We start from the raw sequence: 49,513 nt of genomic DNA on the forward strand, positions 1-49,513 counted from the left end.
AGAAAATCAATATTGCCGAACACGAATTCACCGGCGAAGAAATCGGCGAGCTGTTGTTAAGCTCCGTACGCCAAATTAAGACCGGGCAATGCCGTGAGCGCGAGATCACCAATGAGGCAATTGCCGCACGCAAAAACACCGGGTTGTCGCAATCCGCCTTTGCGCAACTTATGGGAATTTCCGTCCGCACGTTACAAGGCTGGGAACAAGGCAGACGCAAACCCACAGGCGCAGCAGCAACGTTATTAAAAATCGCCACCCACCACCCCGATGTATTATTGGAGCTTGCCGGTTAAGCGCGCCTTTCGCACTCCGTCGCGTGTATCTTGGTGCACGACAGATTTCCCTTATGAGCGTGTTTTTTCGTGCAACGAGTTGCACGCTACGGGAGTTGATTTTGTGGGTGCTCAAGATTATAGTAAAACGTAATTTATTGAGGAGAAAACAATGTTGCTGACTGAAAAAGGGTATGACGCATTTTTAGCTGAGAATATTGCACGAGGCAATGAGGATATTCTGATGGGGCGTTGTCATTCGTTAGAAGAGGCGCGCGCAACATGGCAACAAACCATTCAACAGAAAGCGGCTGAACTCGCGCAGTTGGATGAGCAACATGAGTCGGTTTATGGCTAATGTGATTTTGTCTAAACTCGCCACAGACAATATCAATGAAATCCTCGCCAATGTTTACGAATTCACCGGGTTTATTTCCACACCGGAAAAACTCCTCGCCGAATTTGAAAAAACTTTCCGCTTGATTGCCTTTATGCCTGATGCCATCGGTCGTTTGCGCGAGGACGGTGAGCGTGAAGCCTTTTGTCGAAATTATCGTATTATTTATCGCGTTGTTGAAGAAACCGTGTATATCAAAACGGTAGTTCATAGCCGCCGGCTTTATCCCCAACCCTCATTTTCACCTTAAGTCCGTAGCCTGTATTCACGATTTCGTGCGTAGCCTGTATTCACGATTTCGTGCGTAGCGTGCATCTTGATGCGCGAAAAATTTCACCTCGATGCGGAATAAAGTGCGGTGGTTTTTGAGCGTGTTTTTTGAGGCAATCCGGCGTTGCGGGGTGGGTTTCGTTGATTGACAATTTTTTTGTGATACGCCATAATTTTGAAGAACTGGGGGACTCGTCCTCCCCCAGTAAGTTATCGAGTTAGTAAGCCGGCAAAGACCAGAGCAACAACACGATAACTAGGATAATGGTCTTCAACATTATATTATCCTCTTCATTGTAAGGTTTAAGCCTTACACTCACTTTCAAGATTACCCCTTGAAAGTGAAATTATTATGGTTCGGCACACCGAATTCATCAAGATGTCTTTTAAGAAAGCCCGATAATCAATTATCGGGCTTTTTATTTCGCTTTTGATGGCGCACGCTTCACAGCGTGTGCCGATAACCGAATATAAAAGGCACGCGTTAGGAAACGCGCGCCATCAAAAAGGGTTATTCCATATTGTAGCGTGCATCTTGATGCACGAATGATTTTCCCTTATGAGCGTTTTTATTCGTGCAACAAGTTGCACACTACGGGAGATTATTGTGATAATAATTCATATAAAAAAAGATGCCTGACGGCATCTTTTTTAGCACTAGGGTAGTCCTCACCTCATTAAGTAGCACTTATGGCAGCTTACGCCTTCTTTTGTAAGATAAGCATTTTTTGTGTTGGTTTCAAGCCGATTTCAGGCATTTCATTTAAAATTCGCACGTTGTTTGCCGTTTCGTACGTAGCGTGCATCTTGATGCACGAAAGAATCACGCACGGAACGTTATTCACCACCTTTCGGGTATTCATGATTTCGTCTGTAGCGTGCATCTTGATGCACGAAAGATTTTCCCTTATGAGCGTTTTTATTCGTGCAACAAGTTGCACGCTACGGGAGAGAATGATTTAACCTCGGTGCGTGATTTGCGATTTCGTGCAACAAGTTGTACGCTACGGGGTAGAATAATGTTGTTGTTTTGCGGATTTGAAATCAATGATGTAAACGGTGTGTACGCCAACAAGAAATTTAACGGCGTATTTACCATTCAATATTGAAATTTCTTTTTTCTTTCTGAGCCGGTAAACGTCTGCTGTGTAGGAAAGCTTGTCTATTTCGCTTTTAACGGCATCGTAAAAATGCTCTGCGATAAGCCTATTTTGGGATTGTTGTAGAATGTAGCGAGCTTGGTTGCGTAATTTTTCCTCCGCCATGCTATGCCATTTAATGAGGTAATCAAACTTCATCTAGCTTTAATTCTCGGCGTAAATCAATCATCACTTGTTCGTGAGAAATTGTTTTCACTATGCCTTTTTCTAGTTGTTCGAGCAAATGTTGCTCTTCTTCGGTGTAATATGTCTCTTTTTGCTTAAATACAGGCGGAGATGAGAGGGTGATTTGCATAGGATTCCCTGTTCGTTGAAGTTTGGTTTCATTCTACAATTCCTGCAATTATCACGCAAGCCATCCATAAAGTGCGGTGATTTTTGAGCGTATTTTTACGTTGTGTGTATTTCGTGCGTAGCGTGCATCTTGATGCACGACCGAAGCACGCACGGAACGCTATTCAACCTCTTTCGGGTATTTATGATTTCGTACGTAGCGTGCAACTTGTTGCACGAATGAATAACGTACGTAGTGTTTTTATTTCATGTGTAGCGTGCATCTTGATGCACGAATGATTTCCCTCACGACCGTTTTTTATTCGTGCAACAAGTTGCACGCTACGGGGAGAATGATTTAACCTCGGTGCGTGATTGACGATTTCGTGCAACGAGTTGCACGCTACGGGGATTCAATTTGCACAATGTGTTGTTGCACTCTACGGGCAAATAAAAAGAGAGGAAGGTTTCCTTTCCTCTCTTTGTTTGGTGTTGTGCGTTGATGTGCTCGCTATTCATCCAAGAAGCTGCGTAAGGTTTCGGAGCGGCTTGGGTGGCGCAATTTGCGTAGTGCTTTGGCTTCGATTTGACGAATACGTTCACGGGTTACATCGAATTGTTTGCCGACTTCTTCTAATGTGTGGTCGGTGTTCATGTCGATACCGAAACGCATACGAAGCACTTTCGCTTCACGTGGCGTTAAGCCTTCCAACACTTCGTGTGTGGCGGCTTTTAGGCTTTGTGCGGTGGCGGAATCCAATGGCAGTTCCAAGGTGGAATCTTCAATGAAATCGCCTAAATGGGAGTCGTCATCATCGCCGATTGGGGTTTCCATTGAAATCGGTTCTTTGGCGATTTTCAGCACTTTGCGGATTTTGTCTTCCGGCATTCCCATGCGCTCTGCCAGTTCTTCCGGTGTGGCTTCACGTCCCATTTCTTGCAACATTTGGCGAGAAATACGATTGAGTTTGTTGATGGTTTCAATCATATGCACCGGAATGCGAATGGTGCGTGCTTGGTCGGCGATAGAGCGCGTAATCGCCTGACGAATCCACCAGGTGGCATAAGTGGAGAATTTGTAACCACGGCGGTATTCAAATTTATCCACGGCTTTCATTAAGCCGATATTGCCTTCTTGAATTAAATCAAGGAACTGCAAGCCACGGTTGGTGTATTTTTTCGCAATGGAAATCACCAAACGCAGGTTCGCTTCTACCATTTCTTTTTTGGCACGGCGCGCTTTGAGTTCGCCTTGCGAAATGCGTTCGCAAATGTCTCGAATTTGCTGAATGGTGAGGTTGGTGTCTTGTTCAATTTGAACTAAGTTGGCAATCGCCTGACGTAAGTCCGCTTCATATTGCACTAATTTTTCCGACCAAGACTTTCCTGCCGCTAAGGCTTTCACCAGCCAAACGTCTTGGGTTTCGTGTCCGATAAAGCTTTTTTGGAAAGTCGCTTTTGGCATTTTGGCATTATCCACCATGATTCTTTGAATGGTGCGTTCTTGGTTGCGCACTTGCTTCATGATGTCGCGCATACGCAACACTAAAGCATCAAACTGTTTCGGCACTAAGCGGAATGTGGTGAAAATCTCGGATAATACTTGAATTTCCGCTTTGGTTTTGGCTGAGGTGCGACCGTGTTTTGCAATGCTTGCCAGTGTTTTTTGATGTTGATCTTTAAGTGCGGTGAATTTTTCGCGCGCAACTTCAGGATCAATGCTGTTATCACTGTCGCTTTCATCGCTGCTATTTTCTTCGTTGCCTTCTTCGTCCTCTAATTCCTCTGTCGCATCGACACTTTCGCTTTCTTCATCTGACGCGAAGGTTTCTTCTAATTCGGCATTGTCGGCTTCGGTGATGACGTTCGGATCAACAAAACCGGTAATCAAATCCGCTAAGCGGGCTTCCCCTCTTTCCACTGCGTCATATTGTTCAATGAGATGGGTAATGGCTTCAGGATAGGCAGCAACGGCGCTTTGCACTTCGTTGATGCCTTCTTCGATGCGTTTGGCGATGTCAATTTCGCCCTCGCGGGTGAGCAATTCCACGCTTCCCATTTCGCGCATATACATCCGCACAGGATCGGTGGTACGACCGAGTTCTGCTTCTACGCTAGATAACACTTGGGTGGCTTCTTCGACAACATCTTCATCAGCGATATTTTCGTTGAGCATCAGATCATCGGCATCCGGTGCGGCTTCCAACACCTGAATGCCCATGTCGTTAATCATTTGAATAATATCTTCAATCTGATCCGCATCGACTAATTCTTCAGGCAGGCTGTCATTGACCTCGGCATAAGTTAAATAACCTTGCTCTTTCCCTTGTGCGATGAGTAGTTTCAATTGAGATTGTGGATTTTGATCCATATTTAATATCCGCCTTGCTGACTTATTTAGTGAAGATAAAATGCTAGGGATTTTAGCATTCTTACTAGGGTTTAACTATTTCTTTTCTTGTTTTTTTACTAACAAATGTGAAAGCTCTTGCTTTTCGTTAAGATCCAAGCCTTCCGCACGATCTTTTGCAATGAGCCATTGGATGCGCTTATCCACCAGTTGCAGATAAAAATAACGCAATGTTTCGCGAAACGTATCTTCGATCTTATCGTCTTCAATCAAATGGTTCCACGCCAGCAATTTTTCAAGCGTCCCTTGTTGGGGTGTATCGCGCCAATGCTCCAGCAGTTGACCGGCACTAATACCAATTTTTTCACGACAAAGTGCGGTCAGTTCTGCGAGTAAATCGTAGCCCGGCTCGTCTAAGTTTTTGAGCGGTTCCAAATCCGGTATGAATTTCACCAATTCCGGATTTTGTAACAATAACGCAATGAGAATCCGCATTGGCGTGCGCTTGAACTGCATGGTCGGCACGGTGGTTTCATTGTGTGGTTTGGCAGGATTCGGGAGCAGACTTTCCAGCTGTGTCGGATCCAAAATTCCTAATTTTTTCGCCAGCGTATTACGCAAATCCAACCGCAATACATCGCCCGGAATTTGCTTAATTAGCGGAATCGCCAGTGCGGCAAGTTTCGCTTTGCCCTCTTTTGAAGAAAAATCCACTTGCGGAGTTAAGTGCGCAAACAAGAATTCGCTCAAAGATTGCGCGTTCTCAATGTATTCCTCGAAGCCTTGTTTACCGTATTGACGAATGAAGCTATCAGGGTCTTCATCGTCCGGTAAAAAGATAAATTTTAGCTGCCGTCCGTCTTCTAAATAAGGCAACGCATTTTCTAAGGCGCGCCATGCGGCATCTCGTCCCGCGCGGTCGCCGTCATAACAGCAAATCACTTGTTCTGTGGAGCGAAAAAGTAATTGAATTTGTTCCGAGGTCGTGGAAGTACCAAGAGACGCCACAGCATAATTGACACCAAATTGGGCTAATGCCACCACGTCCATGTAACCTTCAACCACCAGCAGTTTTTGGGGCGAATCGTCCGCCTGTAGCGCTTCAAATAAACCGTAGAGTTCACTGCCTTTGTGGTAGGTGACGGTTTCCGGTGAGTTTAAATATTTCGGTTTTTCATCGGTTAACACGCGCCCACCAAACGCGACCGTACGCCCACGACGATCACGAATGGGGAACATAATCCGATTACGGAATTTGTCGTACACATTGCCACGATCATTGCGCGACAGCATGCCTAAATCGAACAGTTTTTGTTGCTCTTCACGGGTTTTACCGAATTGACGATATACGGTATCCATGGCGTTTGGCACATAACCGATTTGAAAACGGTCAATGATTTCCGCTGACAATCCGCGTTGTTGCAGATAACTTTGTGCCGGAATATTTAACGGCAATTGTTGCTGATAAAATTTGGCGATTTCCTGCATTAACTCATATAGATTTCGCTTAGTTTGGAAATTAACCTGCTTGCCGTTATCGTTAAAGTGCGGTCGTTTTTCGTAGGGAATTTCCAAGCCGAGAAAACCTGCCAGTTCTTCCACCGCCTCTACAAATTCCAGCTTGTCATATTCCATTAAAAAGGAAATGGCATTACCGTGTGCACCGCAACCAAAGCAATGATAAAACTGCTTTTTATCGCTGACGGTAAAAGACGGTGTTTTTTCATGGTGAAACGGGCAACAGGCTTGATAATCACGGCCGGCTTTTTTCAGTTTTACGCGGGAATTAATTAAATCGACGATGTTAGTTTTGGTTAAAATATCGTCTATAAATGTGCGGGGAATGGAACCTTTCATCGAGTATTCTGCCTCTTATTGTGAATGAAATATGAGCCTAACTGATGAGATTAAGAGAAAATAAAACCGTGAGCCTTGGAAGATTCACGGTTTGAATAACTCGAGTTAAAATGCGGTTATTAGTATAAACGTGTATTACGTGCGTTTTCACGAGCAACGCGTTTTGCGTGACGTTTTGCGCGGGTGGCATTTTCACGTTTACGAATCGTTGTTGGTTTTTCGTAGAATTCACGAGCACGAACTTCTGCTAAGATACCAGCTTTTTCGCAAGAGCGTTTGAAACGACGTAATGCTACGTCAAAGGATTCATTTTCACGAACTTTAATTACAGGCATAAGCCAATCACCTCAATGAGTTTAATTAATTTAATTGCAATTTAAATTTTATTTGTTGCCGCAAGTTGCGGCAGATTCAATAAAGGTCGCAATTTTAATCCAACTTAACAGGAAAAGTAAAGGAAAGATTCGCCTTTTCCTGAAATCCGTGTTGATAAACTAGTTAAACCTGAGTAAAAAAGGTAAAATTTGTGGCATAAATCCAAGATAAACAGAGAATACCAATGCGAATTTTAGGCATCGAAACGTCCTGTGATGAAACAGGCGTTGCCATTTATGACGAAGAAAAAGGCTTGATCGCCAATCAGCTCCATACCCAAATTGCGCTACACGCCGATTACGGCGGCGTTGTACCGGAACTTGCCTCGCGCGATCATATCCGCAAACTCGCCCCCTTATTACAGGCTGCACTTGAAGAAGCCCATCTCACCGCCAAAGACATTGACGGCATCGCTTATACCAGTGGCCCCGGCTTGGTTGGTGCGTTGTTAGTGGGCTCTACCGTGGCGCGTTCTTTAGCCTATGCGTGGAATATCCCTGCCATCGGCGTACATCATATGGAAGGGCATTTACTGGCGCCGATGCTGGAAGAAAATCCACCGCACTTTCCTTTTGTGGCGTTGTTAGTGTCCGGCGGACATACCCAATTAGTGCGTGTGGATGGTGTTGGACGCTACGAATTATTAGGCGAATCTATTGATGATGCCGCCGGGGAGGCGTTTGACAAAACGGCAAAATTACTCGGTTTGGATTATCCCGGTGGCGCGGCACTGGCACGTTTAGCGTTAAAGGGTACGCCGAATCGTTTTGCGTTCCCTCGCCCAATGACCGATCGTCCCGGTTTGGATTTTAGTTTTTCCGGTTTAAAAACCTTTGCCGCCAATACGCTGCATCAAGTGGTGCAAGAAGAAGGGGAATTAACCGAACAAAGCAAAGCAGATATTGCTTATGCGTTCCAAGAGGCGGTGGTGGACACACTCGCTATCAAATGCAAGCGTGCGTTAAAGCAAACGAGCTTGAAGCGTTTAGTGATTGCCGGTGGCGTGAGCGCCAATAAACAGTTGCGCCAAACCTTGGCGGAGCTGATGCAACAATTCGGGGGTGAAGTGTTTTACCCACAACCGCAATTTTGTACCGATAACGGCGCCATGATTGCTTATGCCGGTTTTCTACGTTTAAAACAAGGACAGCAGCAAGATCTTGCCATCGAAGTGCGTCCCCGTTGGGCAATGACCGAATTAACCGCTGTTTAGCCCTCGACAAAAGTGCGGTAGAAAATTGAGGAGATTTCCCCCCGATTTTCTACCGCACTTTTACTTTCTTCTTTACTTCCTTTCTGCTTGAATTTTCTGCCGACATTTCTGCCGTGAGTTTCTATTGTCAGTTTCTACTGTAAATTTCTACCGCACTCGTCTTCTGCGCTGATGAAATAGCTTGCTCATGGATTGTGTAGCTTTATTGCTTGGCATTGGGGCTTTTTCTGCAACGTGAACACGGCTACGGTGATATTGGCTGAAGAAATAATGCAGGCTGCCGGCAAATAAGACACCCACTAAAAATACAATAATGATTTCGCCATAAAGCCGATGAAACATCTGATTAATTTTGCTTTTTGTCGATTGGGCATATTTGGCATCAAAAGTTACACGCAGAAAACCTTCTACACCGTTTGAAGAATAAATCGGTTCGACAATTTGTTGTGAATCCGTGTCTTTTTCTTCCGGTTTATCCAATCCCAATAAACTGCGGAGGTTCGGTGAGTTGGTGCTTTGCGCCAATAATTCGCCATTACGGGCATAAACGGCGGCGTCCAACACAAATTCCTCTTTGACGAAGTTATCTAAATTTTCCACCAGTTGTTCAGTTTTGGCATTATTAACTAACAACATTGAGAACAAACTGGCTTGTTGGCGCGCCAGTAAATGGGACACGTTCGCCACTTGGTTGACGCTGGAAAGCTGTGAGCCGATTCTGAACTGTTTTATACCAAATAAAATGATCGTCATGATGCCGGCACATAGCAACATAATGCCGAATAACATCATCCATTTCATCATTTTTTCTTTTACTAAATGCAAGTTATTTTCCCCAAAGATGGATAAGTAAGCTAGAATAAATCGCTTTTTTGAGAATCGCTACAATTTACAGGATTTTTATGCAAACACAAAATCTGACCGATATTCTTCGTCATTTTCCCTCGTTGCCCGCCCCATTAATTGCCGATCAACCTTGTGAAGCCACACAGGCATTTGTGCTTTATTCCGATAAGCTAAACTTCACAACGCTACAGGCTTTTCAACAAAAGTGCGGTGAAAATTTTTTGTGTTTTGCCGCATGGACGGTGTTGCATAACACCGTGGTGTTGCTCAAAGGCAACTGGAAAGCGGAATGGATTGGCATTGCCCATGAATTAGCACTGGATATCGCACCGCTCAACTTTCACGCCAGTTTGAAGCAAGCAGGATTATTGGTGATGGACATGGATTCCACTGCCATCCAAATTGAATGTATCGATGAAATCGCCAAACTTGCCGGCACCGGTGAGATGGTTTCCGCCATTACGGAACGCGCCATGCGTGGCGAGCTCGATTTTAGTCAAAGTCTGCGCCAACGGGTTGCCACCTTAAAAAACGCACCGGAAAGCATTTTGCAAGAGGTCAAACAGCATTTACCGCTGATGCCGGGATTGGTGGAAACAGTCAAAGAACTCAAAAATCACGGTTGGAAAGTGGCGATTGCTTCCGGTGGGTTTACCTATTTTGCCGAAGTATTACAACAAAAACTCGGCTTAGATTTTATTGCCGCCAATCAATTTGAAATTATTGACGGCAAACTTACCGGCAAGGTGCAAGGCGCCATTGTGGATGCGCAATACAAAGCGCAAACCTTACAACAGTTGGCACAGCAATTTAACATTGCCACTGAAAACACTGTTGCCATCGGCGACGGCGCCAACGATCTCGCCATGATGCAAGTTGCCGATGTCGGCGTGGCTTATCACGCCAAACCAAAAGTACAACAATTGGCGCAAGTTATCGTCAATTTCACCGATTTAACCGCACTTTTATGTATTTTAAGTGCAAACGACAAAATGAAATAAGGAGAAAACCATGCCATCATTCGACATTGTTTCCGAAATCAGCGGACACGAAATCCGCAACGCCGTGGAAAACGCCAACCGCGAACTCACTAACCGTTGGGACTTCCGTAACGTACAAGCCGCAATTGAATTTAACGAAAAAAACGAAACTATTAAAGTGAGCAGCGAATCAGATTTCCAAGTGGAGCAACTCATCGACATCTTACGTAACGCGTGTATTAAACGTAACATCGAATCCACTTCGTTAGACATTCCTGCCGACTATGAACACAGCGGCAAAACCTACAGCAAAGAAATCAAGCTGAAACAAGGCATTGAAACCGACATGGCGAAAAAGATCACTAAGTTAATCAAAGACTCCAAAATCAAAGTCCAAAGCCAAATCCAAGGCGAGCAAGTCCGCGTTACCGGCAAATCCCGCGATGATTTACAAGCCGTGATTCAACTCGTCAAAACCGCCGAGCTGGGACAACCTTTCCAATTCAATAATTTCCGCGATTAAAAACGCGTTCAAAAACGACCGCACTTTCACAATAAAAAACAAGGCCGCCACAATGGGCGGTCTTCTTTTTAGACATAGATCATATTTTTAAATATTTCCGCTTGAAAATCACAGGCAAGGTCACTATGTTAGAGATAAGGATTCAAACCGAGTCGTTCGACTCATTACACAAGAGGTAAATGCTATGACAGTGAATATCACCAGCAAACAAATGGACATCACCCCTGCAATCCGTGCGCATGTTGAAGAGCGTCTTGCCAAGTTGGACAAATGGCAAACTCAGTTGATTAATCCTCATTTTATTTTGAATAAAACCCCGAAAGGTTTTTCTGTGGAAGCCTCTATCGGCACGCCGAACGGCAATCTTTTAGCCACAGCAGAAGCAGAAGATATGTATAAAGCGATTAATGACGTTGAAGAAAAACTAGAACGTCAACTCAACAAATTACAACACAAAAGTGAAGCACGCCGTGCCGATGAGCGTTTAAAAGATTCGTTCAAAGAATAAGCGTTGACTCTACGAGACAGAAATGTTGTTGTAAAAACATAAAAATAAAACACCGCACTTTATTTTACGAGATAAAGTGCGGTTTGTTTTTAGTTAATATTTTCATTCGTGCAAAAGGCAGAAAGCGTATTGCCCAAAGGCGTGATTAATCAATCAAACCCGCCTTCATTAAAAAGCGATAAATGCCGTCTTGCTCAAGCGGTTCCGCCACATGATCGGCAATCGCTTTGAGTTTTTCATGGCCATTGCCCATGGCGACACCTACGCCCACGGTGTTTAGCATTTCCAAGTCATTTAATTGATCACCGAACGCCATCACATTGTCCATCTGTAATCCCAAATGTTTGACCACCGCTTGAATACCACGGGCTTTTGAGCCTTCCGCATCAAATAAATCCACAGAGTCTTCATGCCAACGCACCACACGTAAGCCATCTAATATGCCTGAATTTTGCACCAATTCATCCTGCTCTGCACGATAAAACGGCAACACTTGCCCAATATCGTTTCCTTCAAAAAAGGTTTTATCCACAATGTAATCTTTCAAAATCGGATCCATGGCGCATTGAACCACGGCATTCCGCTCTGAAACAGCGACCGTATGATCCGACACAAAGGCATAAGGCATATGATGCTGTTCAAAAAAATGTACCAAACGGCGAATTTTTTCTGTTGGAATCACATGTTTTTCAATGACTTGCCCGCGATAACTTGCCATCTGCCCGTTCATGGTCACAAATAAATCAATGCCTTCCTGCTCAATCACCTGATTTAATTTCTGTGGGAATGCACAACGCGTGCGCCCGGTGGCAATGGCTGGAATAATGCCATTTTCTTTCAACTTACGCATAAACACAGGCACCGTTGCCGGCAGGAAATCGCGGTGCTTCATAAACAACGTGTCATCGATATCAAAAAAGACCAGCTTAATTTGGTCGCGATAATTTGGAATCGTCATCTTCTTTCTCTTTTCTGTCAATGTCAGGCAAAACGGCTTGATTTTAGCATTTTTGCGAGGGAGATCCTAAAATTGCGCCCAAAAACCCCGAAAAAACACACCACACTTTATGATGAATCTGTTTTCTCTCAATCAAGTGCGGTCGTTTTTATGAACCTTTTTCAATCCTGCTGTGTGCATTGCCACACGCCACTGAAACTTGCCAAACACGGCTTATGTAGCCGTTGTAATCGAACGATTCGGCGTTTTCCTTATTGCGGTTGTTGCGGTGCGGAACTGAGGGAAAACGCCTTGCACTGCGGCAACTGTTTACAACAGGAACCGGCGTGGGATCGCATGGTCATCATCGGGCGTTATAACGAACCACTTTCCACGCTAATTCATCGGTTTAAATTTCAACGGCAATTTTGGCTGGATCGCACGCTGGCACGTTTATTATATTTAGCTATTCGCAATGCCCGTCGTACGCATGGATTAATGCTGCCTGAGGTGATTCTGCCGGTACCGCTACACCATTTTCGACAGTGGCAACGAGGGTATAATCAAGCCGATCTCTTGGCGCGCCAACTGGCTAAGTGGTTACACATTCCTTGTGTTAATGATGTGTTAATTCGCACCAAACGCACACCGACCCAACGGGGCTTGAGCGCCAAAGATCGGCGAAAAAACTTGAAAAATGCCTTCCAACTTTCCGCCAAACGCCGGCATTTTCCGTATCGCCATGTGGCATTAATTGACGATGTGATCACCACCGGTTCTACGTTAAACGAAATCGCCAAGTTATTACGCAAAGCCAATGTAACACATATTCAAGTGTGGGGGCTGGCGCGAACATAAAACGCATGATAAGGCATTTTTATTACACCAAAAGGTGGAAAAAAAACCGCATGAAGCGTATCATATCCGACAAATTTAATTAGGTTTTATTGTGGGGGCGTTATGCAACAAATTACTATTTCAGCGGAAGCACAAGCACATTTCCGCCGTTTATTAGATCAGCAGGAAGAAGGCACCAATATTCGTATTTTCGTCGTCAACCCGGGTACGCCAAGTGCCGAGTGCGGTGTGTCTTACTGCCCACCCAATTCGGTGGAAGCAAGCGATACCGAAATGAAATACGACACTTTTTCTGCCTTTGTGGATGACATTAGCCTACCGTTTTTAGAAGATGCCGAAATTGATTATGTGACGGAAGAATTAGGCGCACAACTCACCTTAAAAGCGCCAAATGCCAAAATGCGCAAAGTGGCAGACGATGCGCCGTTAATCGAACGCGTAGAATATGTGATTCAAACCCAAATTAATCCGCAATTAGCCAGCCACGGTGGTAAAATTACCTTATTGGAAATCACCGATGACGGCTATGCGATTCTACAATTCGGCGGCGGTTGTAACGGTTGTTCCATGGTAGATGTGACGTTGAAAGACGGCGTGGAAAAACAATTAATCAGCCTCTTCCCGAACGAACTCAAGGGCGCAAAAGACGTTACCGAACACCAACGTGGCGAACATTCTTATTATTAATAAAACAGCCGAGTGATTTGAGCCAAGTAAATGCCTTGGCTCTTTTTTTGTTCATAGGCATTTCAAGAAAAAAACGCTACAATACCGCACCTATTAACCCTTAAAAGAGAAGTTATGACCGCACTTAATGTATTAATTTACCCAGAAGATCACCTGAAAGTGGTGTGTGATCCCGTTGTGGATGTGAATGATGAGACACGCAACATTATTGATGATATGTTCGACACCATGTATCAGGAAGAAGGCATAGGTTTAGCCGCACCGCAAGTGGATATTTTGCAGCGCATTATTACCATTGATATTGAGGGCGATAAACAAAATCAGTTGGTATTCATCAATCCGGAAATTTTGGCATCCGAAGGGGAAACCGGTATTGAAGAAGGGTGTTTGTCGATTCCTGGCTTTCGTGCGTTAATTCCTCGCAAAGAAAAAGTCACCGTTAAAGCGCTCGATCGCAATGGTCATGAATTTACGCTGGAAGCTGACGGCTTATTGGCGATTTGTATTCAACATGAAATCGATCATCTCAACGGCATTTTGTTTGTGGATTATCTTTCTCCGCTCAAACGCCAACGAATTAAAGAAAAGCTTGTTAAATTGAAAAAACAACGCGAAAAACAAAAAGCATAGTAACCTCCCAAAGTGCGGTGATTTTTAACCGCACTTTTTTCATCCTGCCCTGTTGATGTAATGATTATAGGACTCTCATCATGTGGTTTAAAAATGCCCTGATTTATCGAATCACCAAACCGTTAGATTGGTCAATCGACACCCTTGCGCCACAGCTTGAACAACACCGCTATCAGCCTTGCGCACAATCGGACATCCTTAAGTTTGGTTGGTCAACGCCGTTGAAAGGCAGTGAATCCCTGTATTTTGCTGTGGGAAAACAGATTTTATTGCTTGCTCAAAAAGAAGAAAAAATGTTGCCGGCACACGTCATTAAACGTGAATTGGAGGCGCGCGTAGAAAAAATCGAACAGGCAGAAAACCGCAAGTTAAAAAAAGTGGAAAAACAAACCTTAAAAGACGATGTCATTGCCACGCTCTTGCCGCGCGCTTTTAGTAAATATCAACAAACTGCCTTGTGGATTGATGCGGAAAACCAGCTTATTTATGTTGATGCAGCGTCCGCTAAACGTGCAGAAGAGACGTTGGCATTGTTGCGTAAATCCTTAGGGTCGCTGCCGGTTGTGCCGTTAACGTTTGCCAACGAGCCGGGATTGGTGATGCAAGAATGGATTGCGCAAGGGCAGGTGCCGGAATGGCTAGTGCCATTGGAAGAAGCCGAGTTACGCGATGTCAACAATGGGGTTATTCGTTGTAAACAACACGCGCTGGATAGCGAAGACATCCTCACTCTCGTCCATTCCCGCTACGTGACGAAGCTGGCATTGGAATGGGAAGATCGCCTCAGTTTCGTGTTAAACGAAGACTGTAGCTTAAAGCGTCTCAAATTTGCCGGTGCCGTTCGGGAAAAAAATGACGATATTTTAAAAGAAGATTATGCCCAGCGTTTTGATGCCGATTTTGTGCTGATGACCGGTTTACTCAGTCAGCTCACTGAAAACCTCTTGCACGACTTCGGCGGCGAAAAAGTGCGGTTATAATTTAATATGAATTTCACTCGTTAATATAAGGAAAAAATAATGTGGTCAGAGATTTTTATTGGCTATGGCGTATTTATTTTAGAAGTGATTACGTTGCTTTTGATGGTTGTCGCCGTGGTAACAACGGTCATTTCAATTAAACAGAAAAAACACACACAACCCGGGGAATTGATTATCACGGATTTGTCCAAAACCCTTGAAGAAACCGGCAAGGCATTGCGTGAATTTCATTTTACCAATGACGAACTCAAAGCCGCAGAAAAAGCCGAAAAGAAAGCGGAAAAAATGAAAGCAAAAGCCTTGAAAGCACAGCGCAAAAAAGGCGGAGCAACACCAGCTGAACAAAAACCAACACTTTATGTGTTGAATTTTAAAGGGGATATTGCCGCCAGCGAAACCATGGCGTTAAGAGAGGAAATCAGTGCCATTATTCAAACTGCAAAGTCTGATGATGAGGTCTTGTTATGTTTAGAAAGCCCGGGCGGCATGGTGCATGGCTATGGCTTAGCTGCCTCACAGTTGGCACGTTTAAAACAGCATGACATTAAACTCACGGTCGCGGTAGATAAAGTGGCGGCGAGTGGCGGTTATATGATGGCCTGTGTTGCTGATAAAATTGTTTCTGCTCCCTTTGCGATTATCGGCTCAATCGGCGTGGTGGCACAGGTGCCAAACGTTCATCGTTTACTGAAAAAACATGATGTGGACGTAGATGTCATGACCGCGGGTGAATATAAACGCACGGTGACGATACTGGGAGAAAATACAGAAAAGGGAAAACAAAAATTCCAACAAGAATTAGACGAAACCCATCAACTGTTCAAACAATTTGTCGCTCAACATCGACCGCACTTAGACGTGGATCGTGTGGCAACAGGAGAACATTGGTTTGGGCAGCAGGCGTTGCAATTAAAACTGGTGGATGACATTATGACAAGCGATGATTTGTTATTGCAGGCAATAAAAGAAAAACACGTTGTTGCATTGCATTACGCTGTGAAAAAACCTTTCTTACAAATCCTCGGCAAGCAAGCGGAAGAAAGTGCGGGTAACCTATTGTTAAACTTAATAAAAAACAATAAACACACATTCATGTAAAACAAATTCTACGCTTGTTTCACAGAACATTAACAGCCCAATTAACTTATTGAGTTTGTTGGATTTGTCAACGTATTTATGCCAATTTTGTGTAAATCTGTGGAATTTTCCTGTTTTTTGTTTTACATGGATAAGAAAAGTTTGCTAATATGGGTCGCTTTTAACCAAAACTTACACATAAATCATTTCACTAACCTATAAGGTAAATTAAATGAAATTATCACATTTTTTACTTTCAGCTATCGCAGTCACGACGTTGGTTGGTTGCGGTAACCTCAGCAAAGTATCCAAAGAAGGGACACCTGTTGAGGGAACAGAGTTAGTGTGGCCGAAGATTGAAAAATCTAAGTTTAACCACGATGGCACACAACTCGGTTCATGGCCGAATTGGGATAATGTTCGTATGATCGAAAGAGGTATGAACAAAGACCAAATTTATAACCTCATCGGCGTACCTCATTTTAGCGAAGGCTTATTTGCTGTTCGTGAATGGGATTATGTATTTCACTATCGTGAAAACGGTGAGCATAAAATCTGCCAATACAAGATCTTATTTGACAAAAACATGGATGCCCAAAGCTTCTTCTGGTATCCAAACGGTTGTAATGGCAACTCCACATTTTCTTTAACGGCTGATTTCTTGTTTGACTTCGATAAAGATACCTTAACCGAACAAGGCAAATCCGTAGTAGATAACGTGGCAATGCAATTAAGATCGTCTCCAGCGAAAGAAGTAAGAGTCGCTGGTTATACTGACCGTTTAGGTTCTGAATCTTATAACTTGGATCTTTCCCAACGTCGTGCAGAACGTGTTAAATCACGTTTAATCGAACGTGGTATCGCGCTTCCAATTACGGCTATCGGTTACGGTAAAGCGCACCAAGTGAAAGCGTGTAACAGTGAAAAAGGTCAAGAATTAATTCGTTGTTTACACCCTAACCGTCGCGTTGAAATTACCTCTTTCAACACCTCCTCAGGCGCAATGCCAACATTGAAAGGTGTTCAAAGCGGACATCGCGATCCAGCGTACTTGTACTAAGTACGCATTGTCATATTGACATCAAGCTATTCCATAGAAAGGGCAATTTAATCTGCCCTTTCTTTTTCGTTTTTCTTAATCTTGCCTTTCCTCTTAATTCTTCAAATTTTTCTTTCAAGCGCCTCATAGCGTTGTAACACATCATGCACAAGCTTATTGGCCAGTGCCACATAGTTGCCATGAAAACGGCTACTGAAGTTAAGCAAATGATAAAGCTGATAAATGATTTTCCGCGCGTGATAACCTTCTTCTAACGGGAAAGTGCGGTGGTAATTTTCATAGAATTCCTGTGGGAACGGCTCGAATAATTCGGAAAAGGCTAAATCACATTCCCGATCGCCCCAATAGCATGCGGGATCATAGGTCACAGTATGGCCGTCAATGTTGGCGCAGTTTTCAATCCACAAGTTGCCATGTAAAAGCGAGGGTTTTGGCTGATGTTTTGCCAATAATGTAGCAACGGCTTTAATGATTTTTTCGTTATCCCCGAAATGCAGATTTTTCTCTGCGCAGAGTTGCAATTGCCAACCAATGCGTTGTTCACTGAAGAATTTCGCCCAATGGGAACCCCATTCATTCGGTTGATATTGCGGCCCGAGCCAGGTATCAAAAGATAAACCGTAATTTTCCGAACCTTGATATTGGTGCAAGTGTGCCAGTTGCTCGCCAAATTCTGCCATATTTTGTAGCGTATTCGGCTGCATTGCTAATCCTTCTAACAACAGAAAACTGTGATTTTGCGAACAACCGACACCATAGACTTCCGGCACACGAACGGTATTGGTTTTAGCCAACATGATTAACTGATCTGCTTCGGCACGGAACATAGAGCGGTAGGATTTTTCATTCATTTTCACAAAAACAGGTTGAATGCCATCATCAATAATCCAAGATTCATGCATTTCACCGGTGTGAATTTTGGTTTTGCTTTTAATGGAATAATAAGCACCAAATTGATCAGCTAAGACTTGAGAAATAGACTTCCACATACCTTGTTCCTTTTGCTAGTTAATCATAGGGATAGTGTAAAAGATTAGGAAAAAATTACTGTGACTCAAGTCAAAATTTGGACATTTGGTTGTCATTTTAAAATATGCTAGAATTTCGCACCGCACTTGATTTGTCCGCTTGTAAGGATGATAAAAGTGCGGTGCTTTTTTAAAATGTTTTTTAATGAAATGAAACAAGTTGCCTTGCGTATGGGTGACCACTGTATAAGGAAAATGTATGCCTATTATTACTTTACCTGACGGTTCACAACGTCAATTCGATAAACCAGTTACCGTATTAGAAGTTGCGCAAAATATTGGCGCAGGTCTTGCCAAAGCGACCATTGCCGGTCGTGTTAACGGTGAGCGTAAAGATGCCTGCGATCTGATTACCGAAGATAGCTCACTTGAAATTATTACCGCCAAAGATGAAGACGGCTTAGAAATTATCCGCCACTCCACGGCGCACTTGCTCGGTCATGCGATTAAACAATTGTTCCCAAATGTCAAAATGGCCATCGGCCCGACGATTGACAACGGTTTCTATTATGACGTGGATTTAGACCGCTCTTTAACCCAAGAAGATGTTGATGCCCTTGAAAAACGCATGTTGGAATTGGCGAAAACCAATTACGACGTGATTAAAACGCCGGTCAGTTGGCAAGAAGCAAGAGATACGTTTGAAAAACGTGGCGAGCCGTACAAAATGGCGATTCTAGATGAAAACATTGAACGTACCGCTACGCCTGCGCTTTATCATCACCAAGAATATGTTGATATGTGTCGTGGCCCGCATGTACCGAATATGCGTTTCTGCCATCATTTCAAATTACAAAAAATTGCCGGTGCCTACTGGCGCGGCGATAGCAAAAACAAAATGTTGCAGCGTATTTACGGTACTGCGTGGGCAGATAAAAAACAACTGGATGCCTATTTGCAACGTTTGGAAGAAGCGGCGAAACGTGACCACCGTAAAATCGGTAAAGCGCTTGATTTATACCACATGCAAGAAGAAGCGCCGGGCATGGTGTTCTGGCACAACGATGGCTGGACCATTTTCCGCGAATTGGAAACCTTCGTACGTACCAAATTAAAACAATACGATTATCAAGAAGTGAAAGGTCCGTTCATGATGGACCGCGTGCTGTGGGAAAAAACCGGTCACTGGCAAAACTACGGCGATTTGATGTTTACCACACAATCGGAAAACCGTGAATACGCCATCAAACCGATGAACTGCCCGGGACACGTTCAAATCTTTAACCAAGGGTTAAAATCTTATCGCGATTTACCGATTCGTATGGCGGAATTCGGTTCTTGCCACCGTAATGAGCCTTCCGGTTCTTTACACGGTTTAATGCGTGTACGCGGTTTCACTCAGGACGACGCCCATATTTTCTGTACCGAAGAGCAAATTGAAAGCGAAGTGACGAGCTGTATTCGCATGGTTTACGATATTTACAGCACCTTTGGCTTTACCAATATCTTCGTTAAACTTTCAACCCGTCCGGAAAAACGTATCGGTGCCGATGATATGTGGGATCGCGCGGAAGAAGGTTTGGCGAATGCGTTAAAACACAATGGTCTTGAATATGAAATTCAAGAAGGCGAAGGCGCGTTCTACGGTCCGAAAATTGAATTTGCTTTACGCGACTGCTTAGATCGTGAATGGCAGTGCGGTACAATCCAATTAGACTTTGCGCTACCGGGGCGTTTAAACGCCTCTTATGTGGCGGAAGATAATGATCGCCGTACGCCTGTTATGATTCACCGTGCGATTTTAGGTTCTATCGAACGTTTCATCGGTATCATCACCGAAGAATATGCAGGTTTCTTCCCTGCATGGTTAGCGCCAACGCAAGCGGTTGTGATGAACATCACTGACTCTCAATCTGAGTACGTGCAAGAAGTCGCGAAAAAGCTATCCGATGCAGGTTTACGCGTGAAAACCGATTTGCGTAACGAAAAAGTCGGTTTCAAAATCCGCGAACACACCTTACGCCGCGTGCCTTATATGCTGGTTTGTGGTGATAAGGAAATCGAAGCCGGCAAAGTGGCGGTGCGTACCCGTAAAGGTCAAGATCTCGGTACATTCACGGTGGAAGAATTCTTAGAGATTCTGAAAACACAGGTGAGAAATCGCGACTTAAAATTATTAGGCGAAGCGTAAGTTCCGCTATTTACGCAACCACATCAAAGTGCGGTTAAAATTAACCGCACTTTTTTTATGCCTGCCCTTGTTGCATAATAATTGACATTCAAGAAGCACTGTCGTATGCCCCGTGTTGCAGGAAAAGATCTGCACCACAGCATTCGCACCGCAAACGGTAAAATCACACTGACCATAACGTAGAACATGATGAAACCACTCAATATTCTCTTTGCCGGCACGCCGGACTTTGCTGCACAGCATTTACACGCTTTGCTCAATTCTTCCCATAACGTTATTGCCGTTTACACTCAGCCGGATAAACCTGCCGGACGGGGTAAAAAATTGCAAGCCAGCCCAGTGAAACAACTCGCCGAGCAACATCAAATTCCTGTCTATCAACCGAAATCCTTGCGAAAGCCGGAAGCCCAAGCTGAATTGCGTGCATTAAATGCGGATGTGATGGTTGTGGTAGCTTATGGCTTGATTTTACCTCAAGCCGTTTTGGATATGCCGACTTATGGTTGCTTAAACGTACATGGTTCTTTGTTGCCCCGTTGGCGTGGTGCTGCACCGATTCAACGATCAATTTGGGCAGGTGATACACAGACCGGTGTCACGATTATGCAAATGGATGCCGGTTTGGACACGGGCGATATGTTGCACAAAGTCTCTTGTGAGATTTTGCCGACAGAAACCTCCGCCAGTCTTTACAACAAATTGGCAGAACTTGCGCCACCGGCATTAATTGAGGTATTGGATCATTTAGGAAACGGTAAATTCACTGCGGAAAAACAAGATGACACCCAAAGTAATTATGCCGACAAACTTTCCAAAGAAGAAGCCAAGTTAAATTGGCAGCTATCGGCAGCACAACTGGAACGCAACATTCGCGCCTTTAATCCTTGGCCGATGGCTTATTTGGAATTAATGGATGGACAGAATAACCCGCAAACGCTGAAAGTGTATCAGGCAACCGTGTTGCCCCATGTAAATAACACGCCGGGGACGATTTTAGCCGCCGATAAACAGGGTATTCAAATTGCGACAGCGGATGGTGTATTGAATTTATTGCAATTACAACCGGCAGGCAAGAAACCGATGTCGGTGCAGGATTTATTAAACGGACGGGCTGATTGGTTCCAAGTAGGTAAGGTGCTTGCCTAATGGAAAATCAACGCTCCTCTAAAAAAACGCCTCCCAAAACCACCGCACTTTCGACGCGAGCGATAGCGGCGAAAGTGATTTTACAAGTGTTAGATGAAGGGAAATCCTTGTCCACCTTGATACCGGAAGCACAATCTTCGGTGAAAGCGCAAGATTTGCCGTTATTGCAAGAAATCTGTTTTGGTGTATGTCGCGTCTTGCCTCGTTTGGAACAAATCATCAAATGCCTTGTGGATAAGCCGCTTAAAGGTAAAACACGCATTGTGCATTGTTTGTTATTGGTCGGTTTATATCAGCTGCTTTATCTGCGAATCCCTGCGCATGCTGCGGTAGATGAAGTGGTGAATGCGACAAAATCCTTAAAATCTGACAGTTTTCGTGGTTTGGTGAATGGGGTGCTGCGTCGATTTTTGCGTGAACAAGAGGATATTCTTGCGATTGTGGATAAACATTGGCAAACGCTGCATCCCGATTGGTTTGTGAATAAACTGAAAAAGGTTCATCCGAACTGGCGCGAGATCATTGATGCCAATAATCAAAAGCCACCCATGTGGTTGCGGGTGAATACACAAAAAAACAGCTTGGAAACTTACCGCACTTTATTAGCAGCGCAGCAGATGGAAACGCAGGTGACGTCTCATCCGCAGGCACTGGGGTTAACTCAGCCGACAGCCGTGCAAAATTTACCGTTGTTTGCCGAAGGTGGTGTGACAGTCCAAGATCTTCATGCGCAATGGGCTGCGTTATTATTACAGCCACAAAATCATGAGGTTATTTTAGATGCCTGTGCGGCACCGGGCGGCAAAACCACCCATATTTTAGAATTGGCGCCGCAGGCTGATGTGATGGCGTTGGATGTGGAAGAAAACCGTTTACAACGGGTGAAAGAAAATTTAGCACGCATGCAGCAACAGGCGACTATCGTGTGTGGCGACGCAGCGAATCCACAAGCATGGCTAGATAAATTGGGTAAAAGTGCGGTGCGTTTTGACCGCATTTTATTAGATGCACCTTGTTCTGCCACCGGGGTAATTCGCCGTCATCCTGATATTAAATGGTTGCGTAAAGAGGCTGATATCGAGCAGTTAGTCGCTTTGCAAGGGCAGATTTTGGATGCATTGTGGCATTATTTAAAACCCAACGGGGTGTTGTTATATGCCACTTGTTCTGTGCTTGCGGAAGAAAATGCGCAGCAAATTGAGCGCTTTTTGCAAAAGACGCCGGACGCACAATTGGCGGCACTAGATCTGCCGCCTGATGTGCTGGCGCACAATCAAAGTGCGGTCGGTTTTCAGTTTATTCCACAAATTGACGGTGGCGATGGCTTTTATTATGCGAAATTGGTAAAACGTCAGGGCTAACGTTAGCCATGGAGAGAATCAAATGAAGATAATTATTTTAGGCGCCGGACAAGTGGGTTCGACCTTGGCAACGAATTTAGTGAGCGAAGATAATGACATCACGCTGGTTGACGATGAGTCGTTGAATTTAGAACATTTACAGGACAAACATGATTTACGCGTCATGCAAGGCCTCGCCTCCTCGCCTAAAATTTTGCGTGATGCCGGTGCGCCCGACGCAGATTTATTAATTGCCGTAACCAGTTCTGACGAAATTAACATGGTTGCCTGCCAAATTGCCTATACCTTATTTAATACGCCCACCAAAATTGCCCGTATTCGTAACAGTGAGTACTTGAAAGAAAAAGAAAAATTATTTTCTACCGATGCCTTTCCGATTGATCACATTATTTCTCCGGAAAATTTGGTCACGCAGGATATTGTCCGTTTAATTAGCTATCCCGGTGCATTACAGGTGGCGTATCTTGCGAAAGATAAGATCAGTTTGGTTGTGGTGAAAGCCTATTACGGTGGGCCGTTGGTGGGGTATTCCATTTCCACACTAAAAGAACATTTGCCGCACATTGATTGTCGTATCGTATCGATTTTGCGCCAAGATAAAGTCATTCGCCCACAGGGCTCAACAATCATTGAAGCCGGCGATGAAGTTACCTTTATTTGTGCCACCGTACACATTAAAGCGGTCATGAGTGAACTGCAACGCCTCGAAAAACCCTATAAGCGCGTAATGATTGTCAGTGGTGGGAATATCGGTGCCGGCGTCGCCAAACAACTGGAAGCCCATTGCTCGGTGAAACTCATTGAACGGAATGCCGAACGGGCAACTGCGCTGGCAGAAAAATTGTCAAAAACCTTAGTGTTTCACGGAGATGCCTCCGATCAAAACCTATTATTTGAAGAACATATTGAAAACATTGACGTGTTCCTTTCCCTTTCAAGTGACGATGAAGCGAATATTATGTCGGCGTTGCTTGCCAAGCGTCTTGGTGCGAAGAAAGCGATGGTATTAATTCAGCGTATGGCCTATATCAATTTGATTCAAGGCGGTACCATTGATATTGCCATTTCGCCACAGCAAGCCACGATTTCAGCCTTGTTAGGTCATGTCCGCAAAGGAGATGTGGCAAACGTCGTGTCTTTACGCCATGGTTTAGCAGAGGCATTAGAAATTGTGGTTCATGGCGATGAAAACACCTCCAATGTCATTGGCCGTGAAATAGGATCGCTGAAACTGCCGACCGGGACCTTAATCGGTGCTATTTTGCGTGACAATGATGTGATTATCGGCAACAGCCAAACGCTGATTCAAGAGGGCGATCATGTCATCGTGTATTTAAGTGAGAAAAAATACATTTCTGATGTGGAGAAATTATTCCAACCGAGTGCGTTCTTTATTTAAACAAGAAAAAATTGTGCTTCGGGCATAAACTGCCTATAATGTGCGCCTTTTCAACCCGTAGGGAGAATAGCCCTACGTATTTTCATGACTATGAGGAGATTGCTATGAGTTTTATTAAAGAGTTCCGCGAATTTGCTATGCGCGGTAACGTCGTTGATATGGCTGTCGGTGTGATCATCGGTGGTGCATTCGGCAAAATCGTCAGTTCATTGGTGTCAGATGTTTTTATGCCGGTATTAGGTATTTTAACTGGTGGGGTTGATTTTAAAGACCTTAAACTCACTTTGGCGGAAGCTGCTGGTGATATTCCGGCAGTGACATTAAACTATGGTGTCTTTATTCAAAACGTATTTGATTTTATCATCATTGCGTTTGCGATTTTTATGATGATTAAGGCGTTAAATAAACTGAAAAAACCGGCAGAAAAAGTCAAAGAACCGACAGCGGAAGAAAAACTCTTAACCGAAATTCGCGACTTGTTGAAAAAATAAGAGACATCACATCAAAATCTTCTCCTCGTGAGAAAATTTTTCTTTTTATTCCTGTATCATATCTGCATTAACCCTTTCCCTTTTTTAGCAAGGAATCCCTATGAGTCATTTAGATGAATTAAAAGCCGAAACCCGAGACATTATTACTGATTTATTAAATGACGGCAGCGATCCGAATGCGCTGTATATTATTGAACATCATATTTCTCACGATGATTTCGATAAATTAGAAAAAATTGCCATGGAGGCGTTTAAAGCCGGCTATGAAGTGTCCGAAGCGGAAGAGTTTGAAGAAGAAAATGGCAACGTGGTATTCTGTTGCGATATTATCAGCGAAGTGGAATTGAAACCGGAAATCATTGATGCGCAACAAAAAGAATTATTGCCATTGTTAGAAAAATATAAAGGCAACTATGACGGTTGGGGCACGTATTTTGAAGATCCGAATGCAGAAGAAGATGAATACGGCGATGATGGCGAGTTTTTTGATGATGAAGATGACTTAGATGATGACGAAGAAGCGTTCATTAAGCATTAAAACATCCGGAAAATCCACCGCACTTTATATCCACCACACGTTATGTAGGAGAGTCGCATGAAATTAAAATCGTTCACTTTATTACTCTTGCCTTTAAGCCTTGCGTTAACCGCTCACGCAGAACCCCAATCTGTCGATGAAACGAGCAAAAATGTCATTTCTTTTGGAACAGAAGTGTCCAAAGAAGTGGATTATGATGTAATGGCCGTGACACTTTTCATCAAAGAAGAAAATAAAAGCTTAAAAGCCTTAAACCAAACCATCAATGAAAAAGTCAATGCCGCCTTAGACGTGATTAAAAAACAAAGTGCGGTAGAAATTAAGAAAAATGCCCGTAACACACAAGTACGTTACGATGACAAAGGCAAACAAGCCGGCTGGGTTGAGCGTGCCGATTTAGTCTTAGAAAGCAAGGATTTTGTGGCACTGTCTCAAGTGATTTCTGACCTCAATGACACCTTCGCCATTGCCGATGTGATGCAAAAACTCTCCAAAGAAGCTACGGCTAAATTTGAAGATGAAATGATGAAAAGTGCTTTAGCGCAATTCCAACATAAAGCCCAATTAATCCAAACTTCACTCAATGCAAAAGGCTATGAAATTCTCAATTTAAATTTGGATAGCCGAAATGAACTTCCCTATTTTGAAGGTCGCATGATGCCACTGGCTAAAGCGAGCGCATTCGCTTCAGAAAATGCAGATGAAGTTAACTTAGATAGCCACAGTAAGGCGGAATTAAAAGCGACAGTGAGCGCACAAATTAAGTTATTCAACTAATCTCTTTTTCCCGAAAGCGATTTTTTATAGAATGACAATGTTTTTTACGGTAAAGATTGCCGTAGAAATCTTCCTTTCAACAAATGAGGTAAACAATGAAAGTTGCAAAAAATGTGGTGGTAAGTATCGCTTATCAAGTTCGTACTGAAGACGGTGTGTTAGTGGATGAAGCACCGGCAAATCAACCGTTACAATATTTACAAGGTCATAATAACCTTGTGATCGGTTTAGAAAATGCCTTGGAAGGCAAATCGGTAGGTGACAAATTTGAAGTTCGTGTAAAACCGGAAGAAGGCTACGGTGAATACAACGAAAACATGGTACAACGCGTGCCGAAAGATGTGTTCGTTGGTGTAGATGATCTGGCGGTAGGCATGCGCTTTATTGCCGACACCGATATGGGACCGTTGCCTGTGGTCATTACGGAAGTGGGTGACAAGGATGTTGTCGTCGATGGTAACCATATGTTAGCCGGTCAAGAGTTACATTTCACGGTAGAAGTCATCGATACACGCGAAGCAACATTGGAAGAAATCGCACACGGCCATTTACACCAAGAAGGCGGTTGCTGCGGCGGTCATGACAGCGATGAAGAAGGCCATGGCTGCGGTTGTGGCGGTCATCACCACCATCATGATCATGAGCACCATGAAGAAGCGCATGAAAGCCATGGTTGTGGCTGTGGATGTAACCACTAATCAACAAAAACAAATGAATGGCACCTCATTTTATTGTGATTGAGCGCCACCACTAAAAAGAATCCTAACGAGCAAACGCGCGTTAGGATTTTTATTATAGGCGGATTATTTCCCCTCGTAGCGTGCAACTTGTTGCACGAATGATTAATCTCGATGCGTAATTCACAATCTCGTGCGTAGCGTGCAACTTGTTGCACGACCAAACCACGCACTGAACGTTATTTAACCCTTTCAGGCGTTCACAATTTCGTGCGTAGCGTGCATCTTGATGCACGACCGACACATCCCGAGCGTAATTCCATGTAGCGTGCAACTTGTTGCACGAAAGAACCACGCACGGAACGTTATTTCCCTCTTTCAGGCATTCACGATTTTGTGCAACAAGTTGCACGCTACGATTCAAAAAAATCCTAACGAGCAAACGCACGTTAGGATTTTTATTTTCACAGGAGGATTATTTTAATCCTGCCGCAGCACGTAAGTCTGCTGCGCGATCGATTTTTTCCCAAGGGAATTGTTCGCGACCAAAGTGACCATAAGCCGCTGTTTGGCGATAAATCGGTTGGATTAAATCTAACATTTTGATTAAACCGTACGGACGTAAATCAAAGAATTCACGCACTAAATTGACCAACAATTCATTGGCCACTTTGCCTGTGCCGAAAGTTTCGATCATGATGGATGTCGGTTCAGCCACACCAATCGCATAGGAAAGTTGGATTTCACAACGATCGGCAAGACCGGCTGCAACAATGTTTTTCGCCACATAACGGGCAGCATAAGCAGCAGAGCGGTCAACTTTCGATGGGTCTTTACCGGAGAATGCACCGCCACCATGACGTGCTGCACCGCCGTAAGTATCGACAATAATTTTACGACCCGTTAAACCACAGTCCCCCATCGGGCCACCAATCACAAAACGACCGGTTGGGTTGATGAAATATTTGGTATCTTTGGATAACCATTGCGCCGGCAATACCGGTTTGATGATTTCTTCCATCACGCCTTCGTGCAAGTCTTTTTGGCTGATGGTTTCAGCGTGTTGGGTGGAAAGCACCACGGCATCAATGCCGACAATGTTGTTATCTTCATATTTAAAGGTTAATTGGCTTTTAGCATCGGGGCGCAACCAATCTAATTTGCCGCTTTTACGCACTTGTGCTTGGCGTTCCATTAAACGGTGTGCATAAGTGATAGCGGCCGGCATGAACACATCGGTTTCATTGGTGGCATAACCAAACATAATGCCTTGGTCGCCTGCACCTTGATCTAATGGACTTTCACGATCCACGCCTTGGTTGATGTCGGCAGATTGTTTGCCAATCGCATTTAATACCGCGCAAGAACGACCATCAAAGCCCATTTCAGAGCTGGTGTAGCCAATATCGCAAATCACTTCACGCGCTAAGTTTTCAATATCAACCCAAGCAGAGGTGGTGATTTCACCGCCCACTAATGCCATCCCGGTTTTCACATAGGTTTCGCAGGCAACACGGGCTTTCGGATCTTGTTTAATGATTTCATCTAATACCGCATCAGAAATTTGATCGGCGATTTTATCCGGATGCCCTTCAGAAACGGACTCGGACGTAAATAAATATTGACTCATACTCTTCTCCAGAATAATTCTGTGTAATAACAAACGCAAAGATGTTTAGAGGGATTTACATCTAGACGGCTATAATACGCCTTTAGCCCTAAAACGCAAGGTAATTCAGGTGGGATTTTTATCGATTTTATGCGTAGCGTGCATCTTGATGCACGACCAAATCACGCACGGAACATAAAAAAAACGACCGCACTTTGGGTGGAAAGTGCGGTCGATTTTCTTCTTATTTTAAATCTTCGGCTAAGCAAGGCTGAATTTTATTTAACATTTCTTTTAACACGCGTGGTGCGGCGGCAACAATATGACCGGCTTTTAAGTAACTATGACCTGCATTGTAGTCAGTCACGATACCGCCAGCTTCACGAACGATTAAATCGCCAGCTGCCACATCCCAAGCTTTAATGCCATATTCAAAATAGCCGTCAACACGACCGGCTGCCACATAGCAAAGATCTAACGCCGCAGAACCGGTGCGACGGAAATCTGCCACCTCTTGAATAAGACTTTCCATCATGCGAAATTGCATTGGCATATATTTAGCTTGTTTAAACGGAAAACCGGTGGCAAGTACAGCGCCGGATAAATCACGCTTATTTTCCACGCGTAAACGCAGGTCATTTAATTTTGCGCCTTCACCGCGCACGGCAGTGAATAATTCATTACGGATAGGATCGTAAACCACGCCCACTTCGGTGCGGCCTTTAACACGAATAGCAATAGAAACGGAGAAATGAGGCAAACCTTTTACAAAGTTTGTGGTGCCATCCAGCGGATCAATCACCCATTGAACATCGTTATCACTGCCCTCTAACGCACCGCTTTCTTCAGTGATGATGGTGTGGTTAGGGTAAGATTTTTTGATGATCTCAATAATGGCTTCTTCCGAAGCTTTATCGACATTAGTCACATAATCGTTTTTACCTTTTTCCATCGTGATGATGTCGTCACGACGCTCATAATTTTTTGCAATAATATTGCCTGCTTTTCGTGCTGCACGAATCGCGATATTTAACATAGGATTCATAGATTCCACCGGATTTTAAAGAACAATTTAGGCGTGAAATTATAAGAGATTTAAAAGAAAATAGCTATCAGAAAAATTTTTAGAATTGTTGACTAAAAACAAAGGGTATTATGCTAAAATACGCGCCGTTTTCAGTCATACAATAAACATCATGTTAAAAAATATTCGAATTGTTTTAATTGAAACCTCGCACAGTGGCAATATCGGCTCTGCAGCGCGGGCGATGAAAACAATGGGATTAACCGATTTGGTGTTGGTGGCACCGAAACAAGGCATAGACGATCAAGCGATCGCGCTGGCTGCCGGTGCGGAAGATGTCGTGAAAAGTGCGGTTGTCGTCAACACCTTTTCTGAAGCCGTTGCCGATTGTTCTTTAGTGATTGGTACCAGCGCAAGATTACGTCATTTGCAAAACTCACTCATTGAGCCGCGCGAATGTGGCGAAAAAGCCATTCACCATGCAATAAACGGAAAAGTTGCGATTGTCTTTGGGCGTGAACGTGTGGGGTTGACCAATGAAGAATTGCTCAAGTGCCACTATCACGTCACTATCCCTGCCAATCCTGATTATGCGTCGCTTAATCTTGCTATGGCAGTGCAATTGATCAGTTATGAAATACGCATGGCTTATTTAGCCACCACGACAGAAGCGAAAGCCATATCCGTCAATGCCGATATTTATCCATTGATGCAGGAGCTGGAATATTTTTATCATCATACGGAGCAGCTTTATCAATCCCTTGGCTTTATTCAAAATCAAGGGGTTATGCAAAAACTCCGCCGTTTATACGGTCGTGCCGAGTTGGAAAAAACAGAGCTCAATATTCTGCTTGGAATGCTAAGTGCGGTGAGAAAAAAGCTTAAATCGTAAAAGAATAATAGTTGACTGTAAAAGTCAACAATGTAAGATTTCTTTGTTTAGTTTATTATTTAGGAACATAAAAGATGAAATTAACCTCAAAAGGTCGTTATGCAGTCACCGCAATTCTCGATATTGCCATTCATGCCAATGATGGGCCCGTAAGTTTATCTGATATTTCCGAGCGCCAAAACATTTCTCTTTCTTACTTAGAACAATTATTCGCTAAGCTACGTCGCAATCATTTAGTTAAAAGCGTACGCGGCCCGGGCGGTGGTTATAAATTGGGTTATGCGCCCGATGAAATTTCCATCGGCATGATCATCGCTGCTGTTAATGAAAATATCGATACCACCAAATGCCTAGGGAAAGGTAATTGCCAAAATGGAAGCGAATGTCTTACACACAAATTATGGGACAAACTTAGCCAACGCATTGCCGATTTTCTCAATGAAATTACTTTGGCGGAATTGGTGTCTCAACATAAAGAGAAACAAAATGTTCGTCATCATAAACACGAGGATTTTGAAAATCTACTCGTGATTACAAATACCCCACAACATAGCTAGAAGTGCGGTTTAAAATAAAACTATTTAGGAGTGAATAATGAAATTACCTATTTATTTGGATTATGCGGCGACTTGTCCGGTGGACGAACGCGTCGCGAAAAAAATGATGGAATACCTAACCATCGATGGCGTTTTCGGCAACCCGGCATCGCGTTCCCATAAATTCGGCTGGCAAGCAGAAGAAGCCGTTGATATTGCACGTAATCAAATTGCCGACCTCATTGGTGCGGATTCCCGTGAAATTGTATTCACTTCCGGTGCAACAGAATCAGACAACTTGGCAATCAAAGGTGCGGCGCATTTTTATCAAACCAAAGGCAAGCACATTATCACTTGCAAAACCGAACACAAAGCGGTGTTGGACACTTGCCGCCAATTAGAACGTGAAGGCTTTGAAGTCACCTATTTAGAACCGGAATCCGATGGCTTAATCGATTTAGAAAAATTCAAAGCGGCATTGCGTCCGGATACTATTTTGGCGTCTATCATGCACGTGAACAATGAAATCGGCGTGATTCAGGATATTCAAGCTATCGGCGAATTATGCCGTGCGAATAAAACCATTTTCCATGTAGATGCCACCCAAAGTGTGGGCAAAGTGGAGATTAACCTTGCCGAATTACCGGTGGATTTAATGTCGATGTCCAGCCACAAATTATACGGACCAAAAGGGATCGGTGCGTTATATGTTCGCCGTAAACCACGTATCCGCTTAGAAGCCATTATTCACGGCGGCGGTCATGAGCGCGGTATGCGTTCCGGGACCTTACCTGTTCATCAAATCGTTGGTATGGGTGAAGCCTACCGCATCGCAAAAGAAGAAATGGCAACAGAAATTCCACGCATTAAAGCCCTTCGCGATCGTTTATACAACGGTTTAAAAGATATCGAAGAAACCTACGTTAACGGCTCCATGGAACACCGTGTTGCCAACAACCTCAACATCAGTTTCAACTATGTAGAAGGTGAATCCTTAATGATGGCATTACGCGACATCGCGGTTTCTTCCGGTTCCGCTTGTACCTCTGCAAGCCTAGAACCGTCTTATGTGTTACGTGCGTTAGGCCGCAATGATGAATTGGCACACAGCTCGATTCGTTTCACCTTAGGCCGTTTCACCACTGAAGAAGAAATCGACTACACCATCAGCTTAATGAAAAGTGCAGTGGAAAAATTACGCGCATTATCTCCGCTTTGGGACATGTTCAAAGAAGGCATCGACTTAAACACCATTGAGTGGGCAGCCCACTAATTTGACGGGCGGTGCAAATCGCCCAATAAGTACATTATTTTAGGAAAGGAACAAAAAATGGCATACAGCGAAAAAGTGATCGATCATTATGAAAATCCACGTAACGTGGGTTCTATGGACAAAAAAGACAGCGCCGTCGGCACCGGCATGGTCGGCGCACCGGCATGCGGTGACGTGATGCAATTACAAATTCGTGTAAATGACGAAGGCATCATTGAAGACGCCAAATTCAAAACCTACGGCTGCGGCTCCGCCATTGCCTCCAGCTCATTAATCACCGAATGGGTAAAAGGTAAATCCTTAGAAGAAGCAGGCGCGATCAAAAACAGCCAAATTGCCGAAGAACTCGAATTACCGCCGGTAAAAGTGCATTGCTCGATTTTGGCTGAAGACGCCATTAAAGCCGCTATCGCCGATTACAAAGCGAAAAAAGGTTCTTAATGTCATAAAAGTGCGGTCAGTTTTCAACGCATTTTTTAAATGCTGAGAAAACGAACCGCACTTTGTCTTTTCCTTAATCCGGAAAGACGATAATGACGAATAGAGTATTTTGATATCCTGAGTGTTACTTCCGTCTACTTATAACACCGCGAACCCCTTAAGTAGCATTTGATTTTGGAGAAATAAAATATGTCAGTCACATTAACCGAAAGCGCAGCAAATCGCGCCAGAACATTTTTAGAAAAACGCGGGAAAGGGATTGGTTTACGTTTGGGGATCAAAACCTCCGGCTGCTCCGGCTTGTCTTATATGCTGGAATTCGTGGATACATTAAACGAAGACGATCAGGTATTTGAGCAACACGGCGTAAAAGTGATCGTAGACACCAAAAGCCTGGTGTATTTAGATGGCACCCAATTAGACTTTGTCAAAGAAGGCCTAAATGAAGGCTTCAAATTCACCAACCCGAATGTCAAAGACGAATGCGGTTGTGGTGAAAGTTTTAACGTGTAATTGAGACGATGATGAACAATCCCTTTGCTTTATTTGATTTACCCGTTGCTTTTCAAGTGGACAGCGCGTTATTAAATGAACGTTATTTAGCCCTGCAGAAGTCCCTTCATCCGGATAATTTTTCGGCTGCGTCCGCACAAGAACAACGTCTTGCGATACAAAAATCAGCAGAAATTAATGATGCGCTGCGCATTTTAAAAGATCCGATTACGCGTGCTGACAGCATTATTGCGATAAATACCGGTGAAACAGAAAATCCGGAAGAAAAAAGCAATAACGATATTGATTTTCTGATGCAGCAAATGGAATGGCGTGAAACCTTAGAAAATATCGAAAACCATAAAGACACGGATGAATTAACTGCATTTACCCAAGAAATTAACCAAATCCGTCATGCCATTTTAAGCGAATTATCCACCGCACTTGATGCGCAACAATGGAACATCGCACGGGCAATCACAGACAAATTACGTTTTATCAAAAAACTTCAAGCAGAAATTGAGCGAGTTGAAGAGACTCTTTTAGATTTTTAATGTAAAGCATATCGAGAAACAACATGGCGTTACTTCAAATTGCAGAGCCGGGACAAAGTGCCGCACCCCATCAACAAAAACTTGCCGTGGGCATCGATCTCGGCACCACTAACTCCCTGATTGCCACCGTACGCAACGGCCACAGCGATGTTTTATTGGACGAACAAAATCGTCCGTTATTGCCCTCTGTTGTGCATTTTGGCAAAGATGACAACGTGATTGTCGGTTATGAAGCCGCCGAACTTGCCACGCAAGATCCGCAAAATACGGTGATTTCCGTCAAACGTTTAATCGGTCGCAGTCTTGCGGATATTCAACAACGTTATCCGAATTTGCCTTATCAATTTGTCGCCAGTGAAAACGGTTTGCCTTTATTAGCAACACACCAAGGTGTACGTAGCCCGATTGAAATTTCCGCAGAAATACTGAAAAAATTGACCGCACTTGGTGAGCAACGCTTGGGCGGAAACCTTGTCGGCGCAGTAATTACTGTGCCTGCCTATTTTGATGATGCACAACGCCAAAGTACCAAAGACGCGGCGAAATTGGCAGGGCTCAATGTTCTGCGTTTATTAAACGAACCGACTGCGGCAGCCATTGCGTACGGCTTGGATAGCGGACAAGAAGGCGTGATTGCCGTGTATGATTTAGGCGGTGGCACCTTTGATATTTCCATTTTGCGCCTCTCCCGCGGCGTGTTTGAAGTGTTGGCGACCGGCGGCGACACGGCGCTAGGCGGTGATGATTTCGATTTGGTCTTAGCTAATTGGATTATCGAACAGTCTACCGTAAAACCGGAAAATGACAGCCAATATCGCGAACTGATTGAATTAGCTAATCACGTTAAAGTGGAATTAACTAACGTAACGGAAGCTAAAATTCAGTATCGCAATTGGCTTGGCAACATCAGCCGAGAACAATTTAACGAACTCATTCAACCGTTAGTTAAACGTTCTTTACTTGCTTGTCGCCGTGCCTTAAAAGATGCCGGCGTAGAAGCGGAAGATGTGCGTGAAGTGGTGATGGTGGGCGGTTCTACTCGAGTGCCTTATGTGCGCGAACAAGTAGGTGAATTTTTCCAAAAACAACCACTGACCTCTATCGATCCCGATAAAGTGGTCGCTCTTGGTGCAGCCATTCAAGCAGATATTCTCGCCGGCAACAAACCGGATTCCGAGCTATTGTTATTGGACGTTATTCCGCTTTCCCTTGGCATCGAAACCATGGGCGGTTTAGTGGAAAAAATCATTCCGCGCAACACCACCATTCCTGTCGCACGTGCGCAAGAATTCACTACGTTCAAAGACGGACAAACCGCAATGTCGGTGCATATCGTACAAGGCGAACGGGAATTGGTTAACGATTGCCGCTCTCTCGCCCGCTTCACGCTGCGCGGCATTCCACCGATGGCGGCGGGTGCTGCACATATTCGCGTCACCTACCAAGTAGATGCCGACGGGTTACTCAGCGTCACCGCCATGGAAAAAACCACCGGCGTGCAATCCTCGATTCAGGTGAAGCCGTCTTACGGTTTAACAGACGATGAAATTGCCAACATGCTGAAAGCCTCCATGGAAAATGCCAAAGAGGATATTCAAGCGCGTTTATTGGCAGAACAACGCGTAGAGGCGGAACGTGTACTGGAAAGCGTACGCTCGGCTCTGGCACAGGATTATGATTTATTAGATGACGACGAATTAAGTGCGGTCAAAAACGCGATTATTTCGTTGGAACAATTAAAACAGCAGGATGATTCCCTTGCCATTAAACAAGGCATCAAAGCGCTGGATTTAGCAACGCAGGAATTTGCTGCCCGTCGTATGGATAAATCCATTCGCACCGCATTAGCAGGTCACTCCGTTGATGATATTGTAGGAAAGTAAGGATGTTAAAATGCCAAAAGTGATTTTTTTACCCAATGAAGAATTTTGCCCGGAAGGCATGGTCGTTGATGCCGCTGCCGGCGATAATTTGCTTGAAGTGGCCCACAACGCCGGCGTAGAAATTCACCACGCTTGCGATGGCTCTTGCGCTTGCACCACATGCCATGTGGTGGTGCGTGAAGGAGGCGATTCTTTAAATGAACCAAGCGATCAAGAAGAAGATATGTTAGATAAAGCCTGGGGCTTAGAAATGGACAGCAGACTGTCTTGCCAATGTATTATTGGTGATGAAGACTTAGTCGTCGAAATCCCGAAATACAACATTAACCACGCAAACGAGGCGGCGCACTAATGAAATGGACGGATGCCCAACGCATTGCCGAAGCGTTGTATGACAACAATCCGGATCTTGACCCCAAAACCATTCGTTTTACCGATTTGCACCGCTGGATTTGTGAATTAGACGATTTTGACGATGATCCGCAAAAATCAAACGAAACAATTTTAGAAGCGATTTTGCTGAAGTGGTTGGAAGAGTACGAGTAGAAATCCTCTCAGAAAAACAACCGCACTTTGATCGCAAACTTTAACCCAAACTTTAACCGTAGGGGACAGGCTTTATGCCTGTCCTATTCGTATCATCGGCTTGTCGGACAGACATAAAGTCTGTCCCGACAAATGTGGAATGATGCTTACTTCACCTGCATTCCCGCTTTCACGCCGGCATCCGCTGACAACAGGAATAAATCCGCGCCGCCGGTGCCCGCACTTAAAATCATGCCTTCGGATACACCGAATTTCATTTTGCGTGGTGCAAGGTTGGCCACCATAATCACAAAGCGACCTTCCAGTTCTTGCGGTTTATCATAAGCCGCCTTAATTCCGGAAAAAACTTGGCGTGTGTGATCACCCAAATCCAGTTCAAAGCGCAATAATTTATTGGATTCCGGCACGGCTTCGCATTTCAACACTTTCGCCACTCGCATATCAAGCTTCGCAAAATCATCAATCGTGATAGTCTCTGCAATTGGCTCAATCGCGCTCGCAGATTCATTGGCATTTTTGACCGCACTTTTCGCGACAGGCGATGCGTTCACTTGCGCGTTTTCCGCTTTAGATGCCTCAATCATCGCTTCAATTTGCTTACCATCCAAACGGGAGAACAAAGCTTTAAACGGTGCAATTTGATGATTTAACAATGGCTGCGCTAAATTTGCCCACGTGAATTCTGTTTGCAAGAAAGCTTCTGCACGTTCAGCCAGTTTTGGTAACACCGGTTTCAAATAGCCCATCAGTACGCGGAATAATTGAATCCCCATGGAACATACCGCTTGCAACTCCGCGTCTTTGCCCTCTTCTTTCGCAATCACCCAAGGAGCTTTATCGTCGATATATTTGTTGGCTTTATCGGTTAATGCCATGATTTCACGAATGGCTTTGCCAAATTCGCGATTTTCGTAATACGTGGCAATTTGCTCCGATTGTGCAATAAATTCATCAAATAACGCCTGATCATCTAATGTTGCCGCCAACTTGCCGTCAAAACGTTTTTGAATAAAACCGGCGTTACGAGACGCCAAATTCACCAGTTTATTCACCAAATCCGTGTTCACGCGCTGAACGAAATCTTCTAAGTTCAAATCCAAATCATCAATGCGGTTACTTAATTTCGCCGCGTAGTAATAACGTAAACATTCCGGATCCAAGTGTTTCAAATAGGTTGCCGCTTGAATGAATGTACCGCGGGATTTTGACATTTTCTCGCCGTTCACCGTCACATAGCCGTGCACAAAAATATTGCTCGGTTTACGGAAACCGGCACCTTCTAACATGGCAGGCCAGAACAGGCTGTGGAAATACATGATATCTTTACCAATAAAGTGATAAAGCTCGGCATCGCTGTCTTTGCGCCAGAAACTGTCGAAATCAATGTGGTTCTCACGTTTACACAGATTTTTGAAAGATGCCATGTAACCGATAGGCGCATCCAACCAAACGTAGAAATATTTGCCTTCCGTATTCGGAATTTGGAAACCAAAATATGGCGCATCGCGTGAAATATCCCATTGTTGAAGACCCGCTTCAAACCATTCCTGCATTTTATTCACCACTTCCGGCTGCAAAGATCCGGAGCCCAACCAGTTTTTCAACATGGCTTCAAAACTTGGCAGATCAAAGAAGAAATGCTCGGAATCTTTCATGACCGGCGTTGCACCGGATACCACAGAACGTGGGTTAATGAGTTCTGTCGGGCTATAGGTTGCCGCGCACACTTCGCAGTTATCGCCATATTGATCCGGCGATTTACATTTCGGGCAGGTACCTTTCACAAAACGATCGGGCAAGAACATCCCTTTTTCCGGATCATAGAGTTGGGAAATCGTGCGACTTTTAATAAAACCGTTTTCTTTTAAGCGGTTATAAATAAACTCTGAAAACTCGCGATTTTCTTCGCTGTGTGTGGAATGGTAGTTATCAAAACTGATGTTGAAACCGGCAAAATCCGCCATATGTTTGTGGCGTACATCGTCAATAAGTTGTTCCGGCGTAATGCCCATTTGGTCAGCTTTTAGCATGATTGGCGTGCCGTGTGCGTCATCGGCGCACACAAAATAAATTTCATTGCCACGCATCCGTTGAAAACGCACCCAAATGTCCGCCTGAATATGTTCCAACATATGACCTAAATGAATAGGGCCATTGGCATACGGCAAGGCACAAGTGACTAAAATTTTACGCTTGGAATTCGACATAATATTGACCTTCAGAATCCTTAAAAATACAGAAAAAAATTGGCGTTTATGTTACCTTATTGAGGGTATTTTTTCTAGTTTAATCACGGTTTACGCATTTTTAACTTAACAGATAAAGGCGTGCATGATTAAATAGCGCCCGACGAATTTATGACATAAAAAAGGAAGCATTATGGCGACATTATTTTCCGACAATTTAACGGAACAGCAAAAGGAACACCTTGTTCAGCTATTTAAACACTTTCAACATCCTACTCTGCAAAAAGATCTTGTTTCACTCAACGCGTTGAAAAAAGTCGAAAAAGGCGGAAATACGCTACGCGTGGAATTATCCATGCCTTTCGCTTGGAACACAGCGTTTGCCGAATTAAAAAACGCCTTAACCGAACCGTTAAAAGCGGCGGCAGACGTAGAAAATGTCAAATGGCAACTAAACTACCAAATCGCCACCCTCAAACGCGCCAACAACCATCCTGCTGTGAAAGGTGTAAAAAATATTATTGCGGTGAGCTCCGGTAAAGGCGGCGTGGGTAAATCTACCGTTTCCGTCAACCTTGCCATTGCATTACAACAACAAGGTGCGCGCGTAGGGATTTTAGATGCGGATATTTACGGTCCTTCTATTCCGCACATGCTTGGTGCACCGCATCAACGCCCAACCTCACCGGATAACCAACACATCACCCCGATCGAAGCACACGGTTTGTATGCTAACTCTATCGGTTTCCTCATGGACGAAGACAACGCCACCATTTGGCGCGGTCCAATGGCAAGTAGCGCATTAAGCCAACTATTACAAGAAACCCTATGGCCTGACTTGGATTATCTTGTGATCGACATGCCTCCAGGCACCGGTGACATTCAGCTGACGCTATCCCAACAAATCCCGGTAACCGGCGCCATTGTCGTGACAACACCTCAAGACATCGCTTTGTTAGATGCAGTGAAAGGTATTGCCATGTTTGAGCGCGTTTCCGTGCCGGTATTAGGTATTGTAGAAAATATGTCCATGCACATTTGCAGCAACTGTGGCCATCAAGAAGCCATTTTCGGCACCGGCGGTGCAGAACGCATTGCGGATAAATACAATATCAAAGTATTAGGACAACAACCGTTACACATCCGTCTTCGTCAAGATCTGGATCGCGGCGAACCGACAGTTATCGCTGCGCCTGAAGACGACATTGCCAAATCCTTCATGCAATTGGCCGAAAAAGTGGCAAGCGAACTTTACTGGCAAGGATCGGTGATTCCGAGCGAAATTATGTTCCGCGAAGTAAAGTAACCACGTTGCATTAAATTACCTAAAAGCAAAGTACGGTGAAAAATCTCAGTATTTTTCGCCGTATTTTTATCTCAACCATGCCATACAGTCCCCTTTGATGCCGAGAGAGAACGTCATAAGCCACGTATTTTTTCTCTACAATTTCCCAAAATACCGCTAAAATTACCCACTATGGCTTTGCCACCGTTGCTCAAGCTAACGCGCAAAATCCATTGGATTTTTTGACCGCACTTTTTGTTATTTTAAGGATGTTTATGTCACCGCCACGTTTTGTTCATTTGCAGGTTCACAGTGATTTTTCCATGATTGACGGTATCGCCAAAGTGAAACCGTTGGTAAAAGCCTGCGTGGAAAATAACATGGTGGCGATGGGGTTAACGGACTTCACGAATTTTTGTGGCTTGGTGCGGTTTTATGGTGAGGCATTATCTTCCGGCGTGAAGCCGATTATCGGGGCGGATGTGCTGGTGCAAAGTGAGTTGTGTGGCGAGGAAAGATTCCGTTTAACCCTCTTGGCAAAAAATAATGAAGGTTATAAAAATATCACGTTGTTGCTTTCAAAAGCCTATGAGCGCGGTTATGTCGATGTGCCGTATATTGATCAGCAGTGGCTAGTAGAACATCGTGCCGGGGTGATTGTTTTATCCGGCGGCGTCAATGGCGATGTAGGTAAAAAATTACTGCGCAGCAATACTGACGAACTCAAAAGTGCGGTGGATTTTTACCACGAATTTTTCCCTGATCATTTTTATCTGACGCTTACTCGTACCGGTCGCCCTGATGAAGAACGTTACATCCAAGCCGCGTTAGAACTGGCTGAACGGGAACAATTGCCCGTGGTGGCGACCAATGATGTATGCTTTTTACAGGCAGAAGATTTTGAAGCCCATGAAATTCGCGTGGCGATTCATGACGGTTTCACGTTAGACGATCCGAAACGTCCTAAAAATTATACTAGTCAACAATATTTCCGTTCTGAACAAGAAATGTGTGATTTGTTTGCCGATGTGCCAAGTGCCTTGGAGAATACGCTACTGATTGCACAACGCTGTAATGTCACCATTCGATTGGGCGAATATTTCTTACCGCAATTTCCAACCGGTGATTTAAGCACCGAAGATTACCTTGTGAAACGCGCCAAAGAGGGCTTGGAAGAGCGCCTCAAGGTGCTGTTTCCTGATGAAAAACTGCGTGCAGCGCGCCGTTCGGAATATGATGAACGCTTGCAGGTGGAACTGGATGTCATCAACCAAATGGGCTTCCCGGGGTACTTTTTGATCGTGATGGAGTTTATCCAATGGTCAAAAGATAATGATATTCCGGTGGGGCCGGGGCGGGGGTCCGGGGCAGGATCTTTGGTGGCTTATGCGTTAAAAATTACCGATTTGGATCCGTTGGAATTCGATTTGCTTTTTGAGCGTTTCCTCAATCCGGAACGGGTTTCCATGCCTGACTTTGACGTGGATTTCTGTATGGACGGACGTGACCGCGTGATTGAGCACGTTGCCGAAATGTATGGGCGCGGTGCGGTGTCGCAAATTATTACGTTCGGTACCATGGCGGCAAAAGCGGTGATTCGTGATGTGGGGCGGGTGCTGGGACAACCTTATGGCTTTGTGGATCGCATTTCCAAATTAGTGCCACCGGATCCCGGTATGACGCTCGCTAAAGCATTTGAAGCCGAGCCAAAACTGCAAGAAATTTACGATGCGGACGAAGAAGTCCGCGCCATCATTGATATGGCGCGCAAGCTGGAAGGCGTCACTCGAAATGCCGGTAAGCATGCTGGTGGAGTGGTAATTTCGCCGACGTTAATTACAGATTTCTCGCCGCTGTATTGCGATTCGGAAGGCAAACATCCGGTCACCCACTTCGATAAAAATGACGTGGAATATGCGGGTTTGGTGAAGTTTGACTTCTTAGGCTTACGTACCTTAACCATCATCAAATGGGCGTTGGACATGATTAACGCGCGCATGGAAAAAGAAGGCAAACCGTTAGTGGATATCAACACTATCCCATTGGATGATCACCAATCTTTTGAGGTGTTGCTCAATGCCGAAACCACGGCGGTGTTCCAGTTGGAATCGCGCGGCATGAAAGATTTGATTAAGCGCCTCAAGCCGGACTGTTTTGAAGATATTATCGCGTTAGTAGCCTTGTTCCGACCGGGCCCGTTGCAATCGGGCATGGTGGATAACTTTATCGACCGTAAACACGGGCGTGAAGAAGTGTCTTACCCGGATGCCAACTATCAACATGAATCTCTTAAACCAATTTTAGAGCCAACCTACGGCATTATTTTGTATCAAGAGCAGGTCATGCAAATTGCGCAAGTGTTGGCGGGATACACGCTAGGTGGTGCGGACTTATTACGTCGTGCGATGGGTAAGAAAAAACCGGAAGAAATGGCCAAACAGCGTTCCGTATTTAAAGAAGGCGCTATCAAGAACGGCGTGGACGGCGATCTTGCCATGAAAATCTTTGATTTGGTGGAAAAATTTGCGGGCTATGGTTTTAATAAATCCCACTCTGCGGCTTATGCTTTAGTGTCCTATCAAACCCTGTGGCTGAAGGCGCACTACCCTGCCGAATTCATGGCGGCGGTCATGACCTCGGAAATGGATAACACCGATAAAATCGTTGGCTTGTACGACGAATGTATGCGCATGGGCTTGAATGTGGTTCCACCGGATATTAACACCGGAAAACATCATTTTAGTGTGAATGAAAACGGCGAAATTGTGTACGGCATCGGTGCCATTAAAGGCGTGGGCGAAGGGCCGATTGCGGCGCTAGTAGAAGCCCGTGAGAAAGACGGTATTTTCAAAAACTTGTTTGATTTATGTGCCCGGGTGGATTTAAAGAAAATCAATCGACGCACGTTTGAAAGCCTGATTAAATCCGGTGCTTTCGATAAACTTGGGCCACATCGCGCTGCCTTGCAGCAAAATCTGGAAGATGCCTTGCGTGCTTCCGATCAACATGCGAAAGACGAAGCTTTAGGGCAGACGGATATGTTTGGCGTGTTGACAGAAACTAACGAGGAAGTGGAACATTCCTATGCCAATATTGCCCCTTGGACGGAAAAAACGATTTTAGACGGTGAACGGGAAACTCTCGGACTGTATCTCAGCAGCCATCCGGTGAGTCGTTATTTGAAAGAATTGTCCCATTATAGTCCTGTTCGTCTGAAAGAACTCACCCCGAATTATCGTGGACAAATGAGCACCGCCAGCGGTTTGGTGGTGAATACTCGCATTGCCGTGACCAAGAAAGGCAACCATATCGGCATTGCCACCATTGATGATCGCTCCGGTCGTTTAGATTTAACCTTGTTTGGCGAAGCGCTAGATAAATTCGGTGAGAAACTGCAAAAAGACACGGTGATCGTGGTGTCAGGACAGGTCAGTTTTGACGATTTCTCACAAGGTTTGCGTATGTCTGTGCGGGATTTGATGACGATTGATGAAGCGCGTGCGCGTTATGCGAAAAGCCTGGCGATTTGCCTGTCTCAAGAACAAATCACACCGCAATTCATTAAGCAATTTAAACGGGTTTTACAGCCTTACAGCGGCAATTCCCTGCCAGTGCATATTTATTACCAAAGCCCACAAGGCAGAGCCTTAGTCAAAATGGGCGTGCAATGGTCGGTCAATCCAACCGATGAATTGCTGACAGAACTTGTGACGTTGCTTGGTGAAAGTGCGGTGGAATTGGAGTTTGAATAAGAGGAGCGGGTAAAGCAAAACGCATGATGCTTGCCCTGCCATGACTTACCACGCCAAATAGAAGTCTTTCGTTAATGCGATGAAATCCTCATGGTACTGATTTTGCGCATCATAAATCGTCAGTTGTTGATATGCCGTTTGTTGTGCTTGCGCAGAAAAAGTCAATAACACGCGCTGAGGTGTTTTTCCGGCTTTCGTCACTACATCGCAACGGGCAATGCAAGAAAGTGCGGTGGATTTTAGCAACGTTTCGGCGGCCTCAAAAGGTAAGACAAAGCTGATTTTGCCCTGTGACGTGAGGCAAGAATGTGCTGCCTCCAACCACGCAACATGAGATTGAATCACATAGCGTGCGGTGTTGCGCTGAGTGTCTCGGCAAGCAATGCCACTTTCAAAATAGGGCGGATTCGCCACAATTAAATCAAACTTTACTGGGGTTTGCTGACAAAACGTAAAAACATCTTGTTGATACACATGAACCTTTTCCACCCAAGGCGAGGCGGCGACATTTTCTTGTGCCTGTTGTGCGGCGGCAGGATCCAATTCAACGGCATGAATTTGACTTTCTGCGGCACTGCGTTGCGCTAACATTAACGCAATCAATCCGCTGCCGGTGCCTAAATCTAAAATCTGTTGGGCGTAATTTACATCCGCCCAAACACCTAATAAAACACCGTCAGTACCCACTTTCATGGCGCAACGATCATGATTGACATGAAATTGCTTAAAACGAAATCCTGCACTGCGCATGGTAGAAATTCGTGCTTATTCCGCCGGAAAAATAAACGGATTTAAGCCACTTTTCATAAAGCCTTTTTCTTCCATTTCCATGTCTAAGAAAAGAGAAGCCAAATCATCGGCAATCACTTCCACTTTCGGTTCTTTTTCTTGGAACATAATTTTTAAATAACTTTTACAACTGCCGCAGCTTTCGCTTCGAATGGCTGCCATATAATCATCAATTGACCAATAATCTAATTCTTTGTTTTGTCCACAATTAGAACATTGGCTACGTACCATATTCCATTCGCTTTCACAAAGCGCACAGTGCAAATAACGCAGACCTTGTTGGCTGCCAAAATGTACTAAACTTGCCGTTGGCGCAGTGTTACACACCGGACAACAATGAAGGTTTTCCGTGCTTTCTTGTTTCGCATTATGAGGAATTTGTTGCACTAATTGAAGCCAATACAAGGATAATGCAGCCCATACAAACACCGCTTTATCGCTGGAAATGGTGGCAAATTCTTGCGCCAAGACTTTATCGGCAAGGTCTTCCAATTCACTGTCAGCGGCTTTTTCTAACCATTCGATGGTGGTGAGAATCTGGTCGTTGGCAGAAGGTTTTAATTTCTCTAAAAGTGCGGTCAATAATTTGCGCCAAATTGGATCACGCTGCCAATGTTGTGCATTTAACGGTTGATGCGCTAATTGTTCGCCGGACAGTTTTTCCAGTCTCGGATCTTGCGGAATCGGCATATTTTCAAGCAGTTCTAATTGCGCATCAGCAATCGCTGCAGCGAATAGCAGATAATCAGCAAGCGGGTGATCTTGGGCTAACTCTCTTAAACGCGCAGCGCGACGTTGATATAAATTTTTCGGGCTGGAAAACAACAGTGGCGGCGCAGTATAAGAGGCTGCCGCTTGTTTAATTTCATTTTCAGGTAGAATTCGAATACTCATAATTTTAGGGCTTATTGTTAATAGAAAGTAAAAATTCGCGCCTATTATAGGCGCATAATTTTGTGGTTCAATGACTGGAATGGGTAATTTTTATTTATTTGCCAGCCAGCGTTTAATGCGGTTTACCCCTTCTTGCAAATGCTCGATGTTGCTAGTGTAAGCAAAACGCAAATAATGCTTCGTACCATTTTGCCCAAAATCAATGCCCGGCGTAGTCGCGACCTGAATTTCATGGAGCATTTGTTTGGCAAATTCGTAACTGTCATCGGTGTATTTAGATACATCCGCCCACAAATAAAAAGCGCCTTGCGGTTTAAATTCAATGGTAAAAATGTCTTTTAAGGCGTTATATAAAAAATCGCGACGCGCTTGGAATTGCTGTTTTACCTGCGCTAAATGCACGTCATCGAAGGCCTCTAATGCGGCATATTGGCTTAATGTCGGTGCGGAAATAAAGATATTTTGCGCAATGATTTCTGCTTCACGCACTTTATCTTCCGGCACGATAATCCAACCTAAACGTAAGCCCGGCATGCAGAAATATTTGGAAAAACCGTTAATGACATAAGCCTTATCGTTAAATTGCAATGCTGTTGCAGCAGCTTCGTCATACACCAAACCGTGATACAACTCATCGGAAATAAAGGCAATGTCGTGCTCACGACAATAGTCGTTAAGCGCTTTCAAGCGTTCGGTGGTGTAAATATTGCCTGTTGGGTTTGCCGGCGAGGAAATTTGTAACGCTTTAATTTGATGGCGTTTTAATTGTTCCACGCTTAATTGATAACAATCTTGTTTATCCACCGGCATGAATTCCGGTTGAATATCCATCATATAGGCAAAATTTTTATAACAAGGATAAGACGGATCCGTTAAACCCAATTTGTCACCGTGATTTAAGGTAAGGGCATAAGCCACTAAGAATGCCCCGCTGGTGCCGGGCGTAAGTAAAATCCGATTCGGGTTAATTTTTACCTGATAAGTGCGGTCATAATACGCTGCAATTTTTTCTCGCAACGCCAGAAGCCCAAGGCTTTCCGTATAACTAAATTGATTGTTCTGCACGGCATTTTGCAGTGCGGCTTTGACCTTATCCGACGGCGGTAAATCCGGCTGACCGATTTCAAAATGAATGGCGTTCGGGTATTTCGCGGCTTCTCGTACAATATCCATCACAATAAACGCAGACATATTGTCGTAACGCATAATATTTCCTTTTTCTCTTTTTTAAAAAATTTTAAGCTTTCTTAATCTTTTCTTCAGTTTTACTTGATTTAATAGCTCTCAACAAAGCAAGGGGGCTTTGTGATAATGAACTTTATGAAGGAGATTTCAAATGAAGAAACGTAGTTTAGCAACAATTTTCGTATTAGCAACCGTTGCCGTAAGCGGCGCTTTTGCCAAAGGTGGTTTCCAAGATCCGCAGACACAACAGGCACAATATGCACAGTATCACCACAAAGGTGAATTTAAACACGGAGGCTTTGTCAACGGTAATCAAACCGTCAGCAAAGCAGCAGATGCAAATACCTGGAAAGACGATCAATACATCATTTTGCAAGGTAACATCATCAAACAAGTAGACAAGGATGACTTTATTTTCAAAGATGCCAGTGGCGAAATCCAAGTGGAAATCGACCGTAAAGCATGGCGAGGTCAGGATATTTCCCCAAGCGATGAAGTGAAACTTTACGGCGAAGTGGATAAATCTTGGGATAAAATGGAAGTCGATATTGATCGTGTCGAAAAAATTGTAAAATAATCCGACCAAAAACAGAAAGTGGTGATGAGCCACTTTTTGTTTGTTTTTATTATGGCGATCTCTCAAGTGAAAAGTGCGGTGATTTTTTTATGCGAATTTTATTAATCGAAGATGATGCGCTTATTGGCAACGGCATTCAAATCGGTTTGACCAAGTCGGGTTTTGCGGTGGATTGGTTTACTGACGGCAAAAGCGGATTGGCGGCAGCGCAAGCTGCGCCTTATGATGCGGTGGTGTTAGATTTAACGTTGCCGAAAATGGATGGCTTAGATGTGCTGCAGGCGTGGCGTAAAAACGGGCAGGATGTGCCGGTGTTGATTTTAACAGCGCGAGATACCTTAGATGAACGCATTACGGGCTTACAACGTGGCGCAGACGATTATTTATGCAAGCCGTTTGCGTTGGCGGAAGTGGTGGCGCGCTTGCAAGCGTTGATTCGTCGTCGTTATGGGCATGCCAGCCCGATTATTCAGCATAGCTGCGTCAAATTCGATCCGAATCAACGCAAAGTGTTGTTGAATGAACAAGAAATTGCATTAACCACGCGTGAATACAAACTGCTTGAGCTGTTTATGCTGAATAAAGAACGCGTCCTCACCCGTGATTTTATAGAAGAAAAACTTTACAACTGGGATGACGAAGTCAACAGCAATGCCTTGGAAGTGCATATTTATAATTTGCGCCAAAAACTCGGTAAACAATTTATTCGCACCGTGCATGGCGTGGGTTATGCTTTAGGAAAAAATGATGAAGAAACTGAATTGGCAAAAGCGTAGCCTCCGTTTTCGGTTAATTGCCACCTTGTCTCTGGCATCGATTTTCGTGTGGTTGCTTTCCACGGCAGTGGCGTGGTTTCAAGTTCGCAAAGAAGTGAATCAAGTTTTTGATGCACAACAAATTCTCTTTGCCGAACGGCTAGCTTCTTCTGATTTACGCCATCTGTTAATCGATCGTCACAACCCACAACCACGCCGTCCTTTTAAAAAGCACCGTTTTGACGATGATGCGTTGGCCTTTGCGATTTTTACTACAGACGGCACTATTGTGCTCAGTGATGGCGAAAATGGCGACAACTTTATTTATGCGCCTAAAAAAGGCTTTTCACTCAGTAAAATTCGAGAGGACGATGATGACTGGCGTATTTTCTGGTTACCTGTTGCCGGTGGTCGTTTAATAGTCGCCGTGGGGCAGGAGCAGGAATATCGCGATGAACTGATCAATAAAATGGTATTCGGGCAAATGTGGATTTGGTTTGCCGGTTTGCCGTTTTTATTAACCGCACTCGGGTTGATTATTCGCCGAGAATTACGCAGCCTAAAAGAAGTGGGCGAACAAGTGGCGAAACGCCCGCCGGATGACACGTCGTTGTTACCGACCGACAATTTGCCGACCGAAATTTTGCCGTTAATTCAAAATTTAAATCAATTTTTCGACCGCACTTCTGCCACCTTATTGCGTGAACGTCGTTTTACTTCTGATGCGGCTCATGAATTGCGCAGCCCGCTTGCCGCTTTGCGCATCCAAACGGAAGTGGCGCAACTTGCCGGTGATGACGCTCATTTGCGTGAACAGGCATTGGAAAATCTGACCAAAGGCATCGATCGCGCAACCCAGCTGATCGAGCAATTATTAACTCTTTCTCGCTTGGATAATTTGAAAGAACTGGAGAATTTACAGGAAATTCATTGGGAACAGTTGATTCCGTCGTTGATGGGAGAATTGTATTTTCATGCGGAAAAACACCAAATCGCGTTGGCATTTGAGCCAACCACCGCGCCACCGGTAAAAATGGGGCAGCCGTTGTTGTTGGCGCTTATGCTGCGTAATCTGATCGACAACGCCATTCGTTATTGCCCGGCGGGCAGTCAGGTTAAAGTGCGGTTGGAAAAAAACAAAATTTTGGTGGAAGACAACGGTGGCGGTGTGGATGAGGTGGATCTGGCTAAACTCGGTCAACGGTTCTATCGCCCCGCCGGCCAAAACGAAAAAGGCAGCGGTTTGGGCTTGTCTATTGTTCGCCGCATTGCCGAATTGCATCATTACCAACTCAACCTGTCTAACCGTAAAAATGCTGCCGGCGAACGCATCGGTTTGTGTGCGGAGATTTTGTTGTAAGTCGATAAAAAAGCGGGGCTAAAAGTGCGGTGAATTTTGATCTGCACCCCAAAAGTTGGACTAAACAAACCAACAATTGAGGTGCAGATTTTTTATGGGTAAACACTACACAACAGAATTTAAATTACAAATTCTCCGACCTATCTTGAATAGAGAAATGAGTATCAGAGAAGCCGCGCGTTTTTACAATATTCCTTCTAATGCCTTAGTCGGGACGTGGTTGAAACGGTTTGAAAAAAGTGGCATAAAAGGACTTGTTCCTCGCAAACCATCAGGACGACCGCCGATGAAACCTAAATATGCCAGAATGCCACCGCCACCCAAAACAGAAGAAGACCGTTTGCGCCTGAGAATTTTACAGCTTGAAGCGGAGGTAGCCTACCTAAAGGAGTTGAGAAGGCTCAGGCTTCAGGACGAAGCCGAGCAACGGAAATTATCCAAAGGTTAAGAACATGCTATCCGTTAAAATGGCTTTTAGGCTTTGCACAGTTAGCGCGTAGTACGTTTTTTGCTAAACTTCAGATTAAACCGGATAAGGATAAGAGGCTTAAAGCGGCGATTAAACGCATCAAAGCTCGGCATCCTGATTATGGCTACCGACGTGTTCACGCCTGTTTGCCTGATGTAAATCATAAAAAAATCCAACGTTTAATGCGGGAGCTTGGACTTCAAGTGC

General features: G+C 44.4%; 51 protein-coding genes. 37 read left to right on the plus strand and 14 right to left on the minus strand.

Going from position 1 to position 49,513, the window contains the following annotated elements; translation table 11 throughout:
* From HMPREF9065_RS01560 to HMPREF9065_RS01550, 3 genes are all read left to right on the plus strand, one after another.
* The coding region (locus HMPREF9065_RS01560; RefSeq protein ID WP_021616811.1) for a helix-turn-helix domain-containing protein at positions 1 to 296 on the plus strand (296 nt) is incomplete at its 5' end.
* A 151-nt stretch (positions 297 to 447) separates the two neighbouring features.
* Complete coding sequence (locus HMPREF9065_RS01555; RefSeq protein WP_021616812.1) at positions 448 to 633, plus strand: hypothetical protein; 186 nt, start codon at positions 448 to 450, stop codon at positions 631 to 633.
* A complete protein-coding gene (locus HMPREF9065_RS01550) occupies positions 626 to 922 on the plus strand; it encodes a type II toxin-antitoxin system RelE/ParE family toxin (RefSeq protein WP_021616813.1) in 297 nt (98 codons plus the stop codon). Before HMPREF9065_RS01555 ends, HMPREF9065_RS01550 begins: the two co-directional genes overlap by 8 nt.
* Positions 923 to 1,946: 1,024 nt before the next feature.
* Here HMPREF9065_RS01550 and HMPREF9065_RS01545 read toward each other — a convergent pair.
* The 5 genes from HMPREF9065_RS01545 to rpsU all read right to left on the minus strand — a co-directional run bounded on the left by HMPREF9065_RS01545 (position 1,947) and on the right by rpsU (position 6,917).
* Complete coding sequence (locus HMPREF9065_RS01545) at positions 1,947 to 2,240, minus strand: hypothetical protein (protein WP_021616817.1); 294 nt, start codon at positions 2,238 to 2,240, stop codon at positions 1,947 to 1,949.
* Entirely contained in the window at positions 2,230 to 2,397 is a 168-nt protein-coding gene (locus tag HMPREF9065_RS10240; protein WP_021616818.1) for a hypothetical protein, read from the minus strand. The genes HMPREF9065_RS01545 and HMPREF9065_RS10240 overlap by 11 nt, the downstream gene beginning before the upstream one ends.
* A gap of 489 nt (positions 2,398 to 2,886) precedes the next feature.
* Positions 2,887 to 4,746 (minus strand): RNA polymerase sigma factor RpoD, encoded by a 1,860-nt coding sequence (gene rpoD, locus HMPREF9065_RS01540; protein ID WP_021616821.1) that lies wholly within the window; start codon positions 4,744 to 4,746, stop codon positions 2,887 to 2,889.
* Between the two features lie 75 nt (positions 4,747 to 4,821).
* Entirely contained in the window at positions 4,822 to 6,582 is a 1,761-nt protein-coding gene (gene dnaG, locus HMPREF9065_RS01535; protein ID WP_021616822.1) for a DNA primase, read from the minus strand.
* 119 nt (positions 6,583 to 6,701) lie between these two features.
* Entirely contained in the window at positions 6,702 to 6,917 is a 216-nt protein-coding gene (gene rpsU / locus HMPREF9065_RS01530; RefSeq protein ID WP_005701713.1) for a 30S ribosomal protein S21, read from the minus strand.
* A gap of 224 nt (positions 6,918 to 7,141) precedes the next feature.
* Here rpsU and tsaD point away from each other — a divergent pair, with 224 nt between their 5' ends.
* Positions 7,142 to 8,170 carry a tRNA (adenosine(37)-N6)-threonylcarbamoyltransferase complex transferase subunit TsaD gene (gene tsaD / locus HMPREF9065_RS01525; protein WP_021616824.1) on the plus strand — a complete coding sequence of 343 codons (1,029 nt, stop codon included), beginning with the start codon at positions 7,142 to 7,144 and terminating at the stop codon, positions 8,168 to 8,170.
* 147 nt (positions 8,171 to 8,317) lie between these two features.
* Here the strand turns inward: tsaD and HMPREF9065_RS01520 are convergent, their stop codons facing one another.
* Positions 8,318 to 8,995, minus strand: coding sequence for a YtjB family periplasmic protein (locus HMPREF9065_RS01520; RefSeq protein ID WP_033002733.1), 678 nt, complete (start codon positions 8,993 to 8,995; stop codon positions 8,318 to 8,320).
* Positions 8,996 to 9,072: 77 nt separating this feature from the next.
* Between HMPREF9065_RS01520 and serB the strand changes: the two genes are divergently transcribed.
* The 3 genes from serB (at position 9,073) to raiA (ending at position 11,027) form a co-directional block, all read left to right on the plus strand.
* A complete protein-coding gene (serB, locus tag HMPREF9065_RS01515) occupies positions 9,073 to 10,017 on the plus strand; it encodes a phosphoserine phosphatase (protein ID WP_021616826.1) in 945 nt (314 codons plus the stop codon).
* A 10-nt stretch (positions 10,018 to 10,027) separates the two neighbouring features.
* Entirely contained in the window at positions 10,028 to 10,519 is a 492-nt protein-coding gene (locus HMPREF9065_RS01510; protein WP_021616827.1) for a YajQ family cyclic di-GMP-binding protein, read from the plus strand.
* Between the two features lie 184 nt (positions 10,520 to 10,703).
* On the plus strand, positions 10,704 to 11,027 hold the full coding sequence (gene raiA, locus HMPREF9065_RS01505; protein ID WP_021616828.1) for a ribosome-associated translation inhibitor RaiA: 324 nt from the start codon (positions 10,704 to 10,706) through the stop codon (positions 11,025 to 11,027).
* A gap of 145 nt (positions 11,028 to 11,172) precedes the next feature.
* Here raiA and HMPREF9065_RS01500 read toward each other — a convergent pair whose 3' ends face one another.
* On the minus strand, positions 11,173 to 11,985 hold the full coding sequence (locus HMPREF9065_RS01500; RefSeq protein ID WP_021616829.1) for a Cof-type HAD-IIB family hydrolase: 813 nt from the start codon (positions 11,983 to 11,985) through the stop codon (positions 11,173 to 11,175).
* 150 nt (positions 11,986 to 12,135) lie between these two features.
* Here HMPREF9065_RS01500 and HMPREF9065_RS0109580 point away from each other — a divergent pair, with 150 nt between their 5' ends.
* From HMPREF9065_RS0109580 to HMPREF9065_RS01475, 6 genes are all read left to right on the plus strand, one after another.
* Complete coding sequence (locus HMPREF9065_RS0109580; RefSeq protein ID WP_033002741.1) at positions 12,136 to 12,822, plus strand: DNA utilization protein GntX; 687 nt, start codon at positions 12,136 to 12,138, stop codon at positions 12,820 to 12,822.
* Positions 12,823 to 12,924: 102 nt separating this feature from the next.
* Entirely contained in the window at positions 12,925 to 13,509 is a 585-nt protein-coding gene (gene nfuA / locus HMPREF9065_RS01495; protein ID WP_021616831.1) for a Fe-S biogenesis protein NfuA, read from the plus strand.
* A 114-nt stretch (positions 13,510 to 13,623) separates the two neighbouring features.
* Positions 13,624 to 14,139 (plus strand): peptide deformylase, encoded by a 516-nt coding sequence (def, locus tag HMPREF9065_RS01490; RefSeq protein WP_021616832.1) that lies wholly within the window; start codon positions 13,624 to 13,626, stop codon positions 14,137 to 14,139.
* Between the two features lie 77 nt (positions 14,140 to 14,216).
* Positions 14,217 to 15,119 (plus strand): recombination-associated protein RdgC, encoded by a 903-nt coding sequence (rdgC, locus tag HMPREF9065_RS01485; RefSeq protein WP_033002734.1) that lies wholly within the window; start codon positions 14,217 to 14,219, stop codon positions 15,117 to 15,119.
* 39 nt (positions 15,120 to 15,158) lie between these two features.
* On the plus strand, positions 15,159 to 16,217 hold the full coding sequence (sohB, locus tag HMPREF9065_RS01480) for a protease SohB (protein ID WP_021616834.1): 1,059 nt from the start codon (positions 15,159 to 15,161) through the stop codon (positions 16,215 to 16,217).
* Positions 16,218 to 16,428: 211 nt separating this feature from the next.
* Positions 16,429 to 17,256, plus strand: a complete 828-nt coding sequence (locus tag HMPREF9065_RS01475; protein WP_021616835.1) for an OmpA family protein — start codon at positions 16,429 to 16,431, stop codon at positions 17,254 to 17,256.
* A gap of 101 nt (positions 17,257 to 17,357) precedes the next feature.
* Here the strand turns inward: HMPREF9065_RS01475 and HMPREF9065_RS01470 are convergent, their stop codons facing one another.
* Positions 17,358 to 18,245, minus strand: a complete 888-nt coding sequence (locus HMPREF9065_RS01470; RefSeq protein ID WP_021616836.1) for a fructosamine kinase family protein — start codon at positions 18,243 to 18,245, stop codon at positions 17,358 to 17,360.
* A gap of 238 nt (positions 18,246 to 18,483) precedes the next feature.
* On the opposite strand from HMPREF9065_RS01470, the gene thrS reads away from it, so the two are divergent.
* From thrS to slyD, 8 genes are all read left to right on the plus strand, one after another.
* The gene (thrS, locus tag HMPREF9065_RS01465; protein WP_021616837.1) at positions 18,484 to 20,415 is read left to right on the plus strand and encodes a threonine--tRNA ligase; all 1,932 of its coding nucleotides are present in this window, start codon (positions 18,484 to 18,486) and stop codon (positions 20,413 to 20,415) included.
* Positions 20,416 to 20,604: 189 nt separating this feature from the next.
* Complete coding sequence (fmt, locus tag HMPREF9065_RS01460) at positions 20,605 to 21,561, plus strand: methionyl-tRNA formyltransferase (RefSeq protein WP_033002735.1); 957 nt, start codon at positions 20,605 to 20,607, stop codon at positions 21,559 to 21,561.
* On the plus strand, positions 21,561 to 22,922 hold the full coding sequence (rsmB, locus tag HMPREF9065_RS01455) for a 16S rRNA (cytosine(967)-C(5))-methyltransferase RsmB (protein WP_021616840.1): 1,362 nt from the start codon (positions 21,561 to 21,563) through the stop codon (positions 22,920 to 22,922). The genes fmt and rsmB overlap by 1 nt, the downstream gene beginning before the upstream one ends.
* Positions 22,923 to 22,944: 22 nt before the next feature.
* Positions 22,945 to 24,321, plus strand: a complete 1,377-nt coding sequence (gene trkA, locus HMPREF9065_RS01450) for a Trk system potassium transporter TrkA (RefSeq protein WP_021616841.1) — start codon at positions 22,945 to 22,947, stop codon at positions 24,319 to 24,321.
* A gap of 104 nt (positions 24,322 to 24,425) precedes the next feature.
* Positions 24,426 to 24,812, plus strand: coding sequence for a large-conductance mechanosensitive channel protein MscL (gene mscL, locus HMPREF9065_RS01445; protein WP_033002736.1), 387 nt, complete (start codon positions 24,426 to 24,428; stop codon positions 24,810 to 24,812).
* A 100-nt stretch (positions 24,813 to 24,912) separates the two neighbouring features.
* Positions 24,913 to 25,350, plus strand: coding sequence for a ribonuclease E inhibitor RraB (rraB, locus tag HMPREF9065_RS01440; protein ID WP_021616843.1), 438 nt, complete (start codon positions 24,913 to 24,915; stop codon positions 25,348 to 25,350).
* 57 nt (positions 25,351 to 25,407) lie between these two features.
* Complete coding sequence (locus tag HMPREF9065_RS01435; protein WP_021616844.1) at positions 25,408 to 26,127, plus strand: SIMPL domain-containing protein; 720 nt, start codon at positions 25,408 to 25,410, stop codon at positions 26,125 to 26,127.
* Between the two features lie 95 nt (positions 26,128 to 26,222).
* Entirely contained in the window at positions 26,223 to 26,825 is a 603-nt protein-coding gene (gene slyD / locus HMPREF9065_RS01430; RefSeq protein WP_021616845.1) for a peptidylprolyl isomerase, read from the plus strand.
* Between the two features lie 454 nt (positions 26,826 to 27,279).
* On the opposite strand, the gene metK is transcribed toward slyD, so the two are convergent.
* Together metK and suhB are read right to left on the minus strand one after the other, a co-directional pair.
* Positions 27,280 to 28,434 carry a methionine adenosyltransferase gene (gene metK, locus HMPREF9065_RS01425; protein WP_021616847.1) on the minus strand — a complete coding sequence of 385 codons (1,155 nt, stop codon included), beginning with the start codon at positions 28,432 to 28,434 and terminating at the stop codon, positions 27,280 to 27,282.
* A gap of 223 nt (positions 28,435 to 28,657) precedes the next feature.
* Complete coding sequence (suhB, locus tag HMPREF9065_RS01420; protein WP_021616848.1) at positions 28,658 to 29,458, minus strand: inositol-1-monophosphatase; 801 nt, start codon at positions 29,456 to 29,458, stop codon at positions 28,658 to 28,660.
* A 151-nt stretch (positions 29,459 to 29,609) separates the two neighbouring features.
* Between suhB and trmJ the strand changes: the two genes are divergently transcribed.
* The 9 genes from trmJ to iscX all read left to right on the plus strand — a co-directional run bounded on the left by trmJ (position 29,610) and on the right by iscX (position 36,054).
* Positions 29,610 to 30,329: a tRNA (cytosine(32)/uridine(32)-2'-O)-methyltransferase TrmJ gene (trmJ, locus tag HMPREF9065_RS01415; protein WP_021616849.1), complete on the plus strand. Its 720-nt coding sequence runs from the start codon at positions 29,610 to 29,612 to the stop codon at positions 30,327 to 30,329.
* A 74-nt stretch (positions 30,330 to 30,403) separates the two neighbouring features.
* The gene (gene iscR, locus HMPREF9065_RS01410; protein ID WP_021616850.1) at positions 30,404 to 30,886 is read left to right on the plus strand and encodes a Fe-S cluster assembly transcriptional regulator IscR; all 483 of its coding nucleotides are present in this window, start codon (positions 30,404 to 30,406) and stop codon (positions 30,884 to 30,886) included.
* A 37-nt stretch (positions 30,887 to 30,923) separates the two neighbouring features.
* Positions 30,924 to 32,138, plus strand: coding sequence for an IscS subfamily cysteine desulfurase (locus HMPREF9065_RS01405; protein WP_021616851.1), 1,215 nt, complete (start codon positions 30,924 to 30,926; stop codon positions 32,136 to 32,138).
* A 57-nt stretch (positions 32,139 to 32,195) separates the two neighbouring features.
* Positions 32,196 to 32,579 carry a Fe-S cluster assembly scaffold IscU gene (iscU, locus tag HMPREF9065_RS01400; protein WP_021616852.1) on the plus strand — a complete coding sequence of 128 codons (384 nt, stop codon included), beginning with the start codon at positions 32,196 to 32,198 and terminating at the stop codon, positions 32,577 to 32,579.
* A 189-nt stretch (positions 32,580 to 32,768) separates the two neighbouring features.
* Positions 32,769 to 33,092, plus strand: coding sequence for an iron-sulfur cluster assembly protein IscA (iscA, locus tag HMPREF9065_RS01395; protein ID WP_021616853.1), 324 nt, complete (start codon positions 32,769 to 32,771; stop codon positions 33,090 to 33,092).
* 11 nt (positions 33,093 to 33,103) lie between these two features.
* A complete protein-coding gene (gene hscB, locus HMPREF9065_RS01390; protein ID WP_033002737.1) occupies positions 33,104 to 33,625 on the plus strand; it encodes a Fe-S protein assembly co-chaperone HscB in 522 nt (173 codons plus the stop codon).
* Between the two features lie 23 nt (positions 33,626 to 33,648).
* Positions 33,649 to 35,508, plus strand: coding sequence for a Fe-S protein assembly chaperone HscA (gene hscA / locus HMPREF9065_RS01385; RefSeq protein ID WP_021616855.1), 1,860 nt, complete (start codon positions 33,649 to 33,651; stop codon positions 35,506 to 35,508).
* A gap of 10 nt (positions 35,509 to 35,518) precedes the next feature.
* Entirely contained in the window at positions 35,519 to 35,860 is a 342-nt protein-coding gene (gene fdx, locus HMPREF9065_RS01380) for an ISC system 2Fe-2S type ferredoxin (protein ID WP_021616856.1), read from the plus strand.
* Positions 35,860 to 36,054: a Fe-S cluster assembly protein IscX gene (gene iscX / locus HMPREF9065_RS01375; protein ID WP_021616857.1), complete on the plus strand. Its 195-nt coding sequence runs from the start codon at positions 35,860 to 35,862 to the stop codon at positions 36,052 to 36,054. Before fdx ends, iscX begins: the two co-directional genes overlap by 1 nt.
* 146 nt (positions 36,055 to 36,200) lie before the next feature.
* Here iscX and metG read toward each other — a convergent pair whose 3' ends face one another.
* The gene (gene metG / locus HMPREF9065_RS01370; protein WP_033002738.1) at positions 36,201 to 38,261 is read right to left on the minus strand and encodes a methionine--tRNA ligase; all 2,061 of its coding nucleotides are present in this window, start codon (positions 38,259 to 38,261) and stop codon (positions 36,201 to 36,203) included.
* Between the two features lie 172 nt (positions 38,262 to 38,433).
* Between metG and apbC the strand changes: the two genes are divergently transcribed.
* Positions 38,434 to 39,546, plus strand: a complete 1,113-nt coding sequence (gene apbC / locus HMPREF9065_RS01365; RefSeq protein ID WP_021616859.1) for an iron-sulfur cluster carrier protein ApbC — start codon at positions 38,434 to 38,436, stop codon at positions 39,544 to 39,546.
* Between the two features lie 254 nt (positions 39,547 to 39,800).
* On the plus strand, positions 39,801 to 43,277 hold the full coding sequence (gene dnaE, locus HMPREF9065_RS01360) for a DNA polymerase III subunit alpha (protein WP_033002739.1): 3,477 nt from the start codon (positions 39,801 to 39,803) through the stop codon (positions 43,275 to 43,277).
* Positions 43,278 to 43,322: 45 nt separating this feature from the next.
* On the opposite strand, the gene HMPREF9065_RS01355 is transcribed toward dnaE, so the two are convergent.
* From HMPREF9065_RS01355 to HMPREF9065_RS01345, 3 genes are all read right to left on the minus strand, one after another.
* Positions 43,323 to 44,027: a tRNA1(Val) (adenine(37)-N6)-methyltransferase gene (locus tag HMPREF9065_RS01355; RefSeq protein ID WP_021616861.1), complete on the minus strand. Its 705-nt coding sequence runs from the start codon at positions 44,025 to 44,027 to the stop codon at positions 43,323 to 43,325.
* Between the two features lie 15 nt (positions 44,028 to 44,042).
* On the minus strand, positions 44,043 to 44,960 hold the full coding sequence (fdhE, locus tag HMPREF9065_RS01350) for a formate dehydrogenase accessory protein FdhE (protein WP_021616862.1): 918 nt from the start codon (positions 44,958 to 44,960) through the stop codon (positions 44,043 to 44,045).
* A gap of 90 nt (positions 44,961 to 45,050) precedes the next feature.
* Complete coding sequence (locus HMPREF9065_RS01345) at positions 45,051 to 46,166, minus strand: pyridoxal phosphate-dependent aminotransferase (protein ID WP_021616863.1); 1,116 nt, start codon at positions 46,164 to 46,166, stop codon at positions 45,051 to 45,053.
* A gap of 130 nt (positions 46,167 to 46,296) precedes the next feature.
* Here HMPREF9065_RS01345 and HMPREF9065_RS01340 point away from each other — a divergent pair, with 130 nt between their 5' ends.
* The 5 genes from HMPREF9065_RS01340 to HMPREF9065_RS10485 all read left to right on the plus strand — a co-directional run.
* Complete coding sequence (locus HMPREF9065_RS01340) at positions 46,297 to 46,722, plus strand: YgiW/YdeI family stress tolerance OB fold protein (protein ID WP_021616864.1); 426 nt, start codon at positions 46,297 to 46,299, stop codon at positions 46,720 to 46,722.
* 89 nt (positions 46,723 to 46,811) lie between these two features.
* Positions 46,812 to 47,498 carry a response regulator gene (locus tag HMPREF9065_RS01335; RefSeq protein ID WP_021616865.1) on the plus strand — a complete coding sequence of 229 codons (687 nt, stop codon included), beginning with the start codon at positions 46,812 to 46,814 and terminating at the stop codon, positions 47,496 to 47,498.
* On the plus strand, positions 47,467 to 48,837 hold the full coding sequence (gene qseC, locus HMPREF9065_RS01330) for a quorum sensing histidine kinase QseC (RefSeq protein ID WP_021616866.1): 1,371 nt from the start codon (positions 47,467 to 47,469) through the stop codon (positions 48,835 to 48,837). The genes HMPREF9065_RS01335 and qseC overlap by 32 nt, the downstream gene beginning before the upstream one ends.
* 94 nt (positions 48,838 to 48,931) lie before the next feature.
* Positions 48,932 to 49,285: a helix-turn-helix domain-containing protein gene (locus HMPREF9065_RS01325; protein WP_021616867.1), complete on the plus strand. Its 354-nt coding sequence runs from the start codon at positions 48,932 to 48,934 to the stop codon at positions 49,283 to 49,285.
* Between the two features lie 74 nt (positions 49,286 to 49,359).
* A partial coding sequence (locus HMPREF9065_RS10485; RefSeq protein ID WP_369751038.1) for an IS3 family transposase occupies positions 49,360 to 49,513 on the plus strand: 154 nt, incomplete at its 3' end.

Origin of the sequence: Aggregatibacter sp. oral taxon 458 str. W10330, from assembly GCF_000466335.1 — a bacterium.
GTDB lineage: Bacteria > Pseudomonadota > Gammaproteobacteria > Enterobacterales > Pasteurellaceae > Aggregatibacter.

Bases quoted from the DNA above. Each gene is read 5' to 3' on its own strand.
- rpoD (WP_021616821.1), bottom strand. From the start codon at position 4,746: ATGGATCAAAATCCACAATCTCAATTGAAACTACTCATCGCACAAGGG.
- fdhE (WP_021616862.1), bottom strand. From the start codon at position 44,960: ATGAGTATTCGAATTCTACCTGAAAATGAAATTAAACAAGCGGCAGCC.
- iscR (WP_021616850.1), top strand. From the start codon at position 30,404: ATGAAATTAACCTCAAAAGGTCGTTATGCAGTCACCGCAATTCTCGAT.
- HMPREF9065_RS01475 (WP_021616835.1), top strand. From the start codon at position 16,429: ATGAAATTATCACATTTTTTACTTTCAGCTATCGCAGTCACGACGTTG.
- rraB (WP_021616843.1), top strand. From the start codon at position 24,913: ATGAGTCATTTAGATGAATTAAAAGCCGAAACCCGAGACATTATTACT.
- iscA (WP_021616853.1), top strand. From the start codon at position 32,769: ATGTCAGTCACATTAACCGAAAGCGCAGCAAATCGCGCCAGAACATTT.
- HMPREF9065_RS01550 (WP_021616813.1), top strand. From the start codon at position 626: ATGGCTAATGTGATTTTGTCTAAACTCGCCACAGACAATATCAATGAA.
- hscA (WP_021616855.1), top strand. From the start codon at position 33,649: ATGGCGTTACTTCAAATTGCAGAGCCGGGACAAAGTGCCGCACCCCAT.
- HMPREF9065_RS01435 (WP_021616844.1), top strand. From the start codon at position 25,408: ATGAAATTAAAATCGTTCACTTTATTACTCTTGCCTTTAAGCCTTGCG.
- hscB (WP_033002737.1), top strand. From the start codon at position 33,104: ATGAACAATCCCTTTGCTTTATTTGATTTACCCGTTGCTTTTCAAGTG.
- metG (WP_033002738.1), bottom strand. From the start codon at position 38,261: ATGTCGAATTCCAAGCGTAAAATTTTAGTCACTTGTGCCTTGCCGTAT.
- def (WP_021616832.1), top strand. From the start codon at position 13,624: ATGACCGCACTTAATGTATTAATTTACCCAGAAGATCACCTGAAAGTG.
- iscX (WP_021616857.1), top strand. From the start codon at position 35,860: ATGAAATGGACGGATGCCCAACGCATTGCCGAAGCGTTGTATGACAAC.
- HMPREF9065_RS01545 (WP_021616817.1), bottom strand. From the start codon at position 2,240: ATGAAGTTTGATTACCTCATTAAATGGCATAGCATGGCGGAGGAAAAA.
- qseC (WP_021616866.1), top strand. From the start codon at position 47,467: ATGATGAAGAAACTGAATTGGCAAAAGCGTAGCCTCCGTTTTCGGTTA.
- fdx (WP_021616856.1), top strand. From the start codon at position 35,519: ATGCCAAAAGTGATTTTTTTACCCAATGAAGAATTTTGCCCGGAAGGC.
- nfuA (WP_021616831.1), top strand. From the start codon at position 12,925: ATGCAACAAATTACTATTTCAGCGGAAGCACAAGCACATTTCCGCCGT.
- trkA (WP_021616841.1), top strand. From the start codon at position 22,945: ATGAAGATAATTATTTTAGGCGCCGGACAAGTGGGTTCGACCTTGGCA.
- HMPREF9065_RS01500 (WP_021616829.1), bottom strand. From the start codon at position 11,985: ATGACGATTCCAAATTATCGCGACCAAATTAAGCTGGTCTTTTTTGAT.
- apbC (WP_021616859.1), top strand. From the start codon at position 38,434: ATGGCGACATTATTTTCCGACAATTTAACGGAACAGCAAAAGGAACAC.
- fmt (WP_033002735.1), top strand. From the start codon at position 20,605: ATGAAACCACTCAATATTCTCTTTGCCGGCACGCCGGACTTTGCTGCA.
- tsaD (WP_021616824.1), top strand. From the start codon at position 7,142: ATGCGAATTTTAGGCATCGAAACGTCCTGTGATGAAACAGGCGTTGCC.
- dnaG (WP_021616822.1), bottom strand. From the start codon at position 6,582: ATGAAAGGTTCCATTCCCCGCACATTTATAGACGATATTTTAACCAAA.
- HMPREF9065_RS0109580 (WP_033002741.1), top strand. From the start codon at position 12,136: ATGAACCTTTTTCAATCCTGCTGTGTGCATTGCCACACGCCACTGAAA.
- HMPREF9065_RS01470 (WP_021616836.1), bottom strand. From the start codon at position 18,245: ATGTGGAAGTCTATTTCTCAAGTCTTAGCTGATCAATTTGGTGCTTAT.
- slyD (WP_021616845.1), top strand. From the start codon at position 26,223: ATGAAAGTTGCAAAAAATGTGGTGGTAAGTATCGCTTATCAAGTTCGT.
- HMPREF9065_RS01325 (WP_021616867.1), top strand. From the start codon at position 48,932: ATGGGTAAACACTACACAACAGAATTTAAATTACAAATTCTCCGACCT.
- iscU (WP_021616852.1), top strand. From the start codon at position 32,196: ATGGCATACAGCGAAAAAGTGATCGATCATTATGAAAATCCACGTAAC.
- HMPREF9065_RS01555 (WP_021616812.1), top strand. From the start codon at position 448: ATGTTGCTGACTGAAAAAGGGTATGACGCATTTTTAGCTGAGAATATT.
- serB (WP_021616826.1), top strand. From the start codon at position 9,073: ATGCAAACACAAAATCTGACCGATATTCTTCGTCATTTTCCCTCGTTG.
- HMPREF9065_RS01335 (WP_021616865.1), top strand. From the start codon at position 46,812: ATGCGAATTTTATTAATCGAAGATGATGCGCTTATTGGCAACGGCATT.
- HMPREF9065_RS01345 (WP_021616863.1), bottom strand. From the start codon at position 46,166: ATGCGTTACGACAATATGTCTGCGTTTATTGTGATGGATATTGTACGA.
- mscL (WP_033002736.1), top strand. From the start codon at position 24,426: ATGAGTTTTATTAAAGAGTTCCGCGAATTTGCTATGCGCGGTAACGTC.
- HMPREF9065_RS10240 (WP_021616818.1), bottom strand. From the start codon at position 2,397: ATGCAAATCACCCTCTCATCTCCGCCTGTATTTAAGCAAAAAGAGACA.
- HMPREF9065_RS01405 (WP_021616851.1), top strand. From the start codon at position 30,924: ATGAAATTACCTATTTATTTGGATTATGCGGCGACTTGTCCGGTGGAC.
- thrS (WP_021616837.1), top strand. From the start codon at position 18,484: ATGCCTATTATTACTTTACCTGACGGTTCACAACGTCAATTCGATAAA.
- HMPREF9065_RS01355 (WP_021616861.1), bottom strand. From the start codon at position 44,027: ATGCGCAGTGCAGGATTTCGTTTTAAGCAATTTCATGTCAATCATGAT.
- HMPREF9065_RS01340 (WP_021616864.1), top strand. From the start codon at position 46,297: ATGAAGAAACGTAGTTTAGCAACAATTTTCGTATTAGCAACCGTTGCC.
- metK (WP_021616847.1), bottom strand. From the start codon at position 28,434: ATGAGTCAATATTTATTTACGTCCGAGTCCGTTTCTGAAGGGCATCCG.
- suhB (WP_021616848.1), bottom strand. From the start codon at position 29,458: ATGAATCCTATGTTAAATATCGCGATTCGTGCAGCACGAAAAGCAGGC.
- HMPREF9065_RS01510 (WP_021616827.1), top strand. From the start codon at position 10,028: ATGCCATCATTCGACATTGTTTCCGAAATCAGCGGACACGAAATCCGC.
- sohB (WP_021616834.1), top strand. From the start codon at position 15,159: ATGTGGTCAGAGATTTTTATTGGCTATGGCGTATTTATTTTAGAAGTG.
- dnaE (WP_033002739.1), top strand. From the start codon at position 39,801: ATGTCACCGCCACGTTTTGTTCATTTGCAGGTTCACAGTGATTTTTCC.
- raiA (WP_021616828.1), top strand. From the start codon at position 10,704: ATGACAGTGAATATCACCAGCAAACAAATGGACATCACCCCTGCAATC.
- trmJ (WP_021616849.1), top strand. From the start codon at position 29,610: ATGTTAAAAAATATTCGAATTGTTTTAATTGAAACCTCGCACAGTGGC.
- rpsU (WP_005701713.1), bottom strand. From the start codon at position 6,917: ATGCCTGTAATTAAAGTTCGTGAAAATGAATCCTTTGACGTAGCATTA.
- rsmB (WP_021616840.1), top strand. From the start codon at position 21,561: ATGGAAAATCAACGCTCCTCTAAAAAAACGCCTCCCAAAACCACCGCA.